The sequence below is a fragment of the Adlercreutzia muris genome (assembly GCF_008831045.1).
Taxonomy (GTDB): Bacteria; Actinomycetota; Coriobacteriia; order Coriobacteriales; family Eggerthellaceae; genus Adlercreutzia; species Adlercreutzia muris.
Map to the genome: position 1 here is coordinate 1 of NZ_WAJS01000008.1, position 57,671 is coordinate 57,671.

Here is a 57,671-nt window from a genome sequence, read left to right on the forward strand (position 1 = left end):
GGTATGATCGCGCATGGAGGGTCCTTCCTCTCCGTCTCCGGCCTAGACAACCCGAGAGGATACAGGAGGGGCCCTCTTCCTGTGGCACAGGGGAGCGACCCGGAATCCGGACAAAGTTAACTCACACCGTGCGCGGCGCCGTCGCAGGCGCCTTCCGTAATTTCGCCGCCATCATACCACGCACCCGCTGCGGCAGGCCCGCATCCCACGCAATCAGCAAGCCCGAAGCCATTGCGCGTCCATGCCCCCTTCGCCTATGCTCGTAAAACCTTCGTCAGCGTGAGCAATCCAAACGAACCCCGAAACGAAGATAGGAGAAGGCCATGATCAACGCGATGACACCCCAGCACACCTTCTGCGATTACTATCGACAATGGGTTGCCATGTACAAGGAGGGCGCCGTGCGCGATGTGACACTCAGCAAATACCACCTCACCTGCGCATGGCTGCAAAAGCTCATCCCTCTGCTCACCCTGGCAGAGCTCAACCGAATCACCTACCAGCAGCTTCTCAACGACTACGCCCAAAGCCACGAGCGGCAAACCACGATGGATTTCCACCACCAACTTAAAGGCGCCGTCCTCGACGCCGTGGACGAGGGCCTTGTCGACAGAGATCCGACACGAAAGGCCATCATCAAGGGCAAGACCCCGCGCGCCAAGAAGCAGAAATACCTGAACCAGTTCGAACTCCACCGCTTGCTCAACGATCTCAACCTCGGGGCGGACATCTCATGGGATTGGCTTATCCTGCTCATCGCCAAAACAGGGCTGCGGTTCTCGGAGGCCATCGCGCTTACCCCCGCCGACTTCGAATTCGGAAGGCAGGTGGTGTCGGTGAGCAAAACCTGGGACTATAAGAGCGGAGGCGGCTTCGTGCCCACGAAAAACCGTTCGTCAGTTCGCAAGGTGCAACTCGATTGGCAGCTCGTCATTCAGTTTTCGGAACTCACCAAGTCGCTTCCCCCCGATGAGCCCATCTTCGTGAACGGGAAGGTCTACAACTCGACTGCCAATGACGTGCTAGAGCGCCACTGCAGGCATGCGGAAATACCCGTGATATCCGTGCACGGTCTGCGCCATACGCACGCGTCGCTCCTGCTGTTCGCCGGCGTATCCATCGCGAGTGTTGCCAAGAGACTGGGGCATGCCAGCATGAACACGACGCAAAAAACCTACCTGCACATCATCCAAGAACTTGAGAACCAGGATGTCGACCTTGTAATGCGCTCCATTTCAAGTCTCATCTAGATCGGCGAAACGCTCACGCTGATGAAGGGTGATGAGCGAGTCGAGGTTACGGAAGAGGGAGCCTATTTTTTCTTGTTCTATTTTGCCCGGAACAGGAACGCTAAATTTTGAAAACTTTGATATCCAATGTCGTTCGTGACCTTGCGGCGTGTAGTTTATCTTCCCCAACGTATGGAAGATAAACCGAAAGTCATCCTCCTTGTCCCTTGGACTCAAAAGTTTCATCGCTGAACTCTTCACTTTAAATGGGAATTCAACAAAATGAGATGAGGTGGTGAAGTCATCGAAAATAACAACGGGGCTATCTTCGCTGGCAATCTTTATTCCATATTCCTCATCGGTATATCCCAAAATGAAGCGCTGTCCAGCTGTAAGCACGGGGGTTCCGGGGTTACCGCTGTATTCAGTGCTTTCAACAATGTAAGGCTGCGGCTGCTCGTATGTCAAAAGCTCCCCCAACCTACGCTGTTCCCAATCATTAGCAAGCGCCTGTTGGATTGATACAAAACTCGAGCATGAAGATGCCGGGGGGGGGATTCACGACAGCTTGGGAACAGCGTAAGCTGGGGGAGTTGTATAAGCCTGTCTACGAGAAAAATGATTTGAGCTTCGAGACCGACAAAATCATCTCCGTTGCGGCAATGAGGTTCAACCCGGAGGCTGTGGTCTCGGATCGGGAATATCTTCGGACGTACAATGTGATGCGCGTCGGAGATATTGCCTTCGAGGGCCATTCGAACAAAGAGTTCTCGCATGGCAGATTCGTAGAGAATGTCATCGGCGACGGTATTGTTTCCCATATCTTTATCGTGTTCAGGCCAAACACATCATACGACTTGTGGTATTGGAAATACGCCATAAACAACGAGAGATTGATGCGGAGCGCACTGGTCAGGTCTACGAAAGCGTCAACTATGATGCACGATCTTGTAGCCAATGATTTTCTATCCGAGTCAATTCCCGTCCCCTCGCTTTCCGAGCAACACAAGATCGGCGCGCTCTTCGCCAGGCTCGACTCGCTCATCACCCTTCATCAGCGTGAGGAGGCAGGCAGTGAAAATCCTACAAGTCGAAGCCTCCTTCCAAGATGAAGCGACGGAGCAGGCTATCGGCGCGCATCTTCACCTTGAACGCGGGAATAGAAGCGCCCTCGAGTGCAGACAGATACTCGCGCGCTCGCGCTAAATCCACGGTATCCATGAGCTTGTCGAAGCGGCCGAATTCGTTCAAGCCCTCCTCATCAGGCCCTGCGGCAAGAAGCTCCGCGAGCTGCGCCACATTCACGCCCAGGAAGTCTCCGGCACGCGCGATGCGCTCGTCTTGGGCATGGCGCTGATACTCGGTGATGTAGTCGCGGAACGTCTTGGTAGAGTCCACGAACACATCGCCACTCTGCACGTCGTGAATGAACAGGTTGGCATACTTCTGCTCTTCCTGACTCAGCGTGGCGAAGGTTTTGTGCAACGCCGCCAGGGCCGCCTCGGTGGCCGCCGCATCCGCACCCTCCAAATCAAGCTGCTTGAGCCACTTGGAGAAGTTCGCGTTCATGTAGTCCTGGTCGATCTTCGTGGTGTCGATATCCATCAAGTAACCGCTGATGTCATAGGGGATATCGGCTCCTCCGCGCTCCCGCCCCTCACCGGCCGGCAGCTCCTTGTAGCGCTGGGCCAGCGTGAGGTAATCGGTCTCATCGAAACGCACCGATATAATCTCGCGATTCTCAACCAGCTCCGCCCCGACATTTTCCATCACATCGGAAATTGCCGCCGCCAGTTCCTCGACCACGTCCTCCCCCACCGGGAAGTCGTAATCCGACTCGTCCCACGTAAACCCCTGCACCTTTGCCGCTTCTACCAGCAAGTCGAATTCGCGGAAGAGCTTGGCGAACTTGGCCTTGGCGGCGCCATTCTCAGGCAGATGCAGAAAACCTTCCACTCCCCCATCGTGGAATACCGAGGAAATCTCATCGAAGACGCTGTTCAGCGCTAACAGATTCTCCCGCAGTTTCGGTACGAACAGGCCGAAGGGCTTGTCGCCCGAATACAAGCTGATAGCCTCCTCGATATATTTGCGCATCGTATGGGGCCGACGATAGTAGCGAATAACGCCGAACGGCTTCTCGTTCTCGTTGAACAGGCGATTCGTGCGGCTGAACGCTTGGATAATCATCTCATAGCGCAGGATCTTATCCAGATACAGGGCATTGATCCACTTCGAGTCGAAGCCGGTCAGCATCTGGTCCACCACAATGAGAATATCGAGCCGCTCCTCGGGCTTCTTCTCGATGCCCAGATAGGGCCGTTTGTGAGCCAGCCGGTTGGACACATCGGTCTTGAAAGCCGGCCACGTGCCTAGCGTGAATTCCTTGCCGTAGCGCTCGTTGTAATCGCCGATTATCTCCTCAAGCGCATCCTGCTTGATGAGTGCCTTATCGATGCGCTCCTGCTCGTTATCGATCGAGGGATCAACCAGAACCGTCACGCTCAGGGGCAATTTGTCCTGCTCCTTGAACAGGTGGTAGTAGTCGATGGCCTCGGGAATGGAATGGGTGGCGAACACCGCATGGAACTTCCCCATGCGGCTGAGCGTCGGCCAGTGCTTCAAAATGTCGGCCACCACCTGGCGCTGGTGCTCCGTCACCTCCGCCTGGCCGGCCGTGCCGTACTGCGATTCCGCCACCATGCTCTCGATGCCGTGGCACCGCTCACCCCGATCATTCTCGTAAGGGGCCATGGGCATGTCCATGACCTGGTAGTATACCCGCTCGCGCCGCGGATCGCCCATCACCTCTTCAATACTGCGGGCCTTGGCCTCGTCCAGCGCCACCGCTTGTCGCAAATCGAACTCCGGATAGGTGGCTACCGGGTACGTGTCGAACCCGAGCACGTTCCCGTCCCGAATGCCGTCGGCGATGCTGTAGCGGTGCAGCTCGTCGCCGAACACATCGGTGGTCGTGCTCAGCTTTTTGCGATTCTCCTCGTGTATCGGCGTGCCCGTGAAACCGAACAGCACCGCCGAGGGAAACACTCGCCGGATGGTCTCCATGTTCTTGCCGAATGTCGAGCGATGGCACTCGTCCACAATGAACACCATACGCTTCTTCCGAATCGCCTCCAGGTCTGCCGCGCTCATGGCGTCCTCATCGATGTTGCCCATCTTCTGAATAGACGTCACGATGAGTGTGTCAGAAGGATCGGAGCTCTTCAGCTTCGCTTTCAGCACATCGGTGCTCTCGGTCTGCTGCACCGCCTCGGTGGCGCTGGCGAACGACCGGTACTGCTCCAGCGACTGCGTTCCCAGCTCGATGCGGTCTACCAGGAACACCACCTTGTCGGCGTCTTTGGAATTGGCAATCAGCTGCGCGCACTTGAAGCTGGTCATGGTCTTGCCACTGCCGGTGGTATGCCACACATAACCGCCTTTGAGCCCCTTGGCGCCCCACAGCTTGTCCCGATCGATCTTCGTCACGCGATCGGAGATGCGACTGGCCGCGAAGTACTGGTAGCTGCGCATGACCTTCAGAACGCCGTCGGAGTCGTCGGCCACGGTGTAGTAGCCGATGAGCTGGTGTGCCATGGGTATGCTCAGCAGCAGCTTCACCACATCGAGCCAGTGGTTCACCGGTTCGTTGTTGAAGTTCGCCCAATGGAACTGGAATTTCTCGTTGAACGTGCCGTCAGGACCCGGATTGGCGAAGTACTTCGTCTCCTCCGGCGTCATGGCCACGAATATCTGCACGAGCGAGAACAGCCTCGTGAACACCCCTTCATGGGCATATTTGCGAATCTGCCCCGCTGCCTCGCTCACGGGCACACCGCTCTTCTTCAGCTCGAGGTGGAAAAGGGGCATTCCGTTGATGAGCAGCATGAGATCGCCCCTGCGGTCGTGGCCCAGCTTCGACTTTGAGGGAAACACCGGTTGCTGGGCTATCTGGTAGCGGCTCGATCCGCCGGCGATCTCATCGCGATGGAATATCTTCAAAGCCACATCGCGGCCCTCGTGCAACTTATCGTCGGGGTTATCGCGCTTAATGACGATCTCCTTGCCGTTGATGAGCTCGTTGATGGCCACGGGGGTGCGCTTGGCCACCACCTGTTCGATTATCTGCTGCATTTCGGTCGGCGTCAGAGGTACGTTGTTCAAGCAGTCGCGATGCTTGTTGTTCTCGTACAGGATAGACGCCCAGTTATCAATAAGGTCCTGCTCGGTGGGATAGTGCAACACACCGCCAGCGTCGTCCCATCCATAGGACTTCAAACCGTCGATGACCGCTTCCTCAAAAGCCGCTTCGCTATCGAACACCATCAGCTGCTCCTTCCACAGCTCTCATAGAGCTATCTCCCCTTGATCTTAAGCAGATCTTGATTCAGTGGCGTTGCGGGATCGCAGGGCGATGCAATACGCCGAAACATATCCACAAGACCTCCGAGCTCCAAATCCTCCGCAGCGGCCCTGCTGGCCTCGTCATTCTCCTCGCCGGTCACCTGGCACCAGTCCAGGTCGTAGCCTGCATTGTGGCAAAGAATCGTCCAGAACAAACGCTGCGTCCTCCCGTTTCCCTCGCGAAACGGGTGAATGAAGTTGTAGTTGTCGAAATGGTAGGCCAAACGCTGGGCGAACTGGGCCTGCGAAAGACCTTCAAGCATCTGGTCTTTGCGCAGCTCTTCCTGCGCCCACTGGAAACCCATGGGAATATTAGGCGACGGAAGAAAAAACTCGGACCCCTCGCCGCTCTTCCGGATTTCTACCGTGCGTGGGCGTCCCGCCCAGTCATAGATATCCTGGAAGAGATGCTGGTGAATCTTCCGGAAATCCTTCATTGACCCCGTGGGCTTCAGAGACAATTGCTCTAAAAACTCGCCGGTGCGCAAAGCGATGAACTCACCTTCGGCATTGCGGAGCTCATCGTAGCTTGTAGCGCCGACGAGATTGCGCAAGACACCCGTTGCAGGATCGACGTAAGGGTCAACGAATTTATGCTCCATGAGCAGGCGCTTTCTTGCGCGTCGACCAGCGGCGCTTCGTGCGCGTCATAAGCTCCTCGATGGAGATATCGCCAGCGACATACTCATCGGCATCCTCGCGGAATTCGGCCGACACATAGGCTCCCTCCATCTCACCAGAATGGATGGCCTCCTTTATAACGCGCTCACGATCCATGGCAAACTCCTAACCGAGGACAACAGTATTAAACGAACATCTTCTCGAGGCAAGCCTGCTTGAGGTTTTTCAGAATTTCCAACTCACGCTGATGAAGGGTGATGAGCGAGTCGAGTAAATCGAAAAAGCTTCCGATGGCGTGCTGCTCTCCAGTCGAGGGCATTGCAATTCGGCTCTTCAAGAGCTTGTCGAAGAAGAAATAGAGGCGCACGCCGCCTTCCTGCAATGCTTCGATCTGCTTGGCAAAAAGAGCCGTTTTGAACCAGTGCCACAAAAACCTATCGTCGCATGTCTCATCGGAGCGAAACACTTCGTAGAGTGAGCTAATAATGACATTCTCCCTGGTAGAAAGATAACCGATGGAGCCAACATTGATTCTCGCAGGATTGTAGGCGAACGAGCCAGGCTCGACGATCCAGTAGGCAGTTTTGTCCGCTTCTGCCATTGTGCCGCCGTTTTCGAACTGCTCACTCTGCGGCACGAAGCCAGAGGTATTTGAAACCGAATAGCTTTCAAAGTCGAGATTGTCCGCATTGCGCAAACCTGATGCGTGAATAAATTCGTCAAACGCACGCTGTTCCCAAGGATCAGTGAAACCCTCGAAACGAATCTCGGGAACGTTCTCCCCCTCTCGAGGGAACATCTTTTCAAGCAGTGATTGTTTTACTGTTTTGAGCTTATCTACCTTACGCTGATGAAGGGTGATGAGCGAGTCGAGCTTTTGGAAGAAAAGGCCGATGCGGGATTGTTCGGGTACTGTCGGAGCCGGCATCGATTCCTTGAGAAAATCCGCTGCAACTAAATTATGCATCATAGTAGACGCTTTTGTGGAGCGAACTAATATTGCGCCCATTACTCGCTCATTGTTGATGGCGTATTTCCAATAAGCAAGATCGTACTGGGTTTTCGGGCGGAAAACATCGAACACATGAGACACAATGCCTGGTCCAATATCATTTTCAACAAATCTGCCGTGGGCGAAATGCTTGCTGCGATTTCCTTCAAAGGCGATGTCTCCAAGATCCATCACATTGTAGGTTTCGAGATAGCCTTCCGCTAATTCCCGATCTGCAGGACTAAATCGCATATTTGCAACAGAGATAATACTCTCACCTCCGTATTCGCCGCTGTTCTTTCGTCCGGCCTTTTCGTACAACTCCCCCAGCTTACGCTGTTCCCAAGGATCGGAGAATCCCTCGAAGCGGAGGGCGGGAACGGAGTCGTTTTCGCACTTACGCTGGTCGGCCATGCTACTCACCGCCCAAAAGCTTACGCAGCTCGGCGATGCCCAGCATGTCGAACTCGTCTCCAACCAACTGGCCGAGCATCTCGTTCAATTCGCGTTCGGCATCGCTGATCTGCCCGGCAATATCCGCATAGGTGTCTTGATATTTCTCCTGCAAAGCTTCGATCTTCTTCACCAGGCGATCAATGGACTGCTGCGGCAGCGTCATCAGCCCACCCATAAGAGGATCGACCCATTTGCGCTCAAGCAACTCGTACACCTGCTCATCGGTAAGAGACTCCACCAATGTACGCGTGGCGTCTTCCAACGCTTCCGTCCGCTCCTTCACTGCCTTCTTCAGCGACTTTTGGCGTTTGGTCGCCTCGGCAAGCAGCTGCTGCCTCTCCTCGATCTCCTCGTCAGTCAAATCGCACGAAGCCTCTTCCCCATCGCCGTCATCCTCCGGGGGAAGCTCCTCCTTCAGGCTGTCGCACTCCCCTGACACGCGGATCAGTTCGTCCTGCACCGTCCGAAGGGCTGACAGCTCGTCGGAAAGCAGCGCCTCCTGCACCAAGCCGAAGGGCAGCACATGCCCCTTCCAGCCGTCCTGCACCTCGACGTCCTTCCCGCCCTTCTTCTTCAGCACCATAAGCGGATCAACGCGGCGGGTCGCATCGAACCCCTCGGTCTGCAGCATTTCCAAATCGGCGGAGATGCCCTCCCATGCATTATCGAGTACCTGATAGGCCTCGTATTTATCCACCAGGGAGAAGTCGCTCACGCGCTGGAAAATATCACTCGCGACAGACTCCTCCTCGCCTAACGAGTCCACCGCATCCCATCGGCCAATCAAATCGCTCACGAGTTTGCGGCGCAGACCCGAGAATGCATCCTGATACCGCTTGATATAAGAGCGCACGGCTTCGTTGCACGCCACCGCTTCCGACAGATTGTCAACCCGCAGAGAGGCCGCATGATCGTTCCCGGAAGCAAACAGGGCATCGTGCAGCCCGGGAAGCGCCTGCCACCACGTATCGAGCGCATCTATCTCGGCACGCGGAATTCCCCCGAACATCGTCGAGTACAGATCCCACGTCTCCGTAGGCTCCGACGAGTCCACATAGCGGGGAATATTCAAGTTGTAGTCGTTGGCGCGAATCTCTTCCTTCCCGACGAGGCGCGAGAAACCCTCCACGGTCTGGCGAGCGTCGACCACATCTACAATACGGCGAATGTCGGAGGCGCGCAGGCGGTTGCTCTTCCCCGCTTTCTCGAAGCCCTTCGAGGCGTCCACGATGAGCACGTCGCTTTCCGTGCGCTTCTGCCGCAACACCATAATGATGGTGGGGATACCCGTGCCGAAGAAGATATTCGCCGGCAAGCCGATGATGGCCGCAATCTTGTCGTTCTCGATGAGGTTGCGGCGGATGTTGCCTTCCTCGCCGCCACGGAAGAGCACCCCGTGGGGCAATACGATGCACATAATGCCCGAGGGCTTCAGATGGTATAAGTCGTGTAGCAGGAAGGCGTAGTCGGCCTTGGAGCGCGGCGCGATACCGTAGGCGAAGCGGATGTCAGCATCCTTCCCCTCCGGCTCCCAGCGCTGCGAGTACGGAGGATTTGAGACGACGGCATCCACATAGAGCGGGTCGTAGGTGCCGCTGGGATCCGAATCATCGAAATAGGGCCAGTCCTCTTCCAGCGTGTCGCCGTTGCGCACAAAGAGGTTCGAGGGCTTGATGCCGCGCATGACCAAGTTCATGCGGGTCAGGTTGAACGTGGACTGATTCAGCTCCTGCGCATAGTAGATGATACCGTCCTCGTTGCCCATACGGCGTTTCACGGCCTCGCCGATGGTGATGAGAAGCGAACCCGATCCGCTGGTGGGATCGTAAATGCGAATCTCGTCTTGGTTGCGCAGATGATCGGCCACGATTTCTGACATGAGCTCGGACACCTCGTGGGGCGTGTAGAACTCGCCGGCCTTCTTGCCCGCGCTTGAAGCGAATTTGGAGATGAGGTCCTCGTAGATGTAGCCGAGCACATCGTAGTCTTGGCGGGTGTGCATGGGAATGGTCTGCACAAGATGGATAAGATCACGCACCGAGCGCGTCTGGGACGTGGCATCGCCCAGCTTGCTCAAGCCCGTCTGTAAAGTAACGAACACATCCTTGAACACCTTCTGATAGGTGGGGCTCACCAGGCGGCTGAATGCCGAAAGCGCCTCGTAGACCTGCGATATGGCGAAGTCGTTGCCCGCGGCAACCCACGTGGAGAAAAGGTTCTTGTAGTCGATGAAGTAGCCGAGACGGCGCTGAGCATAGCCGACGGTTTCCTCGTCCTCTTCGGTCAACTGCTCCATGTCGGCCGCCGTCATGCCCTCGGCGAGAAAGAACTGCTCCTCTTTCTCGGACAGGTACTTGTAGAAGATGAAGCCGAGGATGAAGTCCTTGTACTCGCTTGCATCCACCTTGCCGCGCATGCGGTTGGCAGATTCCCAGATTTTCGCGGCGAGCTGTTGCTTGTTCATAGAAGCGTCCCTTTCGATGCGAGCACAGATCGTTTCATTATAACGAACGCGGTAGTACAGCGTGAGCCACAAGAGGGCCAGCCAACAAAGAGGGGCGACCGCAGCCGCCCCTCGGGGTGATAACTTTGCGTGGCGCGAAGAGCCCTACAGCACCATGTTGCGGGCGATCTCCAGAGCCTCATCGATGCCCTCGGCGTTCTTGCCGCCGGCCTGGGCCATGGCGGGCTTGCCGCCGCCACCACCCTGGACTGCCGGGCCCATGGCCTTGATGAGCGCGCCGGCGTCGAAGCCCGCGGCCACGGCCTCGTCGGTGCCGGCCGCCAACAGCAGGGGCTTGCCGTCCTTCACGCCCGCCACCACGATCGCTCCGGGCGCCCCCATGCGGCTCTTGAGCACATCCCACAGATTACGCAGCTGACCGCCGTCGCGCACCTCGGTCCGCGCGATGATGACGGGGTAGCCGGCCGGGGCCATCTGCACCTGGGCGAGCAGCTCGTTGAACACATCGCCGCCCACCATCTCCTTAGCGCGCTTGGCCTTGGTGCGGAAGTCCTTCAGGACCTTCTGGTCAGCGGCCACGCGCTCGGACACGTCGAAGGGGGGCACGCGCAAGATGGCCGCGGTCTCCTTCAGCTCGGCCTCCACCTTGTTCACGTAGGCGAGCGCCCCGAAGCTCGTCACGGCCTCGATGCGGCGCACATTGGCGCCCACGGAGGACTCGCTCGTGATCTTCAAGAAGCCGATCTCGGCAGTATTGCCTACATGGCAGCCGCCGCACAGCTCGCGGGACGCCTCGCCGGCCTCCACGACGCGCACGACCTCGCCGTACTTCTCGCCGAACAGCCCCGTGATGCCGGCGGCGCGGGCCTCTTCCAGGGAGGTCTCGTAAATCGTGGTAGGCACGGCGGCCATGATGTGGTCGTTGGCCTCGCGCTCCACCTCGGCCAGCTGCTCGGTCGTGCAGGCCTCGAAGTGGGTGAAGTCGAAGCGCAGGCGGTCGGGGCCCACATAGGAGCCGGCCTGCTTCACGTGATCGCCCAGCACGCGGCGCAGGGCGGCGTGCAGGATGTGCGTGGCGGTGTGGTTGCGCTCGATGGCGGCGCGGCGATTGGCATCCACGCGGGCCACCACCGTATCGCCCACGGCCAGGGCGCCCTCGTCCACGCGCACCGCGTGCACGAACAGCCCCGCCTCGGGAGCGCGGGTGTCCAGCACGGCTACGCGGCCGGCACCGTTCTCCATGAGGCCGGTGTCGCCCACCTCGCCGCCCATCTCGGCATAGAAGGGGGTGGCGGCCAGAAGCGCCTCGCCGGTCTCGCCAGCGGCCAACCCGTCCACCCGCTCGCCGTCGCGCACGAGGGCGACCACACGCGTCTCGGCGGCCGTGGCGTCGTAGCCGATGAAGGCCGTGGGACCCAGCTCGCGCAGCAGGTCGGCGTACACGCCGCCGTAGGTGGACCAGGCGGCCTCGGCGTCCTTGGCACCGGCTGCGCGAGCGCGCTCGCGCTGGGCGGCCATGGAGCGCTCGAAGCCCTCCATGTCCACCTTCACGCCGCGGCCCTCGGCAATCTCCTGAGTCACTTCCACGGGGAAGCCGTAGGTGTCGTGCAGGGTGAAGGCCTCCTCGCCGGAAAGCGTGTCGCCCGCAAGCTTGCCCAGGGCCTCTTCCAGGTAGGCCTGGCCCTGGCGCAGGGTGGCGCCGAAGCGATCCTCCTCGGCCATGATGAGGCCGCGCTCCAGCTCGCGGTTCTCTACGATCTCGGGGTATACATCTCCCATGAGGCGCACGATCTCGTCCACGTACTCGTTGAGGAAGTGGCCCTCGATGCCGATGAGCTGGGCCTTCATGATGGCGCGGCGCAGCAGGCGGCGCAGCACGTAGCCGCGGCCCTCGTTGCCCGGCAGGATGCCGTCGGCGATCATGAAGGTGACCGAGCGAGAATGGTCGGCGATGATGCGCAGGGCCAGATCCACCTCGGCATCCTCCCCGTAGGTGCGGCCGGACAAACGCTCGCCCACGGCCACGAGGCTGCGCAGCACGTCGGTCTCGTAGTTGGACTGCACCCCCTGCATGATGGCGGCCATGCGCTCCAGGCCCATGCCCGTGTCGATGTTCTTCTTGGGCAGGGGGGCAAGCGTGCCGTCCTCCTGGCCGTCGTACTGGGTGAACACGCAGTTCCAGAACTCCAGGAAGCGGTCGCAGTCGCAGCCCGGCGCGCAGTCGGGGCTGCCGCAGCCGAAGTCAGGACCCTGGTCGAAGTAGATCTCCGAGCAGGGGCCGCAGGGGCCCGTGGGACCGGCGCGCCAGAAGTTGTCGTCCTCGCCGAGGCGGGAGATATGGTCATCGGGCACACCCAGGTTCTTCCAGATCTCGATGGTCTCGTCGTCGTCCTCGAACACGGTGAAGTACAGACGCTCGGGAGGCAGTCCTAGCACGTTCACGGAGAAGTCGTAGGCCCAGGCGCACATCTCCTCTTTGAAGTACTCGCCGAAGGAGAAGTTGCCGAGCATCTCGAAGAAGCTCAGGTGGCGCCCCGTGGTGCCGATGATGTCGATATCGTTGGTGCGCACGCACTTCTGCACGCTGGTGGTGCCGATATAGGGCGCCTCCAGCTGCTTCTGCTGCAGGAAGTAGGGCTTGAACTGTACCATGCCCGCACTCGTCAGCAGAAGCGACGGGTCATCGGGAATGAGGGAGGAAGAGGGCACGAGCTTGCAGCCCTTCTCCTGGAAGTAGGCGAGGTACTTCTCGCGGATTTCCGCGGTGGTCATGTACTGCATAGGTATCCTGTCCGTCCTTTACGGCATGTCGAAAATATCCAACCGAGCATTATAGTACAAGTTACCTGCGGCCGTCGTCCTCATCGTGGGAGTGGCGCGGGGTGATGCGGCCGTGGCGCTGCATATGCAGCTTCGGAAGACGCCCCGATATTCCGGGCATGTTCTCCAGGCGAATGGGCCGCAACGTGCCCGTGGTGCCGGGGGCCGTGGCGTCGGCGATGGGGTTCACCTCCTCGGCATTGGCCGGCGTGCCCTTGAAGAACACGCCGTCCTCGGCCACGAGATGACGGCCGGTGCGCTTCTCGAAGTAGTACACGAACACCGACTTGGCCACCGCCACGAGCGGGATGGAGGCGAGCATGCCTACGAGCGAGCCGAGCAGGCCGCTCATGGCCCCGCCCAGAGCGGAGCCCACCATGAGGGCGAACAGGGTGAGGGCCGGGTGGATGTCCACGGAGTTCGCCATGATCTTCGGAGAGATGAAGGTGTAGACGAGCTGCTGGATGACAATGGTGCCGATCAGCGCGATGGCAGCGGTCATGGGGCCGGAGAAGATGGCCACGATGGCCGCGAGCGCGCCGCCGATCCAGGGACCGATGATGGGGATGATGTTCATGACGCCGGTGATGAGGCCGAGCACGGCGGCGTTGGGCACGCCGATGAAGCCGAACAGCACGCCGCAGCCCACGCCGATGATGGCGCATTGGAACAGCGTCCCCTTGATGTAGCCGCCCATGACGCGGGTGAAGGTGGCGTGGAAGAACTCGGCGTCCCCCGCGTGCTTGGGACCGATGAGGCGCCGGGTCTCCCGGCCGATGGCCGGCAGCTCCATGAGCACCCAGAAGGCGATGACGAGGCCGAAGCCGAAGGCCATGAGCCCGTTGGCGAGCGTGGTGCCGAAGGCCACCACGCCATTGGCGCTGCCCTGGGCAATGCCGGCGGCCCAGGATGCCGCCGCCTTCTGGGCCTCGGCGATGAGGCTCTTCACCGTGTCGTCCTCGAAGACCGGCGCATAGCGGACATAGATGTCGTTGCCCCAGGCGATGACCGCGTCCACGTAGTGGGGCATGCTGGTGAGCAAGTCGTTGAACTGGGCGTTCAGGCCGAACATAGGAGAGAACAGCAAGAAGCCCACTACCGCGATCACGAGCGCCATGACCACGTAGGCCACCGTGGTGCCGATGGCGCGGTTCACGTGGACGCGCTCGAGGCCGTTCACGATGCCCCGCAGGCAGAACACGATGATGAGCGTCCAGATGAGGATGGCCACGGGCACCGACAGGATGCCCATGAGCCATACGATACCTCCGAGCAGCCCGATGGCGGCGATGACCGACCACAGGTCGAGGAAGCGGATGCGGGCCTTGGCCTGACGCGCCGTCAGGCTGCGATCGGCCGCGGCACGGGGATTGTTGTCGGCGGGTACCTCGGTGCTCATAGACAGCTCCTTGAAGAGCGCAGGCTACTGGACAGAATAGGGATCGCGGCCAACCGGCGCCGCCGGGGCGTCGGCCGCAGCGGCGTTGGGGGACACCGCGCGAGCATGGTCGCCCGCAGGCTCGGTGTCGGCGCCGGCGGCGTCCACCGCGGCGTTGGCGAGCGCGGCGGCGGTATCGGTCAACTGGCTCTCGAAGGCCTCGGAGCGGGAGGCGCGGGAGGCGGCCTCGGCCTTGCGAGCCGCATGGCGGGCCTTCTGCTCGGATACCACGGCACTGGCTGCATCGCCCACGGCGCTCACAGCGTCGGCGACGGTGGCGGAACGCCCGGCCTCAGGGACCGCCGGACCGCCGCCGAGGCGCACCGACTCATCGGAGGCGTAGCGGGGCTTGAACTTGCTGCGCAGCTTGCCCGTGAGGGTGTTCACGAGATCGATGGGGGCGCTCGTCACCGTATCGACAGCGCCGGCGGCCTTGGAGACGGAATCGGTGATCTGAGTCACGTCCTCCAGGATCTGATCGACCCGCATGAGCTCCAAATTCGCCGCATCCACCGTGAGAGACAGGCGCTCCACGAGGGGATCGACCCGGCCCACGGCCGGACGGGCCTCCTCAGCCAGGGCGTTCGCCTTCTCCATGAGGGGCGTGACCTGCTCGACGATGAGGGTGTTGACGCTGCCGACGAGGGGCTCCACCTGGGCCGTGACCTTCTCCACATGCTGCAAGGTGGGCACCAGTTCCTCGTGGGCGTCGTCGATGGTGGCCCGGGTCGAGCGAATGGTGAGGGCGAGCTCCACGACGAACCAGACGAGCACGGCGCCTACGAGCACGTAGACGACGGGCAGCGCGATATCCACAAGAGCGGCGAATTCCATGATGAGCCTCCTTATAATTCCGAAGACCAAACTATACTATTACCGCGCTCATTCTAATAAGGCTCCCGGCCCATTCCACAGAAGGCTCCCACACAGTAGCCATTCCGTAAACGGATGGAGACACCGCGTCAATCGCGCCCGCTGCAGGGCCTACTGGCCGCGATCCCGAGCGGCGGCGTCGATGCGCCAGGCCTCCCAGCCCCGTTCGCTCGGCTGGTAGAAGCAGCCGCGCTCCAAGCCATCGGGCAGATACCGCTGATCAACCCAACCGCCAGGATAGCTGTGCGGATATTGGTACTTCCCGTAATGCTCCGAACCGGGACGGTGCCGGTCGCGCAGGTAGTCGGGCACTTTGCGGGCAGGACCATGGCGCACCTCCGAGAGCGCCGCGTCGATGGCGGCCTCGGCGGCATTGGATTTGGGGGCCAGGGCCAGGTAGATGGCGGCCTGGGCCAGGTTGATGCGGCATTCGGGATACCCGATGACCTCGGCGGCGCGGAAGGCGGCCTCGGCCACGAGCAGGGCCTGGGGGTCGGCGTTGCCGATATCCTCCGAGGCGGCGATGAACATGCGGCGGGCGATGAACTTCGGGTCCTCTCCCCCGTCGATCATGCGGGCGAGCCAGTACACCGCGGCATCGGGATCGCTGCCGCGCATGGACTTGATGAACGCCGAGATGATGTCGTAGTGCATGTCCTTGTTCTTGTCGTAGGGCAGCGCCCGATGGGGTGTGGCGGCCCGCACCATGGCCTCGGTAACGGCGACCGGGGCCTCAAGGGTGCCTGGGGCCACCATGTCGGCCGCCAGCTCCAAGGTGGTGAGAGCCCCGCGCCCATCGCCCCCGGCCAGGGTGACGATGGCGTCGCGGGCGGCATCCTCCAGAACATAGAGGCCCGCCAGCCCCCGCTCGTCGGCCACGGCCCGACCCACGAGCTCGGCGACCTCGTCGTCGGACAGGGAGTGCAGCTCCACTACCCGAGAGCGGGAGATGAGGGCCGAGTTCACCTCGAAGAAGGGGTTCTCGGTCGTGGCCCCCACGAGCACGAGCAGCCGGTCCTCCACGGCGTGGAGCAGCGCATCCTGCTGGCTGCGGTTGAAGCGGTGGATCTCGTCCACGAACAGGATAGTGCGCAGGCCGCCCATGAGCAGTCGCTTCTCCGCCGCGTCTATCTCGCGGCGCAGGTCGGAGACGGTGCCCCCGATGGCCGAGACCTCCACGAACGTGGCGCGGGTGGACTCGGCGATGACATGGGCGAGCGAGGTCTTCCCCGTGCCGGCGGGGCCGAAGAGGATAACCGAGCTGAGGCTGTCGTTCTCGATGGCGGCCCGAAGCCAGCTGCCCTCGCCCACGGCCTCGCCCTGGCCCACCACCTCATCGAGGGTGCGAGGGCGCATGCGCACGGCTAGGGGAGCCACCGTGGCCCGCCGATCGTTCTCCATAGCTGTAAATAAAGTATCCATGGGCCTATCCTACCACGGCTCCGCCCAAATGGTCACGAGAAATCGAACAAATGTTTACCTTTAGAACCGAGGGAGCGGGCGTGGGGGCGTTACCTATTCCACCCGCATCATGCGATAGCCGATGCCCACATGGGTCTGGAGGTAGACGGGATTGGCGGGATCGGGCTCGATCTTCTTGCGCAAGGTGGCCATGAACACCCGCAGGCTCGGCAGGTCGGAGGCCAGGGCGGCGCCCCACACCTCCTTCAGAATGTAGTTGTGGGTGAGCACCTTCCCCGTATGGCGGGCCATAAGGGCCAGGAGCTTGTACTCGATGGGGGTGAGGTGCAGCTCGGCTCCATCGCGGAGGGCCACGCCGGCGTCGAAATCGATTTCCAGGCCGCCGTTGTGGTACCGCTGGGGCACCTCGGGCGCCGGCTGGTCGTAGGCCTGGCGGCGCAGGGCCACCCGCACCCGGGCCAAGAGCTCCTCCACAGAGAAGGGCTTCGTGAGGTAATCGTCGGCCCCGGCGTCCAGGGCGGCCACCTTGTCGGCGTCCTCTTGGCGGGCCGACAGCACGATGACCGGCGTGCGCGACCAGCCGCGCAGGGCGCCGATGACCTCCACGCCGTCGCGGTCGGGCAGCCCCAGATCCAGAATGACGAGGTTGATGTCGGTCGCGCTCGTCAGCTCCATAAGGGCCGCCGTGGCCGTAGCGGCCTCGCGGTGGGCGTAGCCGTGCACATCGAGGGCCGTGGCCACGAGGTTGCGCACGGCCCCGTCGTCCTCCACCACGAGGATGACGCCCTCATCGTGAACTGCCATAGCTCCCGCCTCCCTCCATCATCGGAACCGCAGCCTCGGGCAGGGTGAAGGAGAACACACAGCCGTGGGGCACGGCGTCGGCCAGGGTTATGTCGCTGCCATGGGCCCGCAGAATCGAGCGGCACAAAGACAGCCCCAGGCCCATGCCGCGGCGGCTGTCGCCCCCCTCGCCCGGAGCAGCGGACCACCCCTCGCCAGCGGCCGTGCCGTGGTAGAACAGCTCGAAGACGCGGGCCTTCTCCCCGTCCGGAATGCCAGGACCGTCGTCGGCCACCGCCACGGCGACGAGAGGCTCGCCCGCGGCCGAGCGCTGGCGCGCCGCCGTCACGCGGATGGTGGAGCCGGGCGGGGTGTAGGCCACGGCGTTGTTCACGAGGTTCACCACCACCTGCACGATGAGCCGTCCGTCCATGGAGGCCATGAGCAGCTCGTCCTCCACTTCCACAGCGATGGCGCGATCGGCCGCCGCGCGGCTGACGTGGCGCAGCGCGTCATCAAGCACGTCAGCCACCAGCTCGGGGGCCCGGGCCACCTCCACGGCACCGTCGTCGAGGCGCGTCACCGACAGCAAGTTCTCCACGAGGTCGATAAGCCAGGTCGCATCCTCGTAGATGTCGGAGGCCAGACGGCGGCGCTGGGCGCCGTCCAGGGCATCGCCCGCGGTCAGGAGCACATCGGCGTCCCCGGAGATGCTCGTGAGGGGCGTGCGCAGATCGTGGGAGATGGCCCGCAGCAGGTTCGACCGCAGAGCCTCCTTCTCGGCCTTCACCGAAAGATTGCGCCGATCTCGGGCCAGAACCAGGGCCTGGGCCTGCTGGCCGCATTCATCGAGAAGGGCGGCCAGCAGGTTGCGCTCGAAGGACCCGAAATCGCCGCTGTCCCGCTCCATGACCAAGCCGGCCACGGCGAACACGCGCTCAGCCGAGCGGATGGGCAGATACAGGCAGCGGGTCTCCCGCAGCGTATCGGTCGTGGCGCCGGCCGGCTCGCCGTTGGCGGCCACCCAGGCGGCCACGGCCCGCTCGCCGGGGGCCGTGAGCGCGGCAGCCTCGGCATCGCCCCCGCCGGTGCCCGGCACGTCGAAGACCCGGGGAGCGGCCAGGCCCGAGGGGGCCAGATCGTCGGCGCGGTAGATGACCACAGGTCGGTCGAGGATCTTCACCACCTGGGCGGCGGCCGTCTCGAGGCAGCCGTCCAGGGTAGAGGCGGCCTGGAGCTTGCGGCTGCTCTCCAAGAGCACTTCGGTACGGTAGGAGCGGCGGGCCGCCTGAGCCGCCTGGCGCTTGAGGCGGATAGCCAGCGACGAGGCCGCCAAAGTGCCCATGAGCAGGAAGGCGAAGATCACCGGGGCCGACAGGCCGTAGGCATGGAAGGTGAAGCGCGGGGCCGTGAAGAAGAAGTTGTAGGCCACCACGCTGCCCAGAGCTGCCAGCACCGCATAGAGGAAGCCGTCGGCCCGGGTAGCTACGAGCAGGGCCACGAGCAGATAGACCATGAGCACCACCGAGGTGGCGGGGCTCACGGCCCAGGCCACCGCGCTCACGGCCGTGGCCAGGGCCACGGCCCCCAAGGCCCGGACCCCGTCGGCGGCCGTGGGCCTAAATCCCGTGGAGGCGTGGAGGCGCTTGAGCACCGAGGGAGCGTCCACGGCCGGCACCGCCGTGACCACCGCCTCGGGAGCGGCCCGCATGAGCCGCCAGGCCACCTCCCCCCGTCCGAAGAGCCGCGAGCGGCCGGTGCCGGCGGGCACCACGATGCGGCGGATACCGGCCGTGGCGGCGTAGAGGGCCAAGGGCTGCACGGGATCGTCGCCCGCGAGGGTGACCACGCGGGCGCCGAGCTCCTCGGCGAGGGCCACGGCCCGCTTGCGCCCCTCCACCTCATCGGGGGCGGCGGCCTCCTCGGGCGATTCCACGACGAGGGCCGTCAGAGTGCCGTGGGCGGCCTCGGCCAGGGCAGCTGCCGTGCGGATGACCCGGGCGGCAGCGTCCTCGCCGCTCACCAGCACGAGCACGTCCTCGCCCCCGGCCGCATGGGGCACCGCCGAGGTGGGAGCGTTGCGGGTGAGGCGATCGGCCGCCCGGCGCAGGGCCACCTCGCGCAGGGCGGCGAGGTTGGTACGGGAGAAGAAGTGCGCCAGCGCCGTGCCCACCCGCTCCGGGGCGTAGATCTTGCCCGCCCGCAGGCGCTCGATAAGGTCGGCCGGCTCCAAATCCACGAGCTCCACCGAATCGGCAGCGTCGAAGATGCGGTCGGGGATGCGCTCGGAGGGGGCCACGGCGGTGATGGCGGCGATCTTGTCGTTGAGCCCCTCGAGGTGCTGTACGTTCACCGTGGTGTACACGTCGATGCCGGCGCGGAGCAGCTCCTCCACATCCTGGTAGCGCTTGCGGTGGCGGCATCCCGGCGCGTTGCTGTGGGCCAGCTCGTCCACGAGCACGATCTGGGGACGGCGCGCCAGGGCCCCATCCAGGTCGAACTCCCGCAGGGCGATGCCGCGGTGGGACAGCTCGCGGCAGGGCAGCACCTCGAGCCCTTCCACGAGGGCCAGGGTGTCGGCACGGGTGTGGGGCTCCACATAGCCCACCACGATGTCGGCGCCGGCCTCCTGGGCCCGATGGGCCTCGCTCAGCATGGCGTAGGTCTTGCCCACCCCGGCCGCGTAGCCGAAGAACACCTTCAGCGTCCCCCGACCGGTCGGAGCGGCGGCCTCCTCCTCGCGCAGGCGGTGCAGGATGGCCTCCGGATCGCGACGCGCCTCGGCCGCCTCCCCATTGTCGAACCCAAGCGCCACCGCAACCTCCTTCCTCTCCATTGCTTACCGTATCCATCATCCTATCACTGGCCGCAGCCCCGATGGTTTCGTTCACTTAACAGTTAATCAATCTAAGGAAACGGGGAAGCGCCCCGAGAAGCCAGTGAGGCTCCGGCAGGTGCCTGCCGGAGCCTCAGCGTCGGAGTAATACGCTCGTCCCGCCAGGACGGACGTATTACATGATGCCGTCCAGCATGAGGTTCACCTTCAGCACGTTCACCCGGGCCTCCCCGATGGCGCCGAGCAGGGGCCGTTCGGTGCACTGGCGGATGATGGCCCGCACCTCCTCCTCAGTGCGACCGCAGGCCGCAGCCACGCGCCCTACCTGGTACTCGGCGGCGGCCGGCGAGATGTGCGGGTCGAAGCCGGAGCCCGACACGGTCACCAGCTCGCTCGGCACCGGCGCGTCGCCCTGGTCGGGATGGGCCGCGCGCACGACCTCCACCCGCGCGGCCACGCGCTCGGCAAACTCGTCGCTGGCGGGACTTAGGTTCTCGGGGCCGTACCACAGAAGCCGCTCGCCGTCCTCCCCAGTGAACGTGGAGGCATCGGCCACGGTAGGGCGCCCCCACAGATGGCCGGGATCGCTGAAGGGCTGGCCCACCAGGGCGCTCCCGTAGGTCACGCCGTCCACCTGGATGAGCGATCCCGCGGCTTGGGCCGGAAAGGCCGCTGCGGCCACGCCGCAGATGGCGAGGGGGTACAGAACCCCGAGCAGCGCCGTGGCCGCCAGCACGAGGACCGCCGAGCGCAGGATGGCGCGCGCCCACTGATTTCCATGCATGATTCTCTCCTTTCCCTAGGCCACACCCAGGGCCACGAGGGCCATATCCAGCGCTTTGATGGCCACAAAGGGCACCGCCACGCCACCAAGGCCGTACACCGCGAGGTTGCGGGCCAGAAGCGAGGCCGGCGTGCCCTCGCGGTACTTCACGCCGCGCAAAGCCAGCGGAATGAGCGCCACGATGATGAGGGCGTTGTACAGAATGGCCGCGAGCATGGCCGAGGCGGGGCTGGCCAGGTGCATGATGTTCAGCACCTCCAGGCCCGGGTACAGCGGCACCAGCAGCGCCGGGATCACCGCGAAGTACTTCGCCAGGTCATTGGCGATGGAGAACGTGGTCAGGCTGCCGCGGGTCATGAGCAGCTGCTTGCCGATGCGCACGATCTCGATGAGCTTGGTGGGCGAGGAATCCAGGTCCACCATGTTGCCCGCCTCCTTGGCCGCCTGGGTGCCGGAGTTCATGGCCACGGCCACATCGGCCTGGGCCAGGGCCGGCGCGTCGTTGGTGCCGTCACCGGTCATGGCCACGAGGTGCCCCTCGGCCTGGTAGCCGCGAATGGCCGCCAGCTTCGCCTCGGGGGTGGCCTCGGCGATGAAGTCGTCCAGCCCCGCCTCGGCGGCGATGGCCGCGGCCGTGAGCGGGTTGTCGCCGGTGACCATGACGGTCTTGATGCCCATGGCGCGCAGGTCGGCGAAGTTCTCGCGGATGCCCGACTTGATGACGTCCTTCAAATGGATGACCCCGAGCACCTTCCCGTCCCGGGCCACCACGAGCGGGGTGCCGCCGGCCCGGGCCACCCCGTCGGCGATGGCCGCGGTCTGGGCGCTGTAGCGGCCCCCGCGCTCCTCCACGTAGGCCCGCACGGCATCGGCGGCCCCCTTGCGAATTTCGTGGCCGCCGAAGTCCACGCCACTCATGCGCGTTTGGGCCGTGAAGGGCACCACGGTGAAGCCCGCTCCGGCCAGGGTGCGCTCGCGGATGCCGAAGCGCTCCTTGGCGAGCACCACCACAGAGCGGCCCTCGGGGGTCTCGTCGGCCAGGCTCGCCAGCTGGGCGGCGTCGGCCAGGTCGCGCTCGCTGGCGCCGTCCACGGGCAGGAAGGCCGCGGCCTGGCGGTTGCCCAGGGTGATGGTGCCGGTCTTGTCCAGCAGCAGCACGTCCACATCGCCGGCCGCCTCCACGGCCCGGCCGCTCGTGGCCAGCACGTTGGCCCGGTTCAGACGGCTCATGCCGGCAATGCCGATGGCCGACAGCAGCGCGCCGATGGTGGTGGGCGCCAGGCACACGAACAGGGCCACAAGCGAGGTGAGTCCCACGGGATTCGCCTCGCCGGCCTGGGCGGCCGCGAACGACCCGAAAGCGTACAGGGCCACCGACACGGTCAAGAACACCAGGGTGAGCGCGATGAGCAGCAGCTCTAAGGCCCGCTCGTTGGGGGTCTTCTTGCGGGCCGCCGACTCCACCATGGCGATCATCTGGTCGAGGAAGCTCGCACCGGGCTCGGCCGTCACCCGGGCCACGAGCCAGTCGGAGAGCACCGTGGTGCCCCCGGTGAGCGCCGAGCGGTCGCCGCCGCTCTCGCGCACCACCGGGGCCGATTCGCCGGTGATGGCGCTCTCGTCCACGCTGGCCGCGCCCATGAGGATCTCGCCGTCGGCGGGCACGGCCTCGCCGGCGCACACGAGGTACACGTCCCCTCGGGCAAGCTCGGTGGAGCACACCGCGCACGAGGCGTCCCGCAGCAGGGCGAGCGGATCGTCGGCCCCCTCGGCCAGGGCCAGGGCGGCCCCGTCGATGCGCCGGGCCCGCACATCTCGCTTGGCCGAGCGCAGGGCATCGGCCTGGGCCTTGCCCCGCCCCTCGGCCAGGGCCTCGGCGAAGTTGCCGAAGAGCACCGTGGCCCACAGGATAGCGGCAACGGCCGCGATGTAGCCTGCCGGCGCGTCGGAGATGCCGCCCAGGGCCAGCAGGAACAGCGCCGTGGTCAAGAGGGCCGACAGGTACACCATGAACATCACGGGGTTCTTGGCCTGGTCCCGCACCGAGAGCTTCTTCACGGCCCCGCGCAGGGCCCGACCTACCGGGGACGCCCCCGCAGCCGGCGCGCCCCGGCGCGCCGCACCGCAGCCGGCGCCGGCGGCCGGACCGAGGAGGGCCCCGGTGCCCGCGTCATTTCCCGCGCCCGGCTCACTTTCGACCGCCGCGCGGAGATCCTTCCCGCTCTTTGCCAACGTCGTCATAGCGCACTGCCTTTCCTACGCGAGGGCGCCGAGCTGCTCGGCCACAGGCCCCAGGGCCAGGGCCGGCAGCAGCGTGAGGGCGCCCACGAGCACGATGATCATCAGGAGGAGGAACACGAACAGGGGGCTCGCCGTGGAGAGCGACCCGGGACCGGCGGCCACCGGCTCGCGCCGGGCCAGGGAGCCGGCCAGCGCGAGGGCGCAGGCCACGGGGATGAGGCGGCCGGCCGCCATGGCCCCGGCCAGCACGATGTTCACGAGCGGAGCATCGGCGTCCAGCCCGGCGAGGGCCGAGCCGTTGTTGGCCCCGGCCGAGACGGCAGCGTAGAGCACCTCGGTGAAGCCGGCAGGACCGCCCTCGCCCGCGGGCACGGCCCCAGCGGGGGCCAGGCAGAGCCCGGCGGCCGCGAGCAGGATCACAAGGGCCGGGGCCGTCACCATCACCACGGCGGCACGCATCTCGGTCGGGCCGATCTTCTTCCCCAGGTACTCGGGGGTACGGCCCACCATGAGGCTCGCGATGAACACCGTGAGCACGGCAAATCCCACCAGGGCCGCCAAGCCCGTGCCGGCCCCGCCGCCCACCACCTCGCCAAGCCCCATGAACACCAGCGGCACCAGCGTGCCCAGGGGCGTGAGCCCCTCCAGGGAGGCGTTGGTCGACCCGTTAGCCGCCGCCGTGGTGAACGCGGTCCAAATGGCGGAGCCGGCCGTGCCGATGCGGCACTCCTTCCCCTCCATGTTGCCAGCGGCCTGGGAAAGCGAGCCGGTGTAGACGGCCCCGTCCTGGGAAAGCTGGGGCGTGGCCCGAAACTCCGCCCCCACGAGCACGGCGGTGCCGATGGCCAGCAGGATGAGCACGCAGGCCAGCAGCGCCCGCCCCTGGCGCCGGTCGGCCACCATGCGCCCGAAGCTGAGGATGAGGGTGAAGGGCAGCAGCAGAATGGCCAGGCACTCGAGCAAGTTCGCCAGGGGCGTGGGGTTCTCCAGGGCCGAGGCGGAGTTCGCCCCGTTGAAGCCGCCGCCGTTGGTGCCCAGCTGCTTGATGGCCACCTGGGAGGCCTGGGGGCCCAGGGGCACCACGGCCTCGGTCACCTCCTCCACGGCCGCCGGATCGTCGGCGGCCACCACATTGCCGGCCTCGTCCACGGCCACGGGCTCCAGCAGCTGCACGGTCTCGTAGCCCTGGAAGGTCTGGGGCACGCCCTGGGAAGCCAGGGCTATGGAAAGCACGAGGGAGAGGGGCAAAAGCACACAGAGGATCACGCGGATCACATCGGCGAAGAAGTTCCCGAGCCGCCCGTCGCCGGCCGACCACAGTCCCCGCATGAGGGCGAAGGCCACGGCAATGCCCACGGCCGGGGACAGGAAGTTCTGCACAGCCAGGCCCGCGGCCTGGGACAAGTAGCTGAGGTGCGATTCCCCCGCCACGGCCTGCCAATCGGTGTTGGTCGCGAAGCTCACGGCCATGTTCAGGGCCGTATCGGCGGGCAGCCCCCCGAAGCCCTCGGGGTTGGCGGGCAGGGCCCCCTGGGCCACGAGCAGCAGGAACAGCCCCGCGATGGACACCCCCGTAAAGGCCACGACGCACACCAGATAGCGCCTCCAGCCCATGGAGTCGTCCGGGTTCACCCGCAGAAGGCGGAAGGCGCCGCGCTCCACCGGGCCGATGATGCGGCGGGCCCGGGCCTGGCGCCCCTCCATCACGTTCACGAGGTAGCCGGAAAGCGGCACCGCGCAGGCCACCAGCAGGGCCCCGTAGGCCGCCGCCGTGAACAGGGCCGCGCTCACCTCCCCGCTCATCGCCCGTCACCGTCCCTCAACAGCAGTACCGCGAGGTACGCCATCGCGGCCAGGGCCAGCACGCCCACCGCCGCCGTCACATACGCCATGGCGCTCCCCTTTCGCTCAGGGCCCCGCAGGGCCGCACCGTCACAGGCGGTGCGGTGCCGTTCTCGGCCTTCCGCACCGGATGGAACCTAGTCTAGGAAAAAGGGGATAAACGCGCCCTTAAGGTTCGCGCTCGGGTATTAAGGGAGTATTAAGACAGGCGGGATGCCCTGGCGTCGCGGAAGGGGAGGGCCCGCGGCGGCCGACTTCGCGCTGATCCCTTTCCGAATGCGGCAACAGAAGCAGAGAAGCTGATGCACGCAGGCCGGCACCATCCCGCCATCGCTGCTGCTGAAGTGGAATCTGCTTCTTAACGGCCGCATTCTCCAAGGGGCGCTCAGACGTCCGCCGCGGGCCCTCCCCTTCCGCAGCGGAACGTCACCAGTACGGGTTTGATGGCTCAGTAGGGCTGCTCCAAATCGCCGTGGGCCGCCGCATCGGTGGAAAGGGGCGAGAAAGCCCCGGCGCGATAGCGGTCGAGGGCCACTTCCGCGATCATGCCGGCGTTGTCGCCGCAGGAGGCCAGCGGGGGCATCACGAGCCGCACCCCCAACTCGGCGCAGAGCCGCTCGTAGGCCGCCCGCAGCGTCGGGTTGGCCGCCACGCCGCCGCCGAGGCAGAACGTCGGCGCCCCGGTCTTTTCCAGGGCCGTCCGGGCCTTGGCCACCTGCACGTCCACCACAGCGGCCGTGAAGCTCGCGCAGATGTCGGGCACGTTCAGCGGGCGGCCCGCCTCGCGCTCGTTGTTGATGTAGGTGACCACGGCGGTCTTCAAGCCTGAAAGCGAGAAGCGCAAATCTCCCGAATGCAGCATGGCCCGGGGGAAGGAAATGGCCGCGGGGTCGCCCTCGGCGGCGAACTTCGACACCACCGGGCCGCCTGGATAACCGAGCCCCAGGGCCTTGGCCACCTTGTCGAAGGCCTCGCCTACCGCGTCGTCGATGGTGGCACCGAGCACGCGGTAGTCGCCCCAGCCGGCCATATACACGAGCATGGTGTTGCCGCCGGACACTAGCGACACCACCGCCGGGGGAGCAAAGTCCTCCAGGCCGATCTTGTTGGCGTAGAGGTGCCCCTCCAGGTGGTTCACAACGATGAAGGGAAGATCGGCGCCCCAGGCCGCCCCCTTGGCGAAGGCCACCCCCACCACGAGCGCTCCCACGAGCCCCGGGGCATAGGTGACGGCCACGGCATCCAGGTCGCGCCAGGCCAGGGCGGCGCAGCCGAGGCTTTCCGCGGCCCGGTCCAGGGCCTCGTCGCACACGCCGCAGATGGCCTCGATATGCTTGCGGCTGGCAATCTCGGGCACCACTCCGCCGAAGCGGGCGTGGAAGTCCACCTGAGTCGCCACCACATCGGAGCGCAGCGCACCCGTACCGTCGATGACGGCGGCTGCCGTCTCGTCGCAGGACGACTCAATGGCGAGGATGAGCGGACGCATTGCGGCCACCGCCTCCCCTTCCGGAATGCCTCCGCTGGGCGCCGTTCCCGGCCCTGGCTCGGACGCGGGCGCCGGTGCAGCCGGCTCCCCGTTGGGTAGGGCCGCCAGGGCCAGGGTGGGTAGCGGGCCCGTCATGATGACGGCATCCTCTCCGTCGGAATAGTAACGCGGGCGCTTCCCCGCCACAGTCAGGCCGAGAGCCCCGTAGAGCGCCTGGGCGCCCGCGTTGGCCGCGCGCACTTCCAGCGAGCAGGTGCGGGCCCCCAGGTTGCGCGCGTCGTCGGCCACGCGGGCCAGCAAGGCACGCGCGATGCCGTGGCGGCGCCAAGCGGGATCCACCCCCACCTTCAGGATCTGCACGTCGCCGTCCACTACCCAGCCGCCGGCATAGCCCACCAAGGGCGCGTCGGCCGTAAGCGGCATCTTCGGGTCGGCGGCGTAGGCGGCCCACCACACGCGGTCGACCCGTCCCAGCTCGTCGACCACCAGAGCCTCGCTCCATGCGTCGGTTCCCATCACCGCGGCTTCCAGGGCCGCCACGTCGGCTCCGTGCCGCGCGTCCAGGGGCTTGTAGGCAATGCCCTCGCCGTTGGCCCGGGCGTTGGCGATGGCCGTGTCGTTCATGGTCACATGCTTGCTGCCGCGCTTGCCCGCCAGGGCGTCGTCGGCCCGGGCCAGGCGCTGCCGCTCGTTCTCCTCGGCGTCGGACAGGCGCGTGTACACCGGCAGCAGCAGACCGGGATCGTGCCGGCGCGCGTCGAGGGGGTCGCACTGTCCCGCCCGCCAGGCCGCCTGCACCGCCTGCAGCAGGCCGCAGCCCGTCGGCGCCCACCGGTCCTCGGGCGCGAAGGGGCCCGCGCCGGCGAACAAGTCGCCGTACTTGCGCAGTCCGTCGCCGGCAACGAAATCAGCCGGGCCGCCCGCAGCCAGCTCTTCGGCGGCCTCGGCGGCCTTCACCACCCGGTCGGCCGTCAGGCGCACGGCGCCGTCATCGGTCAGCGAGAAGCGCACCGGGTACACCTCCCGGCGCATGGCGTCGGCCACCACCGCACCGGTGCCGCGCAGACCCGCGTCCCACAGGCCCCAAGCCACGGCATCCAAGGAAGAGACCCCCACAAGGGCGGCGCCCAGGGCGCTCGCAATGCCCTTGGCCGTGGCGAGGGCGATGCGCACGCCGGTAAACGACCCTGGCCCGCGGCCCACGACCACGCAGGCGATCTCGTCGCGGGCCGCGCCCGCTTCGGCGCACAGGCGATCGATGCGGGGAACGAGCTGAGTGTTCGAGGCCCGCCGCGCCTCCACTTCCGCCGAGGCCACGACCGTCACCGCGGACCTGTCGGCATCGAGCAGCCCGAGCCCCAGGGCAATGACCTCGTTGGCGGTGTCGAAAGCGAGAACGAAGGAGCGCGCAGCTGTACTCACGGAAACCTCTTCCATGCCGTATCGGTATTTCGTTCCGGTATTGTACCGCAGCCCCCGCGGCCCGCCGAGCGGCACGGGCCGCGACGCGCGACTGCCGACGCGAGATGCAAAAAATGACGGTTGAGCGAGTTCGTCTGCGACCACAAGCATGCTCGAGCGAGGTTTTGGCCCGGAAAGGGAGGCGCGCCGGCCTCCTCGGCTCGCGAAAACGTCATTTCCCGCATCTCGCGGCCCTTGGCTCGCCGCAGGCGAAACACAGGACAGCAGCCGGCGGCACAGGCGCCTACAGCTTACACTTCCCCAAACGCGCCTTGGAGTCGTTGGCCCACACGCACAGAAGCTGACGAGCGCGGCTGCCGTAGGAATGGGCCACGATACGGCGAGACTCGTCGGACTCAACGGTGACAGTCAGCTCCAGGTAGTCGTAGGGCATGTCCTCGGGGAACTTCTCGGCCCATTCCACGAAGGCAACTCCGTCGCCGTCGCCGTCGATGGCGCTGTAGTAGTCGATGTCCTCCAGCTGGAAACGATCGTCCAGCCGGTACAGATCATAATGGCGCACGGGAATGCGGCCCTCGCCGTATTCCAGCAGAATGTTGAAGGTGGGACTCGTGACCGGCGAGCGCACGCCGAGGGCGGCGGCCACCCCCTGCACGAACTGGGTCTTACCGGCGCCCAAGTCGCCATCGAGCACCACCACATCGCCCGGATGCAGGTAGGGCGCCAACGTGGAGGCGAGCTGCTTGGTCGCCTCGGGGGTGGAAGTGGTGCGCTGGTATGTCAGTCCGTTTGCCATGGCCCTATCTTACGGCCCGCGCCCCATAGCGCAAGTCCCGCCAGGGCAAACGCGCAAAACCCGACCGAATTACCCATATTCCTTACGATTTCTTAGGCTGGGGGCCCTACAGCGGTTCTCGCCGAGAAGACCGGTGCCGCCTCCGCCAGACGGCACGCCGTTCCCGCTCGCGCCCGCTTGCCCGCGCGATGCCCCGGGAAAGCTACTTCGCGGACTTGGTGCGATGACAGGCGTACATGGTCGCGCCCACGAGCACGCCGCCCACGATGTTGCCGAGCGTGACGGGAATGAGGTTCGCCGCGATGAAGTCCCCGAAGGTGAGCAGGGCCGTGTTGATGCCGGCCGCGTCGATCATGCCGGTGTAGGCCGGGTTCATATAGGCGAAGATGCCCGCCGGCACATAGTACATGTCGGCCACGCAGTGCTCGAGGCCGGCCAGCACAAACCCCATGATGGGGAAGAAGATACCGAGGATGCGACCGGCGGTGTCCTGGGCGGTGTTGGCCTGGTACACCGCGATGCACACCATGAGGTTGCAGAAGATGCCCAGCACGAAAGCGTTCGCCCACGGCAGCCCGTTCTTTGCGGCCGCCACCTTGGCCGTGTACACGGCCAAGTCGCCCCCGCCGATGTTCAACTGGCCGAAGAACGCCATGCAGGCGGCCAGAAGCACCGCGCCCACGAGGTTGCCGGTGAACACGATGCCCCAATTGCGCAGCAGACGCCCCCAGGTGATGCGGCCGTCCAGCGCCGCCGTGATCATAAGGGCGTTGCCCGTGAACAGCTCGGTGCCCATGAGGATGACCATCATGAGTCCCACGGGGAAGATGAGGCCCGATACGAGGCGCACCATGCCGGCGTTGTCGAGGGCGTGGGCCGCCGTGGAGGAGGTCACGCCGCCTAGGCCGATGAGCAGACCTGCGGCCACGGCGAGGACGAACAGGCGCCACGCCGGCGATGCCGCCTTCCCCACCGAAGCCTTCATGTAGTTGTCGGTGATCTCGGTGGGCGTGAAGATGGGCATGGTCGCTCTCCTTCTCGTGAATGTCAGTGAAAGACATATCATTTCACGAGAAAGCCCCTGACGCTGCGTCATCATTGCGCCAATCGGCTGACGGCGCGACCTCCTTTGTCTTTTCCCGCAATTCCCATCCAACTTAGCACGGCGAATGCGAAGATGCGGGCACTGTTTCCAAAAGCGCCTCCATACAGGTGCTTCCCCATTTTATGGGAAGCACTCCGAGCAAAACTATCCCCATTCCATGGGAAGCGCGAGCCGGCTTCATGGGCCATGATGATCACTGGCAAGAGACGTTCGGGCACCGCAGTCCGCGTCCAAGAAACAGTGCAAGGAGGGACTCATGCAGACCATGGATCGCAGAATGTTCATCAAAGGCGGCATCGGCGCAGCGGCCGGAACCGCCCTGCTGGGAATGGCGGGGTGCGCCCCATCCGCCACTGCAAGCGGGAAATTGGCCGACACCGCAAACGACGAGCTTCCCACCGACCTCAAGGAGAGCGACTTCGATTTCAGCATCGTAGAGCGCGAGCCGATCACCGAGTTCGCCGCCGAGGAAACCTACGACATCGTCGTAGTAGGCGCGGGCTGCGCCGGCGTGCCCGCCGTACTTACCGCCGTGGAAGAGGGCGCAAAGGTAGCCTGTCTCCAGAAAGAGGCCGTGGTGTCCGCCAATGGCAACGGTTGCTCCTTCGTCGCAAAAGAGCACTCCACCCCCGCCGGCATCAAGCGCTGGCGCAGCGACTGGGCCCGCCTTAACGACTGGAGGATCAACAACGACTTGTTCGACTACTATGTGGAATACGCCGAGGAAGCCGTGCCGTGGGTGATATCCCAGGGCCGCTCCGTCGGCATCGAGCCCATCGAGTTCCTCACCGACAGCTCCATCCGCTACGATGACGGCAGCGTTGTCGCCGTTTGCGACGCGACCCAAGCCTCGAATCAGGACCTCATGACCGCTCTCGCCCAAAAGGCAGCCGACGGCGGTGCCACGTTCTACTACGAAACCCCCTGCGTGCAGCTCGTCCAGGAAGAGGACGGCACCATCACCGGCGCCATCGGCAAGCAAAAAGACGGCACCTATGTGAAGCTCACCGCCACAAAGGGCGTAGTGCTGGCCGCCGGCGATTACATGAACAACGAGTCTATGGTGGATCGGAACATGCGCGATGCGTCCATGTTCCCCCTCTGCCTGGTCAACCACACAGGTGACGGGCACATCCTCGGCATTCTGGCAGGCGGGCGCATGGCACCGCTCGGACACGCCCGGCAGATCCACACCAACTATATCGGCCCCTTCATGTTCTATCCCTTCCTGGCCCTCGATGTCAACGGCAAGCGCTTCTGCAACGAAACCATTCCGATGAGCAGCCTGAACATCTCCATGTCCGCCACCTACAAACCCGAGGATCGCGGCATCCACTACCGCATCTTCGACTCTAAGACCGAAGGCGCCGTGGAGGGCATCCCCGGCGTACCGCCGGTGGCCCTCGTAGGCGAGGGCAGCGCCTGGATGGATCCCGAAACGGTGGTGTCGGGGAATACCCTCGAGGAGCTCTGCGAGGCGGCCGGCATTCCCGTCCAGGAGGGAGTGGCCAGCATCGAGCGATACAACGAGCTGTGCGCCAAGGGCGCCGACGACGATTTCGGCGTGGCCGGATCCGACATGGCGGCCATAGACACTCCCCCGTTCTTCTGCATCAAGGGAGATGTGGGCATCTCGGGCATCAACGCCGGTATCATGGTGGACAACCGCTACCGAGTGACCGACGGCGAGGGCAATCCCATTCCCGGCCTCTACGCCGCCGGCATCCAGGCGGGCAACCCCTGCGGGGGCATCAACTGGAACATGCCGGGCGGCTTCTCGAACGCGCATATCTTCACCGCCGGACGCTACACCGTCATCCACGCGCTAACTGGGGACATGACACCCTCGAACCCGGCGAGCTTCGATTCTATCGCCGACTCCTTCATCGGGGAAGACGGCGGCTACGCCTGGGACAGCCCCGCTTGCGCCACGGCCATCTCGGTCTGGTAATCGACCACTTTTCGCCCTCCCCCCCTGCGACCGGGCCCCTCAGCGGGCCCGGTCGCCTTTGTCCACAGCCTCGTTCACCATGTCGATGAGCTCTTGACGCGAGTGCACGCCGAGCTTTCGATAGAGGCTCTTTGCATAGGTTTGGATGCTGTTCACCGACAGGAACAAGCGCTCGGCAATCTTTTTCTGGGTGTTACCGCGGTAGAGCAGCCCGAGCACTTCGCTCTCCCGCTCGCTCAAGCCATGTTCGTCGGCCAGAGCGGCGATAACCGCCGACACATCGATGGCGCCCGCAAGGTACCCAGAGCGCGCGGGATCCGCACCGTCAAGGCGCAGTCGCACGAACCAGAGCATCCCCAGCGTCATGACAAAGGCCGTAACGAGCATGACGGCATTGACGACTGAATCCATCTGCGCGGAAGGGAGCCCGACAAGTCCGATGGCGTGAATGGCGCAATCGACGGCAACGGTGAGCATGGGCGCGACAACCGCGGACTGCCACCAAGGAAGACCCCGCGCGCGCATCCCCTCTTGAACCGCCACCCACAGCAGCATGATGGCCATGGGACGGCTCGACAGGATCAAAGCTCGGCATAGGACGGCCAGCGGCGCATACAGCAGGGCGGTGCAATAGAGGCAGGCGATGCAGAGGATGAAGAAACCGAGCCACGGATAGCCCGCGCGACCCTGGCGCCATGCAGCGAATGCGCAGAGGCAAAAAGCCGGGTAGAGCCCAAGGGCGATGGCGCAATGGATCCATCCATCGGAAAACCACGTCTCACCCCGAGCCACCGACGAGAGGCTCATGAACGCCCCGCTTCCCAGCAGGTAGCACAGTAGAATGGCAGCCGCGAGCGCAGCAGCACGACCCGAAAGCGACAACGCAGGGCGTGGCGGAGACGGCGGCTCGGAATCACTGCGGCCGAGGCGGCCGAGAATCACCAGGAAGACACCGCCCAAGGCGGGCATGAGCGGGTTGGAGATCTCCCCGGTGGGCAGAGGATCCGTAAGCGCCACGATAGCCTCGCCGATCAGGAACGACAGGAACAGGGAGAGGGCGAGCATGACGGCGTTGTCCCGAGAAGACAAGCGCCGCGATGCCCCCGCAAGGGCAACGGCGACCACCACGCCATAGATCGCCACGATGGCGGGGTAGGCGACCATCAGCCAAAGCGGTATCGCTCCGATATGAGCGCTGACAATGAGCGCGGCGCCGCAGGCAAGCAGCGCGGCGCCGGACCCAACGACAGCCATCGTGCTTTCGGCCACCCGCTCGGCCAGACCGTCACGAAGCGCTACGAGAACCCCGCCTGAAAGGGCCATCGTAATGAGCGTGACAACGTTGCTGGCGAATACAGGGGCCGCATCGTAGGAGGTATAGGATTCGGGCACTACGTTCGACGGGTAGGGAAACAGCACGAACAACGCCCAAAAGCAGGCGTAGGCCAACGCGAGCAGCAGGATACGCAGCTTGTTCAACCTCTCTCCCCTCGAATCAGAACCGGTCGCGCGCGGCCCCAGGGGGCCGCCACCATTATACCCGCCATCTGCCCCCAAGGGGCAAGGCTCGTTTCACGAGTCGTCCGCCCCTAGCGCTGCCCAGCCTCGGCCGCCTGCACCACATGGGCCATGGTAACCGTGGTGGTCACGCCGCCGAGGCCCCGGGGCACCGGCGTGATGGCGCCTTCGGGCCCCAGCACGGATTCCACGGCGTCGAAGTCCACATCGCCGCAGAGGTTGCCCGCCTCGTCGAAGTTGATTCCCACGTCGAGCACCGTCTGGCCCGGCGCGAAGTACTCCGGCCCGAAAGCGCGGGCCCGGCCCGTGGCGCACACGACGATGTCGGCCTCGCGGGTATGGGCCGCCGCGTCGGCGGTACGGGAATGGGCTAGGGTGACCGTGGCGTGGCGGGCCAAGAGCATCATGGCCACGGGCCGCCCGATCACCAGGCTGCGACCGAGCACCACCACCCGCTTGCCCTTAACGGGAATGTCGTAGAAGTCCAGGGTCTCCAGACAGGCCCGGGCCGTGGCCGGGGGAAAGCCCTCCCCCGTATCGGCGAACACCCCGGCCAGCGATGCCGAGCCGATGCCGTCGATGTCCTTTTCCGGGGCCAGTCGATCGCACACGGCCCGCTCGTCCATGGAGGGGGGCAAGGGGCGGAACATGAGGCAGCCGTGGATGCCGTCGTCGGCGTTCACCGCATCGATCACCGCTTCCAGCTCGCCTTGGGGGGCATCGGCCGGCAGCTCGAAGCGGCGCACGGCGAGCCCCAAGGCCTCGGCCCGCTTGCACGCGGTGCGCTCGTAGGACAGATCGTCCGGACGCACTCCCACCCGCACGATGGCCAGCGTCGGAGTCACGCCGACCGCGGACAGGCGCTCGATGCGGGGCGCCAGATCGTCGACCAGGGCCGCCGACACTTCCTTGCCAGTGAGCAGCTTCGCCATTATCCCAGCCTCTCCACCACGTCGGCATACACATCGTCGGCCAGGGCGCTGCCAGCGGCGATGAGGTCCTCCATCTGCTCGCGATAGGCGGCGGCCCGGGCCTCGTCGTCCATGGAGCCGATGTTGATGCGCACGTTCAGGCTGGCCGCCAGAAGGGCCGCCTTTGCCAGCACCGCCCCAGCTCCGGCATCGGACACGGCCAGTACCGAGCCGTGGCAGCCCAGGAACACGCAGGACTCGATTACCTGCACGCACTGGCGCATAATCTCCAGCGGCACCTCGCAGGCATCCACGAGGGCCACTTGCAGGGCCGCACGCTGAGCAGCGGCTTCCTCCTCGGTGCCGCGCGGCAGCCCGTAAGCGGCGGCCAAGGGCGCGAAGGCCTCGGCATCGGCATCGATGAGCTCCAAAAGGCGCAAGCGCGTGGCCTCCAATTCCAACAGTTCGGCCTGCACGCGCTCCTCCACGTCAGCGTACTTCTTTTTCCCCACGGTGAGGTTGCCCACCATGGAGGCCAGGGCACTCGCCAGGGCCCCCACGTAGGCGCTCGCCCCGCCACCGCCCGGTGTGGGCGCCTTCGACGCCAGCGCCTCGATGAACTCGGTGTTTACCATGATTCTCCCAATCGCACGCTTCGACCCATTGTCTTTCGTAAAAAAATCAGCTATACTGCAAGGGCACTGGCAAAGCCCGTAGGTTGCTAGCCTGGGTACGGGCGGCGCGGTGTTGACGATTAAGCCCGGTTGCCGCCGGGCTTTTTACTGTTCTCCCGCTCCATCCGATTGCTTATACTTCCATCGCTCGTACCTGTCGAGCCCCATAAGCGCCAGGGCCATCCAGTTGGGCAGTGCCGTTAAAACGAGAATGAGAACTTCTTTCAGCATAAGGCGTCACTCCTCTCTCAAGAAGCGCCGCCCGCATCGGACTTTGCCAGTGCCGCCATTCTAACACGAAAACAGCCCCAAGCTATTCGCCTAGGGGCTGTTTTTACATGCTATTTATTGCCTAGAACAACCCAACAATGGTGCCGTCTTCCAGCACGTCAATCTTATGGGCGGCCGGGGCCTTGCCCAGGCCGGGCATGGTCATAATGGAGCCAGTCAGCGCCACGATGAAGCCGGCACCGGCCGACACCTTCACCTGGCGCACCGTGACGGTGAAGTCGCGGGGAGCGCCCAGCTTCGTGGCATCGTCCGAGAACGAGTACTGGGTCTTGGCCATGCACACGGGCATGGCCCCGAAGCCCAGGGCCTCCAACGACGCGATCTCCTTCTGCGCGGCCGGCTCGAACACCACGCCGTCGGCCCGGTAGACCCGCTTGGCAATGGCCTCGATCTTCTCGGCGATGGAAAGGTCGCTCTCATAGGAGAACGAGAACGTCTCGGCCGAGCGGCCGGCCGCGTCTCCGCTCTCGCAGAGGGCCACCACCTCGTCGGCTAGGGCCAGGCCGCCCTCGCCGCCCTTGGCCCACACCTCGGACAGGGCCACGTTCACGCCCAGCTCGCGGCACTTGGCCTCCACCAAATCCAGCTCGGCCTTGGTGTCGGTCGGGAAGGCGTTGATGGCCACCACGCAGGGCAGGTTGTACACATTCGTGATGTTCTCCACGTGCTGCAGCAGGTTCGGCAAGCCCGCCTCCAGCGCTTCCAGGTTCTCCTCGTTCAGGTCGGCCTTGGCCACGCCGCCGTGGTTCTTGAGCGCGCGCACGGTGGCCACCACCACCACGGCATCGGGCGCGAGGCCGGCCAGGCGGCACTTGATGTCGAGGAACTTCTCCGCGCCCAGATCGGCGCCGAAGCCGGCCTCGGTCACGCAGTAGTCGCCCAGCGCCATGGCCATGCGGGTGGCCATGATGGAGTTGCAGCCGTGGGCGATGTTGGCGAAAGGACCGCCGTGCACGAAGGCCGGGGTACCCTCCAGCGTCTGCACGAGGTTCGGCTTCAGGGCGTCCTTCAGAAGCGCGGCCATGGCGCCCTCGGCCTTCAGATCGTGGGCCGTGACCGGCTTGTCATCGTAGGTGTAGCCCACCACGATGCGGCCCAGGCGCTCCTTCAGGTCGGTGATGGAGGTGGCCAAGCAGAAGATGGCCATAACCTCGCTGGCCACGGTGATGTCGAAGCCGTCCTCGCGGGGCACACCGTGGGCCTTGCCGCCGAGGCCGTCCACGATGTGGCGCAGCTGGCGGTCGTTCATGTCCACCACGCGCTTCCAGGTGATCTTGCGGACATCGATGTTCAGCTCGTTGCCGTTCTGGATATGGGCGTCCAGCAAAGCCGCGAGCAGGTTGTTGGCAGCCCCGATGGCGTGGAAGTCGCCGGTGAAGTGCAGGTTGATGTCCTCCATGGGCACCACCTGGGCGTACCCGCCGCCGGCGGCGCCGCCCTTGATGCCGAACACGGGCCCGAGCGACGGCTCGCGCAGGGCCACGACCACGTTCTTGCCGCGCTGGGCCAGGGCATCGGCGAGCCCGACGGTGGTGGTGGTCTTGCCCTCGCCGGCGGGCGTGGGGTTGATGGCGGTCACCAGGATGAGCTTGCCTGGGGCGTGCTCCTCCTCGCGCAGGAGGTTGAAATCCACCTTGGCCTTGTAGTTGCCGTACAGCTCAAGGTACTTCTCGTCGACGCCGGCAATGGCGGCGATCTCGCCAATGGGTTTCGGTTCGGTCGCCTGGGCAATTTCAATGTCGGTCAACACGTCGGGCCCTCTTTCTCATGTCGCGGCGCCGGGAACGTCCTGGCAGCCTCCTTTGACGAATGCGCCCGCACGCTGCGGGCGCATCCCCATTCTAGCCATGGAACCGCACGGTGGCCCGCACCGTTCCCCCAAGGGCACAACTTCCCCGCGATACGGCCCTGCGCCGGCAGCAAGGCCGGACGCGACCGCTCCCGCGATGCGTTCCGCGCCGGCATCGGGGCCGGCGCCCCGAGACAGGACGACAGCGCCCGTCCCTCCCGACGCCGATCGGGCGCGGTTCCCGTGCCCGCAGTGCCAGAGCCCCCCTATTGGGCCCGCTCGGCAATGAGGCGCAGGCCGTGGAGGGTCAGCTCCGGGTTCACTGCGGAGATGGTGGCGGAATGGGGCGCCACCACCGGGGCCAGGCCGCCCGTGGCGATGACCGGGGCCTCGTAGCCCATCTGGGCAAAGATGCGGCGCACCAGACCGTCCACCCGGTCGGCCTCCCCCAGCATGATGCCGGCCTGGATGGCCTCCACCGTGGAGGTGCCGATGGGGGCAGGAGGCACCACCAGCGCGATGTCGGGCAGCTGGGCCCCACAGGCGAATAGGGCGTTGGCCGAAGTCTGCACGCCCGGCGCGATGACGCCGCCACGGAAGCGCCCCTCGCCGTCGATCACCTCGATGTTGGTGGCGGTACCGAAATCGACCACCACGACCGGGGCCCCATAGAGGCTGCGGGCGGCCACGGCATCGGCCACGCGATCGGCGCCGATCTCGTGAGGACGGGGGTAGTCGGCCTCGAAGAGCCCGGCGGCCGTCTCGGCCGAGCACACAAGGGGCGCGGTGCCCGTGGCGTCGGCGATGGCCTGTATCCATGCGCGGCTGAGCTGGGGTACCACCGAGGCCACAGCCGAGGCCCGCACCTCGGTCAGGGCGAGATCATCCAGGGCGAAAAGCGAGGAAAGGGTCGCCCGCAGCTGGTCGGCGGTCACCGAACGATCCGTGGCCACGCGCCACATGGCAGCGAGTCGCTCACCGTCGTAGGCCCCGATAACGGTATGGGTATTCCCTATGTCAATAGCAAGTAACATAATTATGACAATCTTCCTCAGTTTTCCAGTAAAATATGACACAGTGTTTATAGTGAACACGGTGCTTGATTATATCAAGGATTAAACGATCTGCCCCCGCAGGGCAATCGTCGACATGACGAGAGAAAGGCAAGATTATGATTGAGACACCGAGCCGAATCCTTGTCGTTGACGACGAGCCATCGATCACTGAATTCGTCAGCTACGCGTTGCGGAAGGAAGGCTACGACGCCGACGTCGTCGACAACGGCGAGGAGGCCTTCGCCCTCGCGAGCGCGAACAACTACGATCTGTTCGTCCTCGACATCATGTTGCCGGGAATGGACGGCTACGAGCTGTGCCGCCGCCTTCGTTCCAAAACTACGGCCCCCGTGCTGTTCCTGTCGGCCCGCGACACCGAGCTCGACAAGGTGGTGGGCCTGGAAATCGGCGGCGACGACTACCTGGCCAAGCCCTTCGGCGTGCGCGAGCTCATCGCCCGCGTGCGCGCCCTGCTGCGCCGCGGCCAGGGCGGCGAGTTCCCCGGGGCCTCCAACTCCATCACCGCCTCGGGCATCACGCTCGACGAGGACGCCCACACCGCCGCCGGCGACCACGGCGAGATCGACCTCACCCCCCGCGAGTTCGAGCTGCTGGCCTCCCTCATGAAGAACGCCGGCAAGGTGGTCTCCCGCGAGGACCTGCTCCGCGACGCCTGGGGCTGGGAGTACCTCACCGAGACGAAGACCGTGGACACCCACATCAAGCGCCTGCGCGACAAAATCCACGCCGCCGGCTACGATCCGGCCCTCGTGGAGACCGTCCGCGGCTACGGCTACCGCTTCAAGGCGTAACCAACGCACCTCATCTTAAGCGCCAAGGGGCTCCCAGATGGGAGCCCCTTGCTTGTTGTCACGCCTCCCGATCAGAGGGCGGCGCATATTCCAATTCGCCCAAACGGCCTACTTCACCACGGCCTTCACGGCGTCGGCGCAGATGACGGCGGCCACGATCTTGCAGGCGTCCACCACCATGAAGGGGGCCACAGCCGTGAGGAAGGCCGTCATGAGGTCCACCTGACCCACGGCCATGTACTGGACGCAGCCGCAGACGTAGGCCACGGCCGTGAAGATGAGGCCGGCCGCCAGATCGACCCCGAAGGCGCGCAGGAACGCCACGGCCCGCTGGGCCGGCGCGAGGGCGGCCCGCTCGGCGGCCGTGGGCCGCGGGCCGCGGGCGGGGCCCGAGCCGCGGCCCGGACGCGCCAGATGCAGGAACAGCACCGCGGCGCTCACGCCAAGGAGGTAGCCCCACAGAAAGCCGCCCGTGGGACCGGCCAGCACCCCGAGGCCCCCGCGCATACCGGAGAACACCGGCACGCCCACGGCGCCGAGGAGCAGATAGCCCGCGATGGCGGCGATGGCCTCCTTGGGCCGCAGCACCACGATGGCGAAGGTGATGGCGAACATCTGCAACGTGAAGGGCACCGGCCCCAGAGGTACGGTTACCCATGCCGATACCGCCATGATGGCAATGGTCAGGCCTACAAAGGCCACGGAACGGGTGCGCGCGGAAGCGCTGGTTTTCGTGCGTGCGGTTTCCATGGTCATATCTCCTTTCGACGAGGGAGATACTACGGGACGCCGTGCGCTTCAGACGCCAGAGTCGCCCCTGAACGGCCAACGGGAAGCGATTTGATCAGTTTTGAGCATATGCACAAAATATGGATGCCACAGCCTCAGGCCTCCGCGCCCTGGGCGCACAGTCGGGCCAAGCGGCGCAGGCGCACCATCTCCCATGCGATGAAGACGGCCGTGGTGCCCGTGGCCAGCAGATCGGAGACGGGAGCGGCGAAGTACAGGGCATCGAGGCCCGTGAGCCCCGGGGCCAGAGAGGGCAGCATCTCGGGCATGAGGTACAGCAGCGGCACAAGGAACAGGATCTGCCGCGTCAGCGTGAGGAGCACCGACTTGGCCGGCTGGCCTGTGGCCTGGAAGTAGTTGGCGCTCACGATCTGAAAGCCCACAAAGGGCAGAATGAGGAACTGCACTCGGAGGGCGAAGGCGGTGAAGTCCACGAGCCCGTCGTGCTTGATGCCGAAGCCGTGGGCGATGGGGACGGCGAATAGCTCCACCCCAGCGAACATGACCACAGCGATGGAGGTGGCGGCCCCGATGCCGTACCACAGCGTCTTGCGCACCCGGGCCACCTTGCGGGCACCGTAATTGAAGCCGAGCAGCGGCTGCAGGGCGATGGCGATGCCGATGAGGGGCATGACGGTGAACTGGCCGATACGCTGCACCACCCCAATGGCCGCCAGGGCATCGTCGGCACCGATGGGAGTGAGGGCACCGTATTTCACGAGTTGGAAGTTGATAACGAAATTCACCACGGCCATGCCGGCCTGCACGCAGAAACTCGGGAGCCCATAGCCCAGAATAGTGACGATGAGGGGCACGTTCGGAACCATGGAGCGCACAGACAGGCGCATGGGCACATCGGTGCGGCCGCAGAAGTACCACAGCACCGTGGCACAAGAGCAACCCCAGCCGAGCACCGTGGCCAGGCCGCTGCCGGCCACTCCCCAGCCGAGCATGATGACGAACAGGAAGTTGAAGGCCACCGAGCTCGCGAGGCCCACCACCATGGTGCCGAGGGCCCGGTTCGGGGCACCGCACGTGCGGATGAAGTTGTTCACGCCCATGCCGATGCACTGGAGCAGGAAGCCCGAGCAGAGGATCTGAATGAACGTGAGGGCGTAGGGACGCACTTCCTCGGTGGCCGAGGCAAGGTCGAGCACCCCGTTCACGAGCACGGGGTTCCATCCGATGAACAGCACCACCACGGCGGCCAACAGGCTCAGGGACACCACGTTACCCAGGGCCCGTTCGGCATCTTCGCGCCGGCCCTCCCCCAGGCGCAGGGCCGCCAGAGCGTTGCCGCCGTTGCCGATGAGCATGGCCAGGGCCATGAACACGATCATGATGGGATTGGCCACGGTCATGGCTGAAAGGCCGATCTCGCCCACGGCATGGCCGAGGAACACCGAGTCGATGATGGCGTAGGAGCCGTTGATGAGCATGCCCACCACCGACGGGATGGCGAACTCGGTGATGAGCCGCGGAATGGAGGCGGTGCCCATGCGCAGCACCTTCTCGTCGCCGGCCGAGTGGCCGCGCAGCGCCTCTCCCCGGTCGTCCAACGCCGCGTCCTCATCGGGACGGCCGGCACCGCCCTCAGTCGCGGCCGCCCCCGCGTCGGAGCCACCGGCGACCGGAGTGCGGTCGGTAGGTGTCACAGGTTCGCTAGGTTCGCTCTGCTTCGATTCGTCCATGGGGCTCGTGCCTTTCCTCAAAAAACGCCGAGCGCCATTGTAGACCCTAGGGCAGCGGAACGACGTGGGCCTCCCCCGAGGCGACGGGCACCACGCCGTCAGCGGTACGCACGAGCAGCCGGCCGCGCTCGTCCACGCCGGCGCCGACGCCCTCCACCGTGGTCGCCCCGCCGATGGTCTCGATGCGCAGGGGGCGCCCATCCAAGAACGACACCGCCTCGTAGGTGGCCAGGGAAGGCTGGAAGCCCAGCTCGCGCCAGCGACCGTAGTTCACCAGCACCCGGGCGAGCACCTCGCGCTGCACGTCGGTGATGAGCTCCTCGCGCCGCGCCGCCTGCTCTGGCTCGTCGAGCGCCTCGATGGTTGCGCGGACGGTGGAGGGATGGGCGGGGCTGGAAGCGGGATCCATCATGAGATCGGCTAGGTACTCGGGGATGTTGCGGCCCTCGATAGGACGCTCCACGTCGGGCGGGAACACGTTGACACCGATGCCCACGCACACCCCTCCCCCGCAAGACTCCAGCGAGATGCCGCAGAGCTTGCGGTACTCGTCGGCCCGCTCGCAGTCGGCGGGCATGTACACCACGTCGTTGGGCCATTTCAGCTGGATGCCATCCTCAACGGAGGGGTCGGCCATGGCCGCCAGGGCCCGCTGCACGGACAGGCCCGCCACTAGGCTGAGCGTGGCCAGACCGCTGCCGGCCACATCGGGACGCAGCAGCAGCGACATGTACAGGCCGCCCTCGGGGCTGTCCCAGCCGCGGCCCTGGCGGCCGTAGCCGCCGGACTGGCGCCGGGCCCGCACCACGAGCCCCTCGGCCTTGCCCTCGCGCAGGGCCTCCTTCACCACCTCGTTGGTCGAGGTCACCTCGTCGATAACCGTGAGCTTCATCTACAACCTCCTCGCCTTCCCCACGCGCTCGGCCGCGGGAACCGCCCCGACGGCCGTACCGTCGGCCAGCTCGTAGCCGGGCAGGATGTCGAGCAGGGGGCGCACCACAAAGTCGCGCTCACAGGCACGGGGGTGCGGCAGGGTGAGCTCGTCGTCGGAGGCCACGTACATCTGGTAGTCCACGATATCCAGGTCCAAGGTGCGCGGGCCGTTCTCCATGGTGCGCACGCGGCCAAAGGAGTTCTCGATGCCGTGGAGGTAGCCGAGCAGCTCCTTAGGCGGCAGCCCAGTGCGCAGCAGCACGACGGTGTTCACGAAGGCGTCCTGATCGGTATAGTAGGCCGGCTCGCTCTCGTAGAAGGGGGCCATGTCGATGATCTGGGTGTCCGGCAGGCCGCATAGCTGTCCCACGGCGAGATTGATCTGGGCGATCTTCGCCTCGGTCTCCTCGCCGGGTTCGGCCACTAAAGCCACATTGGATCCCAGGCCCAGTACCACAGCCGGGCGCAGGTCGCCCAGGGCCGCTACCGTGAGGGGCACGTTGTGGGTGCGCACCACGCTCGCCCCCAGCTCGCAGGCGAGCAGTGCCTCGGCGGCCGAGGCCACGTCGCGCTCGTGGGGCTCTTCCACGCCGTAGGCGTAGCCCACGTAGCTCTTGCGGGAGGCGGCTACCATGACCGGATAGCCCAGGTGCACGAGCTCATGGAGGTTGCGCATGAGCTCGATGGTCTGCTTGGGGGTCTTCCCGAAGCCGGGACCCGGATCGATGCAGATGCGGGACCGGTCGACGCCCGCTTCCTCGAGGGCGGCGGCCGCATCGCGCAGGTAGTCGCGCACCTCGGCCACCACATCGTCGTAGACGGGGTTGTCCTGCATGGTCTTCGGCTCGCCGGCCATGTGCATCACCACGCAGCCGCAGCCGCTCTTCGCCGCGACCTGCGCCATGGCGGGATCGCGGAAGCCGGACACGTCGTTGACGATGGACGCGCCCGCGGCCAGGGCCCGGGAGGCCACCTCGGCGTGGCGCGTGTCCACCGACACGCACAGCCCGCGCTCGGCCAGGGCCGCGATCACGGCCCCGATGCGCTCCCATTCCTCGGCCGGGTCTACCGCATCGGAACCGGGGCGGGTGGACTCGCCGCCCACGTCGACGATGGCCGCGCCCGCGTCCACCATAGCCAGGGCGTGCTCCACCGCCGCGTCGGCATCCAGATAGAGGCCTCCGTCGGAGAACGAGTCGGGAGTGATGTTCAGAATGCCCATGACGATGGGCGTCGATGTATCGAAGTCGAAGCGACCGCAATGCCAAATCATGAAGGGGACGTGCCTTTCCGTTTGCCAGCCTAAGCGCTCAGTGTAATGCCGACCTCGCCGCTTTTCGTTGACTTTCGGGCGAAAGGCCCGTGTACGAGCTCTGCGCGGGCGCCAAGAACGGGTGCGAGAAAAGAAGCGGCCCGGCTGGAGGGGGCCAGCCGGGCCAGAAGGAGGGGGGATGCGACTCTCTCAGGAGCCGCTTTCTGCTTTTCAGAGACAAAGCAGGCAAGTGATCGGAGGGGGTTGTCTCACTTGCTGGGCTCAGTATAACAACCGCCCTTGAATTCCCTATGACGCGAAGGTGGGGAACTTGTGGATTCAACGGGTCATCTTTAAGCAATTCTTCAGAATTGAGAAGAATTCCCATCAGCGGTAACAACCCGTCGACGCCGTTGCGACGGTCGCGGAAGCGAGGTCCGGGCACCCCCTCCCGAGCCGCCGGGACACCCTCGCTGCGAACTTCGCGCCCGGCCCCCGGAAGCGCCCGGCGCCGTGCCTCCGAGAGGCCGCGCCGCGCTGGCGACTCCTAGCCGTTTTTCCGCTGGAACAGAATGTTGTTGGTCTCGAGCCAGCTCTCCACCGTGCCGGTGTCGAAGCCGTCGGCCGGATCCACCACGAGCGCGTACAGCTCCTCCTCGGCGAGCACCGCGTCCAGCGCGTCGGTCAGCTGGATCTCGCCGCCCACGCCGGGCTGAACATCGGCCAGAAGCTCCATGACCCTCGGCGAGAGCAGGTAGCGGCCGAACACGGCCAGGTTGCTGGGGGCATCCTCCAGCGCCGGCTTCTCCACCAGCGAGTCCACCTTCCACACATCGTCGGCCACAGCCGCGCCGGCGATGACGCCGAAGCGGCTCACCTCGTCGTCGGGCACGGGCATGACGGCGATGACGCTCGCGCCGCCGTGGGCGTCCGACACCGCCTTCATGGCCGGCAGCATCTTGTTATCGGGCACGAGCACATCGCCCAGCAGCACGTAGAAGGGCTCGCCGGCGCAGGCCTCGGCGGCGCAGCGCACTGCATGGCCGAGGCCCAGGGCCTCTTCCTGGTACACGTAGCTCACCGGGTAGTTGCCCACGGCCTCCACGGCATCGGCGTAGCCATCCTTGCCGCGCTCGCGCAGCAGGGCCACCAGTTCGGGGTTCGGGGAGAAATGCTCCTCGATGGCCCGCTTCTCGCGGCTGTTGATGATGACGACCCCATCGGCCCCGGAGGCCAGGCCCTCCTCCACCACGTACTGGATGGCCGGACGGTCCACCACCAGCAGCATCTCCTTAGGCTGGGCCTTCGTAGCCGGCAGGAAGCGGGTGCCGAGCCCCGCCGCGGGAATGAGAGCCTTCACGTGAGCGCCTTTCTCCTAGAGGGCCCGCGCCAAACGGGGCCCGCGTCTTCGCATGTCGTCGGCCCATGATACTACAGGATGTGCGCTATACTTACGGCCATGGAAAACGAAAACGGGCAACATACCGACCCCATTCCCGACGAGGCCTTCGTCCAGCTCCGCGCCGCCGAAGCCGGCAAGCCGGCCGCCGTGCGCTTCCTCGCCTTCAACACCGTGGTGGATATCGAGGCCTACGGCGAGGACGGGGCCTGCGCGGCCGCCTTCGACGAGGCCCGCGCCCTCTGCCGCACCTACGAGCGCCTGTTCAGCCGCACGCTCCCCCACTCCGACATCGCCCGCGTGAACGGCGCCGGCGGTGCGGCGGTGGCCGTGGACCCCCTCACCTACGACCTGCTCTCGCGCGCCGCCGCCTACTGCGCGGCCAGCGAGGGCGCCTTCGATATCACCGTGGGGCCGGCCGTTCGCCTGTGGAACTTCCACGAGGGCACCGTGCCCGACCCCGATGCCCTGGCCGAGGCCGTGCGCCACGTGGACTGGCGCCAGCTGAAGCTGTGGAAGGAGGGCGGCGCCTGCCTCGCCCGGCTGGCCGATCCGGCAGCCGCCGTGGATGCGGGCGGCATTGCCAAGGGCTGGATCGCCGACCGGCTCATCGACGCCCTGGCCGCCCACGACCTGGGCGGCATCATCGTGAACCTGGGCGGCAACGTGGCCGTGCGCGGGGCGAAGCCTTCGGGCGAGCCCTGGGGCATCGGGGTGCGCAACCCGGCCGACCCGGCCACCCTGCTCGGCGCCGTGCCCCTGGCCGCGGGATCGGCCGTCACGAGCGGCATCTACGAGCGCTGCTTCACCGCCCCCGACGGCACCTTCTACCACCATATCCTGGACCCGCGCACCGGCATGCCCGCCGAAACGGATGTGGCCGGCGTGACCGTCATCTGCGAGCAGTCCATCGACGCCGAGGGGTTCTCCACCACCCTGCTCGCCCTGGGAACCGAGCGCGGTCGTGCCCTCGTGCAACGGCACCCGGAAATTCTGCAGGCCTTCTTCGTGGATCGGGAGGGGCGCATCACCCCGGCCCGCTAAGGCCCCTGCGGTCTTTCGTGCCTCCAGCCCGCACGCACCCCTGCGATCTTCCCATCCCGCGCTGCGATTCGCTCGCACCTCTGTGGTCTTTCGTCCTAGCCGTTTCCGCCGCCCGCCCGGAGCGCTATAATTGTTACAGTAATGAACTATTCCCGAGGCAAGGAGCCGGGCTGTGGGCGCCACTTCCGAAAAAGACAAGTTCAACCTGGACTCCACCTATTTCGTGGCATTCGAGATGGCCCACGAGGCCCTGGCCCGGGGCTTGGCCGCCGCCAGCGATTTGAACATCACCCAGTACCGGGTGCTCACCAAGCTGCTGCAAGCCGGCGAGGCCGTGAACCAGGGCGCCCTAGGAAAGCTCCTCGGCATGAAGCCCAACGGCATCACCCAGGCCGTGGATGCGTTGGAGGCCCGGGGGCTCGCGACCCGGGAGAGCGGCCGGGCCGACGGGCGCACCCGCTTCCTGCGCGTCACCGATGCCGGCGCGGCCCACGTCGCCGCCGTGAACGAGGCCCTCGTCGAAAGCCTCTACGAGCACTTCCCCACGGCCGACCCCACCTATCGCACCATTTTGGAGGCGGCCGTGGCGGCGGCGGCCCAGATCGAGCCGCCGCTGAATTCGGAGATGGCCAACCGCTTCCCCGCCACCCGCTCCCTCGTGTCCATCGAGCTTTTGCGGGCCGAGACCGAGCGAACCCTGCGCGAGGCCACGGGCGCCTCGTTCAACGAGTGCCGCATCGTACAGCGCCTGAGCGAGACCGACCGCCCCGAGCGCGTCGGCGAGCTGGCATGCGCCCTGCACCTGTCCCCGGTGAACGCCGCCCGGGCCACCGAGCGCCTCGTCGGGCGCGGCTGGGCGCGGCGCCTGAAGTCGCCCGCCGACAAGAAGGCGGTCTACGTGGCCCTCACCGACGAGGGCGTCTACCAGGGGTTCCTCATCAGCGCCACGGTAAACGAGCTGGCCGCCACGAAGCTGTGGGCCCACCTCACCCCCGGCCAGCGCGAGGCCATCGAGCGCGTCGGCCACGTTGTGGTGGCCGAGCTGGACGCCCGCCGCCAAGCAAAGGAGCAGGCCGCCTACGACCTGCTCCAGGAAATCTAGAGCATTTCGCCGCCCGCTACGACAGCGCCGCCTTTGGCTGCACCGGCGCGCTCGCCTTCGGTACCGGAGCGCCCTCCTGCCTGCGGATAAGGGCCGCGGCGCCAAAGAGCAGGACCACGTTCACGATCAGGTCGGCCGCCACCCAGCCGCCAAGGGCCGGCAGGCTCACCGTCGCCACGTTCAGGGCCGAGAAGGTGCCCACCGTGAGCACCATGACCACCGCGCCGCAGGCCGCGCAGGCCACGATGAGGGCCGCCGCCAGGGAATGCCCCGCGCGGGCGCGGGCCACGCAGACGCACACCACCATCGACGCCGCACCGAGCAACGTGCCCAGGAAGGCCGCGAAGACGATAACGCCCAGCACGATGACGGGCAGCCCCGGCAGCTTCGAGCTCATGGAGCCCACCTGCACCGCCGACAGGATGCCGAGCACCACCACGACCAGGCACACGACGGCCGCAAGCGCCGTGGCCCAGCCCCACAGAAACGCCGTTGCCGGGCGCGGGCGACCGTCGCCGCGGGCCGCAAGGACCCCGTAGAGCACCGCGCCGGCCGTGGACACCACAAGCGCCAGCCCTGCCGCGAACAGGAAGGCCACGAAGGCCGAGCCCGTGAGGATGGAGCAGATCACATCCAAAATGGGCACGCCCGAGGCCGAGATGTAGTCGAAGGCGAGCACGCCGGTGCCCCCGGCCACGGTAAGCCCGATGCGGGCCAGAATCGCTATCACGAGCGCCATGGCGTACAGCGTGAGGAACGGCCGCGCCATTGCTTTCATATCGTTCATAGTCAGCTCCTTCCGAAGCACTCCCGCGGAGCGCCTTGCGCCCCGCGCGTTCCAAGCGCGCCCTTAGGCCTCGCCCATCTCGTTTTCCACCGCCGAGGTGCCGCAGAGGTACCCGCCGCAGAACGCCAGGCCCACATCCCCCATGAGCGAGCCCAGGATGGGGTCGCCGATGTAGCTGTTCTCGCCGCAGGCGCCGCCCGCGGTGTGCCAGCCGGCGTAGAGCCCCGGGATGATGCGGCCGTTCACACCCACCACCTGCATCTGGTCGTTGATGAGCAGGCCAGCCTTGGTGCCGTAGAGGTTGCCGCCGATGCGGCAGCCGTAGAAGGGCGGCTCGGTGATGGCGTGCAGCCACTCGGGCGGCATGGGGTACATGAAGTCGTCCTCGCCCCGCTCGCAGGCCTCGTTCCACTTCGCCACCGCCTCGGTGAGCACCCCCTCGGCCAGGCCCAGATCGGCCTCCAGCTCCTCCAGGGTGTCGCGGCGCTTCAGCACGTCGGCCTCGATGGCGTCGGCCACGCCGTGGTGCCAGTCGCGGTAGTGCTCGGGCACCTTCTCGATCTGCTCCAGATCGGGGGTCAGCAGCTTGCGGCAGTGCTCCTGGGCGAACCCGGCCAGATGATCCTCGTAATTCGCGTCGAAGACGATGTAGGAGCGGTGGCCCGGCGGGGTCATTTGAATAGTGGCCAAGTCGCCCAGGGCGTAGATGGCGTTGGCGCCGTCCTCGGCCACGCGGGAGTCCATGTAGCGCAGGCGGTTGCCACAGCGGTCGATGGTCAACCACGGCTGGCGCGACAGCTGGGTCATGCCGTCGTAGAGGAACCGCGCCCAGGTGCCGCCCTCGGCCTGCCAGTCCACGCCACCGTCGAAAGAGGCGGAGCTGTTGAAGCCGGACACATCGGCCCCCACTCCGAGCCCCATGCGGAAGCACTCGCCAGTTTCGCCGGCCGTCAGATAGCTGGAGGCGCAGCCCATGGCCGCCGTGGGGATGTACTTGTCCAGTAGCGCCTTGTTGTTGCAGAAGCCGCCGGCCGTGAGGATGACGGCGCGCTTCGCGTGGATGAACTTCTCCGCGCCGTAGTCCTCATTCACCACGACGCCCACGATGCGCCCGTCCCCGTCCTGCACGAGGGCCGCCGCCGGGCTCTGGAAGTGGAAGTCCACCCCGTGCTTGTAGCCGTAGTTGTACATGGCGTCAGTGGCGTCCTTCATCTTCAGCACGTGGTGGTCCAGGGTCGAGCGCTTGGGGGCCACGTACACGGGCACCTCGCCCAGACGCCAGTGCACGCCGCAGTCGGCCATCCAATCGAGGCTCTTGCCCCCTTCCTCGGCGATCTTGTAGATGAGCTTGGGGTCGGCCGCGTAGTGGTACTCGTCCATGGCCCAGTCGGTGAGGGCCTGGGGCGAGAAGGGGTAGCTCGGGAAGGCGAACTTCTTCTCCTCCTGGCCGGAGTAGCCACCGAGGATGCCGCACATGCCCGCCTCCTGGGCGTTGCCGCCGGGAAGCCCCATGGCCTCCACGCAGATGACCTCGGCCCCCAGCTCGCAGGCGCGGGCCGCGGCGTTCAGGCCACCGCCCCCGGCGCCCACCACGCAGATGTCGCACTCGTAGTCCCACGCCGCAGGCACGTCCCGAGGCGGAATGGGCGTGGCGTCGTTGGCGGGGAAGCTCGCGGCATCATGCTCGCGGTAGGTGCCGTCGGCGGCGCTCGCGTTGGTGGCATGGCTCGGGTTGGGGGCGGCCACAGGGTCGCCCTCCCGCGTCCAGTCGCCCCGGCGCTCGGCGCTCGCGGCGAGGGCCGCCTCGGGAGTAAGTAGCCCCGCGGCAGCGGCCCCGGCCGCGGCCAGGGCCGATCCGGTCAGAAAGGCGCGGCGCGAGAGGGCGCCGGTGGCAGAAGACTTACTCACGGCTCTTCACCTCCTGATTGTTGGCGGGCGCGGCGGCGTCGGCTGCGGCAGCACCCTCGCCAGATGCGGCGCCGGCCCCATCGGCTGCGGCACCGTCGGTCTCGCCATCGGCCGCACCCCCCGGTGCGTCCGCGCCGGCACCCGCAACGGCGCTGTCGGCCGCCCGGCCGGTCTGGGCCTGGGCGAGGGCATCCTCCACGGCCTGTTTCACCCCGGCCGTGGTGATGGTGGCCCCGGCGATGGCATCGATGTCGGCGCCCTGGGCCGCCTCGATCATGGCGGCGTAGCGTCCGTCGCGGATGGCCTCGTAGCCCCCGCGGCTCTGACTCTCGCCGTCCTGGGCGGTCTCCAAGCATGTCAGGCGCCCGTCGTCCACGAGCAGCGTCACGGAGATCCAGCCCTCCATGCCGCGGCCGTGCCCCGTGTACACCCCATCGTGCAGATCGCCCTCGGCCCGGGCCGCCCCCGTCGCGGTCACCTCGGCCGCCCAGGGGTCCTCGGTATGCAGGGCCAGCTGCTCGGCCGTAGCCGCATCCTTGGAACCGGAGCCCTCGAAGCTGGCCCCGCATCCGGAAAGTCCCAGCACGAGCGCCGTGGCGCCACAGAGCGCCGCCGTTGTCCTCACGCCGTTCATAGTCCCTCCAATCATTCGCCGTTGTTGGACTGATATTTCTTCATGAAAGTTTTCTTTTATTTACAATCATGAACTTATTGCTGCGGAGCATATCAGCGTTTTACCCGTATAGCAAGGATATATTGACGAAATTTAACATTCCGTCAACTACTACCAAATTGATAATTTATGGATATTGACTGAAGATACGAAGGCGAGTAAGGTACGGGACAACGACCGCAAGCATCCCTTGCGCAGCCGTCGCGGCCGAGTCGGAGACGCGGGCCGGAAGGCGCACCCGCGCCCGCCGATCCGCCCCGGCCGCGACGAGCTTCCCTACCCGGTATCTAATAAGGAGGGATACCCATGCTCTTCGATGTGTACGGCCCCAACGCCGCCTACCAATGGCTCGGCCTCGCCCTCGTTCTTGTCCTGCTCATCCTGCTGAACGAGTTCGCCCGCCGCACCAAGTTCGGCGGATGCTTCATGTTCTTCGGCGTGTGCGGCGCCATGACCGTCTACTGCCTCGCCGTGGAGATCGGCGCGGCGGCCGGCGCCGAATGGGCGCTTACCAACCCCACCCACACCGACATGAACAGCTGGTTCCACTATGCCAAGGTGTATGCTGCCACCGCCGGCTGCATCGGCTTCATGATGCTCAAGTACTCCTGGGGCAAAATCGGCCGCTCCCACTGGTTCAAGGCCTTCCCCTTCGTCATCGTGGCCATCAACATCCTCATCGCCGTGGTGAGCGACTTCGAGAGCGCGTTTCGCGCTTGGGGCACCACCTGGGTGTCCACCGAGGGCGTCACGCTCTACGGCGGCTGGCACAACGTGTTCAACGGCATCGCCGGCCTGCTTAATATCGCCTGCATGACCGGCTGGTTCGGCATCTACATCTCCAAGAAGCGCCAGGACATGCTATGGCCCGATATGACCTGGGTGTTCATCATCGCCTACGATCTGTGGAACTTCTGCTACACCTACAACTGCCTGCCCACCCACTCCTGGTACTGCGGCGTGGCCCTGCTGCTGGCGCCGACCATCGCCGGGCTTCTGTGGAACAAGGGCGGCTGGATCCAGAACCGCGCCTTCACCTTGTCCATGTGGTGCATGTTCTGCCAAATGGTGCCGATGTTCGCCAACGACTCCATCTTCGCGGCTAACTCCGTGAACAACCCCAACGTGAACCTCGCGGTGTCGCTCATCGCGCTCCTCGCGAACGTCGCCGCCCTGGCCTACATCATGTACCGCGCCAAGAAGCTGGGCGTGAACCCCTACAAGCAGGAAGTGTTCGTGGGCACCAAGGACTTCCAGAAGGCCATGGAGCGCCGCGCCGATACCCCCTACCTGCTTGAGACCGAGCCCGCCAGCGCCACGGCGGCCGAGATCGCCGAGATGGTGGCCTACAACGACCTGCCCGCCGAGGGCACCCCGGGATACGTGTACGTGGCCGTGGAGAAGATCGACACCCCGCAGCGCAAGTAGCCGCTCCTCCCAGCCGCTTCCATCCCCATGCCGAGGGTCCGCGACGTTCGCCGTCGCGGGCCCTCGCTGTTCAGGAGCCCTCGTCACCGAAGGAAACCGCTCCTTCCTGCCAGGCACTCGACCGCTAAGAGAGCGCCTCCGGAGGAGCCGGGGCGCTTCTCCGGAGGCGCCCCTTTCCCACCCGACAGGCTAGCGGGACGCCATCCCCTTCGTCGCGAAGCAGATGGCGTCCAAGATGAGCTGCGCCGCATAGAGGGAAGTCTGGTTCGCCCAGTCATAGGGCGGCGATACCTCGCACACATCTAATCCGACGATGGGGCCCCGCGCCGCCACGGCACGGATGATCTCTCGCACCTGGTCGTACAGAAGACCGCCTGGCTGGGGCGAGCCGGTACCAGGGCAGATGGAGGGAACGAGACCGTCGATATCCACGGTGATGTAGTAGCAGGGCGCCTGGGGAATGAGGGAGCAAGCCGCCTCCGCGCCGTCACGGTGCACCTGGGGCGCCGGCACGAGCACGCTATCCCACTGGCGCGCATCGGCGAAGGCGGTCGGTCTCGAACTGCCGAGCCCTCGCAGGCCGAACTGCACCATGGAGGTGATATGCGGCATCTCCGAGGCCCGCCGCATGGGCGAGCTGTGACTCTCCCGAAATTCACCGTAACTGTCCGTCCAATCCAGGTGAGCGTCCACCTGCACCACGCACAGGTCACTGAAGCGGTCCAGCGCACGGAAGATGGGGGTGGGATGGGCGTGGCGTGGTCGCCGCCGATAACCACCGGCACCGCTCCGAGATCAAGGACTTTTCGCACCGCCGCCTCCAAATTGCGGAAAGCCTGGTCGCCTCCGCAGGGACTCACGTCCACATCACCGCAGTCGACGATGATCTGCCCCTCGTCGAGGAACATCTCGTCGAGCACCGGACGTAAAGGCGCCGCAGTCCATCGGCGTAGACGGTGGAGGCATCGCGCACCGCCCGCGGCGCCATGCGAGCCCCCGAGCGCGCACTCGTTCCCAGATCGTAGGGAAACCCGAGAACGGCCACGTCGGCATCGCCCGGACGCAAGTCGTCCAAACTCGGGCACAGCCGCGCCTTCATGAAGGTGGCGATGCCCGCAAAGGGCAGATCGAAGAAGTTGCCGGGGCGGTGGTGAAGGAAGTACTGGAATACCGCTCGTCAAAGGCCATGGTGCCCTCGCTTTCCGCCCGTCGACATCGCCAGAGGGCCAGGTCGCACCTGACGGGACAAGGGCGGCCCACCCACCCATCATTGCCGGAGGAGCCCGTGCCTGACGGAGCGAAGGCAGACCCGCTGATCGAGCCGGCCCCATTGTAGCCCGCCACCACCGCGGGCACAAGCGGCCGCCCCGCGCAACGCCTCCCTTCCCCAGGCATCATCTTCAATGCATGAGCAACTTCTCAAGAATTTTGAGAAGTCGTGCCGTTGCATTCCCATATTTTCAGAAGTGTCACCCTGCGCGAGGAAGGGCGGTGAAAGCAGCAGCGGACGCAATCGATATCGTGCCCGATGCTCTGGCGCTGGTGGAGGATGTGTCAGCGGCCATCGCCCGCCGGGTTGGCCGGATTGAAATAAATATCGCTGAAAACGGCACAACGCCATGAGTTTTGAGAGAAGAGCAGGGTACGACCGCAACATATCCGATGACACTGCGACAGGAGGGCCCGTGTTTGGAGTTCGGCCTTTACTGGGCCTGGGTCATCGCGGCGTCCTGCAGCGGCGCGCTGGGCCCTTTGGCCCTAACGCCGCCTCGCCCATTGACGCTATCTGGCTGCAGGGGCGAAAACAGAAGCGGGCGCGATCGACATCGCTCCCGCTTGGAAGCGGCTGCTGGGTTTTAGGGAGCCTGAGCCGGTTGCAATCATTGCGCATTGCCCGACTTTTGGCCAACATCGAGCGCGCGGACTGAGCACACGCTGGTCTTCGTGTGCCGCCATCGCTCGAACGGGCCATGGCGGGCAAGCGGCTACTCGCCCTTCGCCTGCTGGTCGGCCACGGCTTCTTCCAGCAGCATGAGCTGGGCGGTGGCCTTCTTCGTACCGCGGAAGATGATGAGCACGTAGGCGAGCAGGGCCACCCACAAAAGCGCATAGGCCGCGATGATATAGGGGGCCGAAGGCAGGATGGTGGAATAGATGTCAGCGAGAATGGGGTTCATGGCTATCTCCTAGCGTTCGTCGTCGAGGGTTTCCTTGAGCGCGTCAACGCGCTGGGTGAGGCGCACCTGATTGAAGCGGGCGCGGTACAGGGCGAAGCCCACAAGCAGCATGCCGAGCGCGCACAGGCCCACGCACAGGCCCATCTCGGGGCTCATGCCGCCCTCGCGCAGCACCACCGGATGGATGGACGAGGGAATGAGCCGCGTGATCATGAAGCAGATGGGCACGTCGATGGTGGCGATGATGGCCACCACAGCGGCAAAGGTGGCGCGGCGCTCCGGCTCGTCCACCGAGCTTCTCAGCACGAAGTAGGCGATCACGATGAGCATGAGGATGAGGTAGGTGGTCAGGCGCGGCTCCCAGCTCCACCACACGCCCCACTCGAAGCGCGTCCACATCTCGCCGGTGATCATGGTGAGCACCACGAACAGCAGGGCGATTTCCAGGCAAATGCGCGAGCAGGTGTCGAAACGCCGGTTCTTCGTCATGAGGAAGCGCACGGCGTAGTAACACCCGAAGCCCAGGGCAAGAAACGACGTGATGGCCACGGGCATATGGAAGTAGAAGATCTTCTGGGACAGGAGCATCTTCTGGGACACCATCACGTCCCCGATGAGCTCGGCGCCGTTCACTGTGGCACCGCCCACGGGGGCCACGGTGAAGAACGCCATGAGGAACCCGATGGTGGTCAGCACCGCACCCGCAATGAGCGCCGGCGCCACCAGCTTGTCGGGCCACTGCCCCGCCTCGGGCAGCTTCAACGTTTTATCAGTCACTCGTTCTCCTCTCCAAAATTATTTCCCATAGTACCGGTTGAGCATAAGTCAGCGAGGTTGCGACAGGTGCCTGCAATTCGCTTGAAGAGCGGCTGAGCGGCCTTCGTGCCGCGAAGGTAAGCTCTGAGCGCGAAGGGCGGGTGCCTGTCGGAACCGCAGCATCAGGTCGTCTCCTTCAGTTGACCACGAAATCGTAGAGCACCCAGCTGGCAAGAATCATAACCACATCGTAGCCAGCGCCGAGCGCCAGCGAGGTGAGAAATCCGTCGGCGAACACATCGCCGCCCACGAGCGCGCAGGTAGTGGCCGACACGCAGGCGTACAGCAAGGGGAAGATCACGGGCACGAACAGCAGCGCCAGCATCACGTCCTTGCCGCGGGTGGCGGCGGTGATGGTGGACAGCATGGTGCCGATGCCGGCGATGCCGATGCTGCCGAGCACGAGCGGCGCCACCAAAAGCCAGCCCGTCTCGGCCGGGGCCGCGAAGCTGGAGAAGAACACCCAGTACAGCGGCACGGCGATCACTTCCACCAACACAAGGAACACCAAATTCGACGTCGCCTTGGCCAGAAAGATCACGCCGCGGTCGAGCGGCGCCAAAAGCAGGCCCTCCAAGCACCCGTTCTCGGTTTCCTTGGCGAACGAGCGGTTCAGGCCCAGAAGCGATGTGAACACCACGAGCGCCCACAGAAGGCCGCCGGACACTTCCAGAAACTCCGCCCCGGGACGGGCGAAGGACAGGGCCACGCCGAACACCACGATGACCAAGAAGGCGTAGATGCCCATGGACACCACCATGTCCTTGGTGCGGAACTCCGCCTTCAGGTCCTTGGCGAGCAGGGTCTTGTACTGCGTCCAGGTCGAGGGCGCCTGGCAGAGGGCGCTGCGCGTCCCTTCGCGCTCAGCCGCAGAAGACGCATCGGAGGACTCCGGGTGTTCCGATCGAGCGAGTTCCGCAGCGACTGAAACAGCCCGGTGGGCTGTTTCACCAAGCGAGGACTGTTTGAGCGAATCGGAATTCCCGGAGGCTTCCGTTCCGTGGCGATCCTCCATCTAGCTCACCCCCATTCCTACCGTCGTGCGGTACAGGTCGGCGAACTCGTCGGGGCTCATCTGGTCCTTCTCGCCGAAGTGCACCACGCGACCGCGGGCCAGCACCAGCACGTGGCTCGCCAGGGCGAGGCCCTTGTCCAAATCGTGGCTCACCATGACGAAGGTGCGGTTGGCCCGTACCGATGCGATGAGCTCGTCGAAGATGCGCATGGCGTGGGGATCCAAGCCCGAATAGGGCTCGTCCAAAAGCACCACCGACGGGTCGTTCACCAAGGCCCGGGCAATGGACACCCGCTGGGTCATACCGCGGGAGAAGGTGCGCACCCGATCGAGGCGGCGGTGCTTCAATCCCACAGCGTCCAGCAGCTCCACCACGCGCTTCTGCGGGTCGCGCACTCCGTAGAGCTTCGCGTACAGAAGCAGGTTCTCCTCGGCCGTGAGGTCGGGGTACAGCATGGGGTTGTGGGAGATGAGCCCGATGGCCTCGCGGGCCTGTTCGGGCTCCTCCTTCAGGTTAATGCCGGCCAGGGTGATGGCGCCCTCGGTGGGCCGCGCCAGGGTGGCCAGCATGCGCAGAAGCGTGGTCTTGCCGGCGCCGTTGGGGCCGAACACCGAGAGGAAGGCCCCCTCGGGCAGCGTGAAGGACACGTTGTCGACAGCCTTGCGGCCCCCGAACGACTTCGTTAGATGCTCGACCGTAATGGCGGGGTTCACTTGCCCTCCCCCGCACCAGCCGCGCCAGCCTCGTCGGCGCCATCGCCAGCGGCGTCATCGGCGCCATCGGCAGCGGCCTCATCGGCCCCGGCGGCTGCATCCCCCTCGGCGTCCTCCACGAGGGCCACCTCCTCGGCCACGGTCGCCTCCACGATACCGGGGCGTTCGGCCGCAGCAGCCTCATCGGCAGCCTCGTCGGCAGTGGCAGCCTCGGCCGCCAGGACGCGGACCGGCTCGTCGTCGCCTTCATCGCCCTCGCGCCGTACCGCGCGCTTGGCGAACAGCGGGATGAGGCAGCCCACCATGAGCAGGCCGAAGCCCACCCACACCAGCGAGATGAGCGGGTTCACCCGCACATCCATGGAGAAGTCGCCGTTCTCGTTCACGCCGCGGTACACCACGAACAGATCCTCCAGCGGGAAGCTGATGACGCTCGCCTCCAGTTTCTGCTGCTGGGTGGCGCCCACCACCTGCACGGCCGGGGCCACAGAACCCACGAAGGCGCCGTCGCGGTAGGCGTCGAAGTACACCGTGTACTTCACGTTGCCGTTGCCCAGCTCCTCGATGTTATTGCCTGTATACTGCAGCTCGAAGTCCTGAATGACGAAGGGCTCCACAGTGGCGTCCTCGTCCTCGCTGTAGGGCACATAGTCGGTCACCTCGGTCACGTACATGGACGACCCGATGAGGCCCACGAGGATGACGCCCATGGCCGCATGGGCCACCGAGCCGCCGAACAGGGACAGCCGCCGGCGCAGCGTGGCGCCGGTCACGCGCTTGAGAGCGCGCACGGCCATGAACAGGGCGTTGAAGACGAGCAGACTCGCCACGGCGAAGCCCACTACGGTCAGGCCGTTGTAGTAGGCCGGCGCCCCCTGCTCCAGCAGCCCCTCGGCCGTGGTGCCGCCCATGGCGATCATGGCGTT

46 protein-coding genes and 1 pseudogene (1 of these 47 running past the window's edge) are annotated in these 57,671 nt (G+C 65.5%); 8 read left to right on the plus strand and 39 right to left on the minus strand.

The window, feature by feature from the left end; all coding sequences use genetic code 11:
- Positions 1-323 precede the first annotated feature (323 nt).
- Entirely contained in the window at positions 324-1,250 is a 927-nt protein-coding gene (locus F8D48_RS03525) for a site-specific integrase (RefSeq protein WP_136433586.1), read from the plus strand.
- Here the strand turns inward: F8D48_RS03525 and F8D48_RS03530 are convergent.
- On the minus strand, positions 1,236-1,787 hold the full coding sequence (locus F8D48_RS03530) for a restriction endonuclease subunit S (protein WP_151429982.1): 552 nt from the start codon (positions 1,785-1,787) through the stop codon (positions 1,236-1,238). The two genes, F8D48_RS03525 and F8D48_RS03530, sit on opposite strands and share 15 nt — an antisense overlap.
- On the opposite strand from F8D48_RS03530, the gene F8D48_RS03535 reads away from it, so the two are divergent.
- Positions 1,772-2,341: a restriction endonuclease subunit S gene (locus F8D48_RS03535; RefSeq protein ID WP_151430030.1), complete on the plus strand. Its 570-nt coding sequence runs from the start codon at positions 1,772-1,774 to the stop codon at positions 2,339-2,341. The two genes, F8D48_RS03530 and F8D48_RS03535, sit on opposite strands and share 16 nt — an antisense overlap.
- Here F8D48_RS03535 and F8D48_RS03540 read toward each other — a convergent pair.
- From F8D48_RS03540 to F8D48_RS03620, 17 genes are all read right to left on the minus strand, one after another.
- Entirely contained in the window at positions 2,313-5,555 is a 3,243-nt protein-coding gene (locus F8D48_RS03540) for a type I restriction endonuclease subunit R, EcoR124 family (protein ID WP_151429983.1), read from the minus strand. The two genes, F8D48_RS03535 and F8D48_RS03540, sit on opposite strands and share 29 nt — an antisense overlap.
- Before the next feature lie 29 nt (positions 5,556-5,584).
- On the minus strand, positions 5,585-6,235 hold the full coding sequence (locus tag F8D48_RS03545) for a Fic/DOC family protein (RefSeq protein ID WP_151429984.1): 651 nt from the start codon (positions 6,233-6,235) through the stop codon (positions 5,585-5,587).
- A complete protein-coding gene (locus F8D48_RS03550; protein WP_135971683.1) occupies positions 6,225-6,410 on the minus strand; it encodes an antitoxin VbhA family protein in 186 nt (61 codons plus the stop codon). The genes F8D48_RS03545 and F8D48_RS03550 overlap by 11 nt, the downstream gene beginning before the upstream one ends.
- A gap of 28 nt (positions 6,411-6,438) precedes the next feature.
- The gene (locus F8D48_RS03555; protein ID WP_151429985.1) at positions 6,439-7,659 is read right to left on the minus strand and encodes a restriction endonuclease subunit S; all 1,221 of its coding nucleotides are present in this window, start codon (positions 7,657-7,659) and stop codon (positions 6,439-6,441) included.
- Position 7,660: 1 nt separating this feature from the next.
- Complete coding sequence (locus tag F8D48_RS03560; RefSeq protein ID WP_151429986.1) at positions 7,661-10,165, minus strand: type I restriction-modification system subunit M; 2,505 nt, start codon at positions 10,163-10,165, stop codon at positions 7,661-7,663.
- Positions 10,166-10,309: 144 nt separating this feature from the next.
- Positions 10,310-12,946: an alanine--tRNA ligase gene (gene alaS, locus F8D48_RS03565; RefSeq protein ID WP_151429987.1), complete on the minus strand. Its 2,637-nt coding sequence runs from the start codon at positions 12,944-12,946 to the stop codon at positions 10,310-10,312.
- Between the two features lie 61 nt (positions 12,947-13,007).
- Positions 13,008-14,384, minus strand: coding sequence for an AI-2E family transporter (locus F8D48_RS03570; RefSeq protein WP_151429988.1), 1,377 nt, complete (start codon positions 14,382-14,384; stop codon positions 13,008-13,010).
- Positions 14,385-14,408: 24 nt separating this feature from the next.
- A complete protein-coding gene (locus F8D48_RS03575) occupies positions 14,409-15,257 on the minus strand; it encodes a DUF948 domain-containing protein (protein WP_151429989.1) in 849 nt (282 codons plus the stop codon).
- A 150-nt stretch (positions 15,258-15,407) separates the two neighbouring features.
- Entirely contained in the window at positions 15,408-16,718 is a 1,311-nt protein-coding gene (locus tag F8D48_RS03580; RefSeq protein WP_151429990.1) for a replication-associated recombination protein A, read from the minus strand.
- A gap of 93 nt (positions 16,719-16,811) precedes the next feature.
- On the minus strand, positions 16,812-17,522 hold the full coding sequence (locus tag F8D48_RS03585) for a response regulator (protein WP_151429991.1): 711 nt from the start codon (positions 17,520-17,522) through the stop codon (positions 16,812-16,814).
- Positions 17,506-20,337 carry a sensor histidine kinase gene (locus tag F8D48_RS03590; RefSeq protein WP_151429992.1) on the minus strand — a complete coding sequence of 944 codons (2,832 nt, stop codon included), beginning with the start codon at positions 20,335-20,337 and terminating at the stop codon, positions 17,506-17,508. The genes F8D48_RS03585 and F8D48_RS03590 overlap by 17 nt, the downstream gene beginning before the upstream one ends.
- A gap of 175 nt (positions 20,338-20,512) precedes the next feature.
- Positions 20,513-21,121 carry a potassium-transporting ATPase subunit C gene (locus F8D48_RS03595; RefSeq protein ID WP_151429993.1) on the minus strand — a complete coding sequence of 203 codons (609 nt, stop codon included), beginning with the start codon at positions 21,119-21,121 and terminating at the stop codon, positions 20,513-20,515.
- A gap of 15 nt (positions 21,122-21,136) precedes the next feature.
- The gene (gene kdpB, locus F8D48_RS03600; protein ID WP_151429994.1) at positions 21,137-23,362 is read right to left on the minus strand and encodes a potassium-transporting ATPase subunit KdpB; all 2,226 of its coding nucleotides are present in this window, start codon (positions 23,360-23,362) and stop codon (positions 21,137-21,139) included.
- A 15-nt stretch (positions 23,363-23,377) separates the two neighbouring features.
- Positions 23,378-25,165 carry a potassium-transporting ATPase subunit KdpA gene (gene kdpA / locus F8D48_RS03605; protein ID WP_151429995.1) on the minus strand — a complete coding sequence of 596 codons (1,788 nt, stop codon included), beginning with the start codon at positions 25,163-25,165 and terminating at the stop codon, positions 23,378-23,380.
- A gap of 487 nt (positions 25,166-25,652) precedes the next feature.
- Positions 25,653-28,115, minus strand: coding sequence for a tRNA (adenosine(37)-N6)-threonylcarbamoyltransferase complex transferase subunit TsaD (gene tsaD / locus F8D48_RS03610; protein WP_240806204.1), 2,463 nt, complete (start codon positions 28,113-28,115; stop codon positions 25,653-25,655).
- 283 nt (positions 28,116-28,398) lie between these two features.
- Positions 28,399-28,911, minus strand: coding sequence for a tRNA (adenosine(37)-N6)-threonylcarbamoyltransferase complex ATPase subunit type 1 TsaE (tsaE, locus tag F8D48_RS03615; protein ID WP_016309350.1), 513 nt, complete (start codon positions 28,909-28,911; stop codon positions 28,399-28,401).
- A 202-nt stretch (positions 28,912-29,113) separates the two neighbouring features.
- Entirely contained in the window at positions 29,114-29,935 is an 822-nt protein-coding gene (locus tag F8D48_RS03620) for a formate/nitrite transporter family protein (protein ID WP_151429997.1), read from the minus strand.
- 337 nt (positions 29,936-30,272) lie between these two features.
- Between F8D48_RS03620 and F8D48_RS03625 the strand changes: the two genes are divergently transcribed.
- Positions 30,273-31,967, plus strand: a complete 1,695-nt coding sequence (locus F8D48_RS03625; protein ID WP_151429998.1) for an FAD-dependent oxidoreductase — start codon at positions 30,273-30,275, stop codon at positions 31,965-31,967.
- Between the two features lie 39 nt (positions 31,968-32,006).
- On the opposite strand, the gene F8D48_RS03630 is transcribed toward F8D48_RS03625, so the two are convergent.
- The 5 genes from F8D48_RS03630 to F8D48_RS03650 all read right to left on the minus strand — a co-directional run bounded on the left by F8D48_RS03630 (position 32,007) and on the right by F8D48_RS03650 (position 38,184).
- Positions 32,007-33,446, minus strand: a complete 1,440-nt coding sequence (locus F8D48_RS03630) for a helix-turn-helix transcriptional regulator (RefSeq protein WP_151429999.1) — start codon at positions 33,444-33,446, stop codon at positions 32,007-32,009.
- A gap of 110 nt (positions 33,447-33,556) precedes the next feature.
- Positions 33,557-34,417, minus strand: a complete 861-nt coding sequence (locus tag F8D48_RS03635; RefSeq protein WP_151430000.1) for a bifunctional 5,10-methylenetetrahydrofolate dehydrogenase/5,10-methenyltetrahydrofolate cyclohydrolase — start codon at positions 34,415-34,417, stop codon at positions 33,557-33,559.
- Positions 34,417-35,031, minus strand: a complete 615-nt coding sequence (locus F8D48_RS03640) for a cyclodeaminase/cyclohydrolase family protein (protein WP_151430001.1) — start codon at positions 35,029-35,031, stop codon at positions 34,417-34,419. The genes F8D48_RS03635 and F8D48_RS03640 overlap by 1 nt, the downstream gene beginning before the upstream one ends.
- 391 nt (positions 35,032-35,422) lie before the next feature.
- Positions 35,423-37,111 carry a formate--tetrahydrofolate ligase gene (locus F8D48_RS03645; RefSeq protein ID WP_151430002.1) on the minus strand — a complete coding sequence of 563 codons (1,689 nt, stop codon included), beginning with the start codon at positions 37,109-37,111 and terminating at the stop codon, positions 35,423-35,425.
- Between the two features lie 305 nt (positions 37,112-37,416).
- Positions 37,417-38,184 carry a type III pantothenate kinase gene (locus F8D48_RS03650; RefSeq protein ID WP_151430003.1) on the minus strand — a complete coding sequence of 256 codons (768 nt, stop codon included), beginning with the start codon at positions 38,182-38,184 and terminating at the stop codon, positions 37,417-37,419.
- A 137-nt stretch (positions 38,185-38,321) separates the two neighbouring features.
- On the opposite strand from F8D48_RS03650, the gene F8D48_RS03655 reads away from it, so the two are divergent.
- Positions 38,322-39,017, plus strand: a complete 696-nt coding sequence (locus F8D48_RS03655; RefSeq protein WP_151430004.1) for a response regulator transcription factor — start codon at positions 38,322-38,324, stop codon at positions 39,015-39,017.
- Positions 39,018-39,125: 108 nt separating this feature from the next.
- Here the strand turns inward: F8D48_RS03655 and F8D48_RS03660 are convergent, their stop codons facing one another.
- The 5 genes from F8D48_RS03660 to F8D48_RS03680 all read right to left on the minus strand — a co-directional run bounded on the left by F8D48_RS03660 (position 39,126) and on the right by F8D48_RS03680 (position 45,042).
- Positions 39,126-39,767, minus strand: a complete 642-nt coding sequence (locus tag F8D48_RS03660) for a biotin transporter BioY (RefSeq protein ID WP_135970251.1) — start codon at positions 39,765-39,767, stop codon at positions 39,126-39,128.
- 134 nt (positions 39,768-39,901) lie between these two features.
- Positions 39,902-41,497 (minus strand): MATE family efflux transporter, encoded by a 1,596-nt coding sequence (locus F8D48_RS03665; RefSeq protein WP_240806205.1) that lies wholly within the window; start codon positions 41,495-41,497, stop codon positions 39,902-39,904.
- Positions 41,498-41,543: 46 nt separating this feature from the next.
- On the minus strand, positions 41,544-42,389 hold the full coding sequence (locus F8D48_RS03670) for a biotin--[acetyl-CoA-carboxylase] ligase (protein WP_135970250.1): 846 nt from the start codon (positions 42,387-42,389) through the stop codon (positions 41,544-41,546).
- On the minus strand, positions 42,390-43,703 hold the full coding sequence (gene folP, locus F8D48_RS03675) for a dihydropteroate synthase (RefSeq protein ID WP_151430005.1): 1,314 nt from the start codon (positions 43,701-43,703) through the stop codon (positions 42,390-42,392).
- A gap of 526 nt (positions 43,704-44,229) precedes the next feature.
- A complete protein-coding gene (locus F8D48_RS03680) occupies positions 44,230-45,042 on the minus strand; it encodes a UTP--glucose-1-phosphate uridylyltransferase (protein ID WP_151430006.1) in 813 nt (270 codons plus the stop codon).
- A gap of 78 nt (positions 45,043-45,120) precedes the next feature.
- Between F8D48_RS03680 and F8D48_RS03685 the strand changes: the two genes are divergently transcribed.
- On the plus strand, positions 45,121-46,125 hold the full coding sequence (locus tag F8D48_RS03685; protein ID WP_151430007.1) for an FAD:protein FMN transferase: 1,005 nt from the start codon (positions 45,121-45,123) through the stop codon (positions 46,123-46,125).
- A 172-nt stretch (positions 46,126-46,297) separates the two neighbouring features.
- Positions 46,298-47,227 carry a MarR family transcriptional regulator gene (locus F8D48_RS03690; protein ID WP_240806206.1) on the plus strand — a complete coding sequence of 310 codons (930 nt, stop codon included), beginning with the start codon at positions 46,298-46,300 and terminating at the stop codon, positions 47,225-47,227.
- A gap of 16 nt (positions 47,228-47,243) precedes the next feature.
- Here the strand turns inward: F8D48_RS03690 and F8D48_RS03695 are convergent, their stop codons facing one another.
- From F8D48_RS03695 to F8D48_RS03705, 3 genes are all read right to left on the minus strand, one after another.
- Positions 47,244-48,014 (minus strand): hypothetical protein, encoded by a 771-nt coding sequence (locus F8D48_RS03695; RefSeq protein ID WP_240806207.1) that lies wholly within the window; start codon positions 48,012-48,014, stop codon positions 47,244-47,246.
- Positions 48,015-48,077: 63 nt separating this feature from the next.
- Complete coding sequence (locus F8D48_RS03700) at positions 48,078-49,760, minus strand: FAD-dependent oxidoreductase (protein WP_420868749.1); 1,683 nt, start codon at positions 49,758-49,760, stop codon at positions 48,078-48,080.
- Between the two features lie 154 nt (positions 49,761-49,914).
- The gene (locus F8D48_RS03705; protein ID WP_151430009.1) at positions 49,915-50,556 is read right to left on the minus strand and encodes an FMN-binding protein; all 642 of its coding nucleotides are present in this window, start codon (positions 50,554-50,556) and stop codon (positions 49,915-49,917) included.
- 345 nt (positions 50,557-50,901) lie between these two features.
- On the opposite strand from F8D48_RS03705, the gene F8D48_RS03710 reads away from it, so the two are divergent.
- Positions 50,902-52,023, plus strand: coding sequence for a DUF5692 family protein (locus F8D48_RS03710; protein ID WP_236650713.1), 1,122 nt, complete (start codon positions 50,902-50,904; stop codon positions 52,021-52,023).
- Between the two features lie 189 nt (positions 52,024-52,212).
- Here the strand turns inward: F8D48_RS03710 and F8D48_RS03715 are convergent, their stop codons facing one another.
- From F8D48_RS03715 to F8D48_RS12245, 3 genes and pseudogenes are all read right to left on the minus strand, one after another.
- Positions 52,213-52,761: an arginase family protein gene (locus tag F8D48_RS03715; RefSeq protein ID WP_170272715.1), complete on the minus strand. Its 549-nt coding sequence runs from the start codon at positions 52,759-52,761 to the stop codon at positions 52,213-52,215.
- Between the two features lie 65 nt (positions 52,762-52,826).
- Positions 52,827-52,889, minus strand: a pseudogene (locus F8D48_RS12240) (hypothetical protein); the annotation flags it as partial.
- On the minus strand, positions 52,880-53,122 hold the full coding sequence (locus F8D48_RS12245) for an arginase family protein (protein ID WP_151430011.1): 243 nt from the start codon (positions 53,120-53,122) through the stop codon (positions 52,880-52,882). The gene F8D48_RS12245 and the pseudogene F8D48_RS12240, both read right to left, overlap by 10 nt.
- A gap of 392 nt (positions 53,123-53,514) precedes the next feature.
- Here F8D48_RS12245 and F8D48_RS12095 point away from each other — a divergent pair, with 392 nt between their 5' ends.
- Positions 53,515-53,646 carry a hypothetical protein gene (locus F8D48_RS12095; RefSeq protein ID WP_257475583.1) on the plus strand — a complete coding sequence of 44 codons (132 nt, stop codon included), beginning with the start codon at positions 53,515-53,517 and terminating at the stop codon, positions 53,644-53,646.
- A gap of 362 nt (positions 53,647-54,008) precedes the next feature.
- On the opposite strand, the gene F8D48_RS03725 is transcribed toward F8D48_RS12095, so the two are convergent.
- The 5 genes from F8D48_RS03725 to F8D48_RS03745 form a co-directional block, all read right to left on the minus strand.
- Positions 54,009-54,200, minus strand: coding sequence for a hypothetical protein (locus F8D48_RS03725; RefSeq protein ID WP_028026540.1), 192 nt, complete (start codon positions 54,198-54,200; stop codon positions 54,009-54,011).
- A 9-nt stretch (positions 54,201-54,209) separates the two neighbouring features.
- Positions 54,210-54,977, minus strand: a complete 768-nt coding sequence (locus F8D48_RS03730) for a cytochrome c biogenesis protein (RefSeq protein ID WP_136433549.1) — start codon at positions 54,975-54,977, stop codon at positions 54,210-54,212.
- Positions 54,978-55,152: 175 nt separating this feature from the next.
- Positions 55,153-56,031: a heme exporter protein CcmB gene (locus F8D48_RS03735; protein WP_135970242.1), complete on the minus strand. Its 879-nt coding sequence runs from the start codon at positions 56,029-56,031 to the stop codon at positions 55,153-55,155.
- Positions 56,032-56,745 (minus strand): ABC transporter ATP-binding protein, encoded by a 714-nt coding sequence (locus tag F8D48_RS03740; protein ID WP_135970241.1) that lies wholly within the window; start codon positions 56,743-56,745, stop codon positions 56,032-56,034.
- Positions 56,742-57,671, minus strand: partial view of a heme lyase CcmF/NrfE family subunit gene (locus F8D48_RS03745; protein WP_205717320.1) — the end only. It continues 1,437 nt past the right edge of the window; 930 of the gene's 2,367 nt are visible here — the last part of the coding sequence; the start codon falls outside the window, past its right edge — the gene reads right to left on this strand; its stop codon occupies positions 56,742-56,744. Before F8D48_RS03745 ends, F8D48_RS03740 begins: the two co-directional genes overlap by 4 nt.

Bases quoted from the DNA above. Each gene is read 5' to 3' on its own strand.
- F8D48_RS03660 (WP_135970251.1), bottom strand. From the start codon at position 39,767: ATGGAAACCGCACGCACGAAAACCAGCGCTTCCGCGCGCACCCGTTCC.
- F8D48_RS03580 (WP_151429990.1), bottom strand. From the start codon at position 16,718: ATGGATACTTTATTTACAGCTATGGAGAACGATCGGCGGGCCACGGTG.
- F8D48_RS03735 (WP_135970242.1), bottom strand. From the start codon at position 56,031: ATGGAGGATCGCCACGGAACGGAAGCCTCCGGGAATTCCGATTCGCTC.
- F8D48_RS03685 (WP_151430007.1), top strand. From the start codon at position 45,121: ATGTGCGCTATACTTACGGCCATGGAAAACGAAAACGGGCAACATACC.
- F8D48_RS03620 (WP_151429997.1), bottom strand. From the start codon at position 29,935: ATGCCCATCTTCACGCCCACCGAGATCACCGACAACTACATGAAGGCT.
- F8D48_RS03595 (WP_151429993.1), bottom strand. From the start codon at position 21,121: ATGCATGGAAATCAGTGGGCGCGCGCCATCCTGCGCTCGGCGGTCCTC.
- F8D48_RS03640 (WP_151430001.1), bottom strand. From the start codon at position 35,031: ATGGTAAACACCGAGTTCATCGAGGCGCTGGCGTCGAAGGCGCCCACA.
- kdpA (WP_151429995.1), bottom strand. From the start codon at position 25,165: ATGAGCGGGGAGGTGAGCGCGGCCCTGTTCACGGCGGCGGCCTACGGG.
- F8D48_RS03705 (WP_151430009.1), bottom strand. From the start codon at position 50,556: ATGAACGGCGTGAGGACAACGGCGGCGCTCTGTGGCGCCACGGCGCTC.
- F8D48_RS03710 (WP_236650713.1), top strand. From the start codon at position 50,902: ATGCTCTTCGATGTGTACGGCCCCAACGCCGCCTACCAATGGCTCGGC.
- F8D48_RS03665 (WP_240806205.1), bottom strand. From the start codon at position 41,497: ATGGACGAATCGAAGCAGAGCGAACCTAGCGAACCTGTGACACCTACC.
- F8D48_RS03555 (WP_151429985.1), bottom strand. From the start codon at position 7,659: ATGGCCGACCAGCGTAAGTGCGAAAACGACTCCGTTCCCGCCCTCCGC.
- F8D48_RS03540 (WP_151429983.1), bottom strand. From the start codon at position 5,555: ATGGTGTTCGATAGCGAAGCGGCTTTTGAGGAAGCGGTCATCGACGGT.
- F8D48_RS03625 (WP_151429998.1), top strand. From the start codon at position 30,273: ATGCAGACCATGGATCGCAGAATGTTCATCAAAGGCGGCATCGGCGCA.
- F8D48_RS03670 (WP_135970250.1), bottom strand. From the start codon at position 42,389: ATGAAGCTCACGGTTATCGACGAGGTGACCTCGACCAACGAGGTGGTG.
- kdpB (WP_151429994.1), bottom strand. From the start codon at position 23,362: ATGACGACGTTGGCAAAGAGCGGGAAGGATCTCCGCGCGGCGGTCGAA.
- F8D48_RS03560 (WP_151429986.1), bottom strand. From the start codon at position 10,165: ATGAACAAGCAACAGCTCGCCGCGAAAATCTGGGAATCTGCCAACCGC.
- folP (WP_151430005.1), bottom strand. From the start codon at position 43,703: ATGATTTGGCATTGCGGTCGCTTCGACTTCGATACATCGACGCCCATC.
- F8D48_RS03650 (WP_151430003.1), bottom strand. From the start codon at position 38,184: ATGTTACTTGCTATTGACATAGGGAATACCCATACCGTTATCGGGGCC.
- F8D48_RS12245 (WP_151430011.1), bottom strand. From the start codon at position 53,122: ATGAAGGCGCGGCTGTGCCCGAGTTTGGACGACTTGCGTCCGGGCGAT.
- alaS (WP_151429987.1), bottom strand. From the start codon at position 12,946: ATGCAGTACATGACCACCGCGGAAATCCGCGAGAAGTACCTCGCCTAC.
- F8D48_RS03590 (WP_151429992.1), bottom strand. From the start codon at position 20,337: ATGGAGAGGAAGGAGGTTGCGGTGGCGCTTGGGTTCGACAATGGGGAG.
- F8D48_RS03585 (WP_151429991.1), bottom strand. From the start codon at position 17,522: ATGGCAGTTCACGATGAGGGCGTCATCCTCGTGGTGGAGGACGACGGG.
- F8D48_RS03725 (WP_028026540.1), bottom strand. From the start codon at position 54,200: ATGAACCCCATTCTCGCTGACATCTATTCCACCATCCTGCCTTCGGCC.
- F8D48_RS03575 (WP_151429989.1), bottom strand. From the start codon at position 15,257: ATGGAATTCGCCGCTCTTGTGGATATCGCGCTGCCCGTCGTCTACGTG.
- F8D48_RS03655 (WP_151430004.1), top strand. From the start codon at position 38,322: ATGATTGAGACACCGAGCCGAATCCTTGTCGTTGACGACGAGCCATCG.
- F8D48_RS03695 (WP_240806207.1), bottom strand. From the start codon at position 48,014: ATGAACGATATGAAAGCAATGGCGCGGCCGTTCCTCACGCTGTACGCC.
- F8D48_RS03545 (WP_151429984.1), bottom strand. From the start codon at position 6,235: ATGGAGCATAAATTCGTTGACCCTTACGTCGATCCTGCAACGGGTGTC.
- F8D48_RS03535 (WP_151430030.1), top strand. From the start codon at position 1,772: ATGCCGGGGGGGGGATTCACGACAGCTTGGGAACAGCGTAAGCTGGGG.
- F8D48_RS03635 (WP_151430000.1), bottom strand. From the start codon at position 34,417: ATGGCGAAGCTGCTCACTGGCAAGGAAGTGTCGGCGGCCCTGGTCGAC.
- F8D48_RS03550 (WP_135971683.1), bottom strand. From the start codon at position 6,410: ATGGATCGTGAGCGCGTTATAAAGGAGGCCATCCATTCTGGTGAGATG.
- F8D48_RS03525 (WP_136433586.1), top strand. From the start codon at position 324: ATGATCAACGCGATGACACCCCAGCACACCTTCTGCGATTACTATCGA.
- F8D48_RS03570 (WP_151429988.1), bottom strand. From the start codon at position 14,384: ATGAGCACCGAGGTACCCGCCGACAACAATCCCCGTGCCGCGGCCGAT.
- tsaE (WP_016309350.1), bottom strand. From the start codon at position 28,911: ATGGCAAACGGACTGACATACCAGCGCACCACTTCCACCCCCGAGGCG.